The organism is Curtobacterium sp. MWU13-2055, assembly GCF_023242305.1.
Lineage (GTDB): Bacteria > Actinomycetota > Actinomycetes > Actinomycetales > Microbacteriaceae > Curtobacterium.
Genome location: NZ_JALLIO010000014.1, coordinates 1 through 52,481, shown reverse-complemented (window position 1 = coordinate 52,481; position 52,481 = coordinate 1). Strand labels below are relative to the sequence as shown.

Genomic DNA, 52,481 nt, shown 5'->3' with positions numbered 1-52,481 from the left:
CGGCAAGGCGGCAGTCTGTCGCTTTGGCGGCACTGGTCGCGACCACGGACAGACGGGAGGCACGGTGCCAGCTGGCACCGTGCCTCCCGTCCGTTCATCCGCCCGTTCAGGGCGTCCGGTGCGCTATGCGCGCCCGCGGATGCTCCTGAGGAGCCAGCCGATGACGGCCAGGATGATGAGGACGATCCCGACCCACAGCAGGAACTTCAGCGCACCGACGAAGATGCCGCTGAAGAGCAGGACGAGGCCGACGATGATCGCGATGATCAGGAGTGCTGGCATTGAGGGGCTCCTTCCGGTGTACCTGGACGATCCCTGTACTGCGGAGACAGTACCCGGAATCAGCCGACGAGGTTCTGCACGAACACGTGCGGGGTGAAACCGGTCAGGTCGTTGATGCCCTCGCCCTGCCCGATGAGCTTGATCGGGATACCCGTCTTCTCCTGCACGCTGAGGACGAACCCGGCCTTCGCGGAGCCGTCGAGCTTGGTGATGACGAGGCCCGTGACCCCGGCGCCCTCGATGAACGCCTGCGCCTGGGCCAGGCCGTTCTGCCCGGTCGTGGCGTCGAGGACGAGCAGCACCTCGCTGATCTCGGTCTGCTTCTCGACGACGCGCTTGATCTTCGTGAGCTCGTCCATCAGGCCCGCCTTCGTGTGCAGGCGGCCGGCGGTGTCGATGACCACGATCTCGGTGTTGTCGCGGATCGCCTTCTCGACGGTCTGGTACGCCACCGAGGCGGGGTCCTGCCCGGGCTGCGATGGGCGGACGACGTCGACGCCAGCGCGCTCGGCCCAGGTCGCGACCTGCTCGACCGCGGCAGCACGGAAGGTGTCGGCCGCACCGACGAGGACCGTGCGGTCGTAGGTCTTCAGGAACTTGGCGAACTTGCCGATCGTCGTGGTCTTGCCGACGCCGTTCACGCCGACGACGAGCACGACGGCGGGCCGCGCGCTGAGCTTGAGCGTGGTGTCGAGCTTCGACAGCCGTTCCTCGAGCACCTCGCGCAGCATGCGCTGCAGGTCGGCCGGGTCGGTCGTGCCGTAGCGGTCGACGCGCGCGTGCAGGTCCTCGATGATCGCCTCGGAGATGTCCGGACCGAAGTCGGCGCCGATCAGCGCGGTCTCGAGGTCCTCCCACGTGGTCTCGTCGATCGTCTTGCGCTGGAAGAGGCCGCGCAGCCGTGAGGACAGTGACCAGGAACTCGCCATGCTCCCAGCTTAGAGCGCGGCGCATGTCCGCTGTGCCCGGTATGCTCGGTCTCACGAAGGGGAGTATTCCCTCTCGGTGACCCCGTCAGTACGGCCCGGAACGATCCGGACCCGGGGCGCCGGTCGTGCAGCACCGGTTCCGGTGCGACACGGCGGAAGAGACCTTCAGGCCTCGGCGTACCCGCACATCAGCGGCGCGCCCTACCTGAAGGAAACCGTGGACGTCCCACTCTTCGTCTGGCTCCTCACCATCGCAGGCATCCTCGCCCTGCTGGTGTTCGACTTCTACTCGCACGTGCGTACTCCGCACGTGCCGCACATCCGCGAATCCGCGTTCTGGTCCGTGTTCTACATCGGACTCGCGATCCTGTTCGGCTTCGGCATCCTGGTCTTCGGCGGCGGACAGGCCGGCGGGGAGTACTTCGCCGGGTGGCTCACCGAGAAGGCGCTGTCGGTCGACAACCTGTTCGTCTTCCTCATCATCATGACGAGCTTCGCCGTGCCGAAGGAGTTCCAGCAGAAGGTCCTGCTCGTCGGCGTCGCGATCGCCCTCGTCGCCCGAGGCATCTTCATCGCCCTCGGCGTCACGATCATCGAGAACTTCTCGTGGGTGTTCTACCTGTTCGGTGCGCTGCTGTTCTGGCTCGCGTGGTCGCAGGCCCGCAGCGGCAACGACCACGGCGGCGACGAGGGCGACTCCCGCCTGATCCGCATCCTGAAGCGCATCATCCCGACGTCGGACCACTACGACGGCGACCGCCTGACCACCAAGGTCGACGGCAAGCGCCTGTTCACCCCGATGCTGCTCGTCATGGTCGCGATCGGTCTGACCGACGTGCTGTTCGCGCTCGACTCGATCCCCGCGATCTTCGGGCTGACCCAGGACGCCTTCATCGTGTTCACCGCGAACGCGTTCTCGCTGCTCGGCCTGCGGCAGCTGTACTTCCTGATCGCCGGACTGCTCGAGCGCCTGATCTACCTCGGCCAGGGCCTCGCGGTCATCCTCGGCTTCATCGGTGTGAAGCTCGTCTTCCACGCCATGCACGTCAACGAGCTGCCGTTCATCAACGGTGGCGAGCACATCGAGTGGGCGCCGGAGATCCCGATCTGGTTCTCGCTGGGCTTCATCCTGCTGACCATCGCGGTCGCGACGACCGCCTCGCTGGTCGTCTCGAAGAAGCGCCAGGAGCGCGGGCTCACCCCGACGGGCGAGCCGAAGGAGTCGGTCGCGGCCGACGCGGAGTAAGCGTCACGCCCTGGACGGGCGGCAACACGGACGGGAGGCACGGTGCCAGCTGGCACCGTGCCTCCCGTCTGTCCGTGGTCGCGGCCAGAGCCGCGAAAGCGACAGATCTCGTCGCGGGCCCACGATCCTCTCCGCGAAAGCGACAGATTGCCGCGAACTGTTGGCGGAGATCTGTCGCTTTCGCGGCGCGCGACCGCAGCCAGCCAGCCAGCCAGCTACGCGACCGCGTCGGCGGGCTCGCGCTTCTGCACCCGCTGCCCGACGACGGCGGACACGCCGTCCTGCCGCATCGACACCCCGTACAGGGCGTCGGCGATCTCCATCGTGCGCTTCTGGTGCGTGATGACGATGAGCTGCGAGGACTCGCGGAGCCGCTCGAACACCGTCAGCAGGCGACCGAGGTTGGCGTCGTCGAGGGCGGCCTCGACCTCGTCCATGATGTAGAACGGCGACGGCCGCGCGGTGAAGATCGCGACGAGCAGCGCCACTGCGGCCAGGGACCGCTCGCCACCGGACAGCAGCGTCAGGCGGTCGATCTTCTTGCCGGCGGGCTTCACCTGCACGTCGATCCCGGTGCCGAGCAGGTCGGTCGGGTCGGTGAGGTTGATCGAGCCGGAGCCGCCCGGGAACAGGATCGGGAAGATGACGTCGAAGGCGTCCTTCGTGTCGTTGAACGCGGACTCGAAGATCGTCTGCATCTTCGTGTCGAGCTCGTCGATGATCGTCATCAGGTCGGTGCGGGTCTTCTGCAGGTCCTCGAGCTGCTCGGCGAGGAACGCGTGCCGCTGCTCCAGCGCCTGGAACTCCTCGAGCGCGAGCGGGTTCACCTTGCCGAGCCGGCCGAGGTCGCGTTCGGCGGCCTGCAGGCGGCGTTCCTGCTCGGCGCGGACGTACGGCACGGTCTCGACGTCGTCGGGGTCGACCTCGTCGGTGACGTCGAACTCGGGCAGGGCGGGGCCGCCGGGCAGGGTCGATTCGGCGTCGACGAGCGCCACCGAGTCGTCACCGGGGCTGGTGTCGAGGTCCGCCGTGCCGTCGTCGGGGGCGATGTCGGTGTCGGCATCGTCGACCGGCACCGTGTCGCTGTCGACCGGCACCGTGTCGCCGTCCGCCGGCACCGTGTCGCCGTCCGCCGGCTCGTCGAGGCCCGCCGCGGCAGCCGCCGCGCGCTCGGCGTCGCGGTGCTTCCGCGCGAGCACCCGCGGGTCCACCAGCACGTCGACCGGCACCGGCACGGTCGGCCCGTACTCGGTGACGAGCACGGCTTCGGTCAACCCGAGGTCGCTCAGCGCCCGGTCGAGCACGCCCGACACGTGCAGTTTCTTCTCGTAGATCTCCATCTCGAGCGAGTGCACGCCGTCGGTGATGGTCTGCAGCCGGTCGCGGAGCTCGCGCTCCTCGTTCCGGATCGCCTGCAGTTCGGTGTTGCGCTTCGACCGTTCGGACTCCTCGGTCGCGAGCTGCACGCGTGCCTCGGCCAACGACCGGTCGACGGCGCCCAGCACGGCCGGCAGGTCGGCGAGGACGGCTTCGGCGGTCTCGATCTGCCCGCGGCGGATCACCGCACGACGCGCTGCCTCCTCCGCCGCCGCGCGCTCGGCCTCGAGCTGCCGTTCGAGCTGGTCGGCGCGGTGCCGTTCGGCGCGGACACGCTCGCGCACGGTCTGCACCTGGATGCGCTGCTCGACCTCGGCGGCGCGTGCGGCCTCGAGTGCGTCCTGCAGGCCCGGACGCTCGGAGGCGTCGACGACGGGCCGCTCCTGCTCGGTGAACGCGCGAAGCGCCGCCTCGGCCTCTGCCAGAGCGGCGTCGACGACCTCGACGGCGCCGTCGGTCTCGGCGAGGGCGGCACGCAGGCGCTCGACCTCGGCCGCTGCGTTCTCGGCCTTCGCCCGCGTCGAGGCGCTGGCCCGGTCGTACTCGGCCGTCGCCTTCGCGTGCGCGCGGGATGCAGCGTCGGCTTCGTCCGCACGGCGGCGTGCGTCCTCGACGGCGGTGCGTGCTGCCTGGAGGCCCGTGGCTGCGTCCTCGGCGTCCGCCCTGATGGCGTCGCGTCGCGTCACGGCGTCGTCGCGCTCCGCGACAAGCTCGATCCGCGAGGTCACGCGCTCCCCGCCGCCGGTGACGCGGACGGCGCGCACGAGGTCACCGGACCGGGTGACGACCGTCGCGTGCGGGGCGGCGGCGAGCACGGCCTCCAGGTCGAGCGTGTCCGCGTTCGCGCCTTGGCCGTCGGCAGTCTCCGCGATCAGGGTGTTCCGCAGGATCGCGGCGATCGCCGGCGGGCCCTGCACGAGATCGAGGGCACGGCGGACGCCGGCCGGCAACGTGTCCGGCAGGTCCGTGGGGACGACCTCGGCGTCCGCGACGACGACGTCGATGCGACCGATGTCCGCGGAGCGGGCGTGGTCGACGGCGTCGAGCGCGACCGCGCGGTCATCAGCGAGGACGGCATCCGCGAGCCCGTCGAGCGCGACGGCGACGGCGCCCTCGAACCCGGGCGTCACCGTGAGCGCGTCGGCCAGGCGGCCGACGATGCCCGCACGTCCGGCGTCGATGAGCGCCTGCGAACCGTCGCGGACGTCGATCGACATGCCGAGCGCCGCGACCCGCGCGTCGAGGGCGTCCCGCTCGCGCTCGAGGGCGTGCAGCCGGTCGCGCTGCTCGTCGCGGGTGGCCTGGGCGGTCTCCAGCTGCGCACGAGCCGCCTGGAGCGTGGCGGCGAGGGCCTCGTCGTCGACGCCCTCGGACGGATCGGCACCGAGTTCGCTGAGGGCCGCGGTCGCACGCGCGGCGCGTTCGCCCGCCTCGGCGAGGGCCCGCTGGCGACGCTCACGGTCCGCCATCGTGGACCCGCGCTTCGACCGGGCCACGTCGACGGCGTTCGCGAGCCGCTGCGCCTCGAGGTCGTGCTGCGAGACGCGGGCGGCCTGCGCGGCGATGCGTTCGTCGAGGGCGTCGAGCGCGTCACGGGCGGCCTGCACCGCACGGGCGGTCTCGGCGGAGCCGCCCTGCATCTCGTCGGCGCGGGCGGCGAGCCGATCGGCCTCGGCACGGACACCGGCCACCCGCTCCGGGGTGATCGAGGGGCCCTGCTGCGGGGCGTCGGCCTGCTGCGCCAGGAACATCAGCCGCTGGTTCGCCAGGCTGGACAGCCCGCGCAGGCGCTCCTGCACGCTCTCCAGGCGGTGCACCACGGTCCGGGCGCGATCGACGTCGTCGCCGACCATGCTCTGCTCGACGTGCTGCTGGCGGACCCGGGTCTGGTCGAGTCGCTCGGTCAGGACGATGCGCTCGGACTTGCGGCCCGCCTCGACCTCCTGGTGGTCGTGCAGTTCGCGGCGCAGCCGGACGACGTCGTCGGCGAGGATACGGGCCTTGGCGTCCCGCGCGACGGCGGCGACGGACTGGGCCTTGCGCGCGACCTCGGCCTGGCGGCCGAGCGGCTTCAGCTGGCGCCGGATCTCGCCCGCCAGGTCGGACAGGCGGGTCAGGTTCGTCTGCATCGCGTCGAGCTTGCGGAGGGTCTTCTCCTTGCGGCGGCGGTGCTTCAGGATGCCGGCGGCTTCCTCGATGAAGCCGCGGCGGTCCTCCGGCGTGGCGTGCAGGACCTTGTCGAGCTGCCCCTGCCCGACGATGACGTGCATCTCGCGGCCGAGCCCGGTGTCGCTCAGGAGTTCCTGCACGTCGAGCAGCCGGCAGTTCTCGCCGTTGATGGCGTACTCGCTGCCGCCGTTGCGGAACAGCGTGCGCGCGATCGTCACCTCGGAGTAGTCGATCGGCAGCAGCCCGTCGGTGTTGTCGATCGTCAGCAGCACCTGGGCACGGCCGAGCGGCCCGCGGGTCGAGGTGCCCGCGAAGATGACGTCCTCCATCTTGCCGCCGCGCAGGGTCTTCGCCCCCTGCTCCCCCATCACCCAGGCCAGGGCGTCGACGACGTTGGACTTGCCCGAGCCGTTCGGGCCGACGATGCACGTGACGCCCGGCTCGAACGCGAACGTCGTCGGCTGCGCGAAGGACTTGAACCCCTTGATGGTCAGGCTCTTCAAGTACATGCGGTCTCCGGGTGTGCTCGCGCGTGCTGCGGCGGGGCCGCTGCTGGGCTGTGCTGCTGGGCGCCAGGCTAACGCGTGCGGGCGCGGGGACGCGGTTGGCACACGGGACAGATGTGGCTCGACCGGTTCATGAATGCCTCGCGCACGATCGTCGTGCCGCAGCGGGGGCAGGGCTTCCCCTGCTGTCCGTACACGTTCAGCCGCTGCGAGAAGTACCCGGACTGCCCGTTGACGTTGACGTACTGGGCGTCGAAGCTCGTCCCGCCGTCCTCGAGCGCACGCCGGAGGACACTGCGCACCTCGTGCAGCAGGCGTGCGAGGTCGGCACGGGTCAGCCGCTCGGCCGGTCGGTCGTAGTGCAGCTTCGCAGCCCAGAGGGACTCGTCGGCGTAGATGTTCCCGATGCCGCTCACGACGCCCTGGTCGAGCAGGATCCGCTTGATGCCGCTCGAACGCTTCCGGGCGATGGCGGTGAAGCGGTCGTCGTCGAACGCGGGGTCGAGCGGGTCGCGGGCGATGTGCGACACCTGCTGCGGCACGCTCCGGCGCCACACGGCGTCGGGGTCCGATGCGTCGACGTGCCCGGCGAACCCGGCGGGCGCGCCGTCCACCGTCGGCACCATCGCGTCGATCGCCATCGAGCCGAAGGTGCGCTGGTCGACGAACTCGAGCTCGACCGCGGGTTCGGCGGTGCCGTCGCGGTCGGTGCCGGCGGGTTGCACGTCGATGAGGATGCGGCGGTGCTTCGCCGCCGGTCGACCGCGGCCGAGCAGGATCTGGCCGCTCATGCCGAGGTGGGCGACGAGCGCTTCGGGCCGGTCGCCCTCGTGCTCGGGCTGCAACGGCATCCAGAGGAACTTGCCCCGACGGACCGCTGCGGCGATGGTGCGACCGGTCAGGCGGTCGGCGAAGTCCTCGGCCGGGCCGTCGTGCCGGGTGAGCGCTCGCTCGTCCACGACGTCGACGTGCAGCACCCGAGCGCCGCTGACCGCGGGTTCGAGGCCGGCGCGGACGACCTCGACCTCGGGGAGTTCGGGCACGCGGTCAGGCCGCTCGGCCGGACAGCCGGGTCCAGGCGTCGAGCGCCGCGGACATCTCGGCGGCCTTCTTGCTCGAGCCGGTGCCGACGGCGATGTCCTCGCCCTGCAGGACGACGGTCGCGCTGAAGGTCTTGTCGTGGTCCGGGCCGGTCTCGGTGACGCGGTAGGCCGGGTTGCCGAGCGACAGGCTCGCCGCGAGCTCCTGCAGGCTCGTCTTCGGGTCCATCGCGGCGCCGAAGCGGTCAGGGTCGATCATCAGCGGTTCGACCAGGCGGAGCACCAGGTCGGTCGCCGGGTCGGGGCCCGCGGACAGGTAGGTGGCACCGATGACGGCCTCGACGGTGTCGGCGAGGATCGACGACTTGTCGCGGCCGCCGGTCTGTTCCTCGCCCTTGCCGAGGCGCAGGTACTGGCCGAGCCCGATCATGCGGGCGATCTCGGCCAGCGCGACCGTCGACACCAGGCTGGCGCGGCGCTTCGCGAGGTCACCCTCGTCGAGGTCGGGGAAGGACCGGTAGAGCTTCACGGTCACGGCCTGGCCGAGGATCGAGTCGCCGAGGAACTCGAGGCGCTCGTTGTGCTTGATGCCCCCGTGCTCGTAGGCGTAGGAGCGGTGTGTCAGGGCGAGCTGGAGCAGCTCGAGGTCGATGTCGACCCCGAGCTGGCCCTGCAGACGAACGACGTCCGGCCCCACGGGGCGGGACCCCGTGGCGCCGGACGTCGTCGTCATGCGTTCGGTCCGATCAGACGTCGGCGACCTTGCGGCCCTTGTACTCCATGTACAGGGGGGTGCCGGCCGAGTCCTCGACGACCTTCGCGCGGTGCGGGAGGCTGTAGGTGACCTGACCGTTCTCGATCGTCTTGACGAGCTGGATCGGCGTGGCCTTCCACTGCGAACGACGGGCGTGCGTGTTCGCACGGGACTGCTTGCGCTTGGGAACGGCCATGGTGAATCTCTTTCGGTTGGTCGGTGGTCGGTACGGGGGCTGGCGGTGTCGGGGCCTACTCGGCCTCGGCCCGCTCCTCGCCCTCGGTGGTCTTCGTGTCGGTGGTGTCGCCGTGGGCGGCACGCTCGGCTGCTTCGAGCTGGATGCCGGTCAGGGCTGCCCAGCGCGGGTCCAGGGTCTCGTGAACGGGCTGCTCATCGAGGTCGGCCAGTCGCTCGCCCGTCACCGGGTCGAGGCCTGGGCAGTCCGGTCGGCAGACCGGCTGGAACGGCAGCGCCAGCACCACCGCATCTCGAACGACCTGTTCGCAGTCCACGTGGTCATCGCGAACGAAGAAGTCGAAATCCTCCGAGGCATCATACGCGAACAGCTCGGCGAAATCGACCTCGACGGGTTCGCTGATGTCGATGAGGCAGCGCGAGCACTCCCCCGTCGCGTCGGCCGAGGCGTGACCGGACACGAGGACACCCTCGTGCAGGCCCTCGAGCCGCAGGTCGATGCGCAGCGGAGCACCTTCGCGCACCGCGATCACACCGGCTCCCAGCGCGTCCGGCACCACGATGTCGAGCGAGTGCTCGCGCATCTCGCCCGGACGGTGCGCCAGGTCGCGCACGCGCAGGGCGTAGGGGCTGTTCACGTGGGAAGACACGATCGTCAACCCTAGCGTGAACGCAGCCGAGAGTCGAGGCAGGCGGGGGTGTGTCCGCGCGTCGGCCGGCCGTGCCTCCGGCTCGGCGCGCGGCTCGGCGTGCGGCTCGGCGTGCGGCTCAGCGTGCGGCGAGGGCTGCCGCCACGGCCTTCGGCACGTAGGGGGTGACGTCGCCGCCGAGCGTCGACACCTGGCGGATGAGCGAGCTCGACACGTGGGAGCGCGAGGCGTCGGGCAGCAGGAACACGGTCTCGACGTCGGCGAGGTGCCGGTTCATGATCGCCATCGGGGTCTCGTACGCGACGTCCTCGCCCGACCGCACGCCCTTGACGAGCACCTTCGCCCCGACCTGCCGGCAGTAGTCGACGAGGAGCCCGGAGGTCCACTCCCCGACCCGGACCGTTCCCGGCGTGCCGACCTCGGCCAGGGACTCCTCGATGAGCCGGACGCGGTCGACCGCCTCGAACATCGCGGGCTTCTTGTCCGGGTTGTGCACCACGAGCACGTGCACCTCGTCGAACAGCCCGGCAGCTCGACCGATGACGTCGAGGTGCCCGAGCGTGACGGGGTCGAAGGAACCGGGGACCACCGCGATCTGCGCCATGGCAGCGACGATACCGGTCCGTGCCGGGGCGTCCGGCTCGGGGTCAGTTCTTGCCGAGGAACGCCGCGTCGGACTCGTCGAGGCGGCGTGCCAGTGCCTCGCGCAGGGCCGGGGACCCGTCGAGCTCGGGATCGGGTTCGAGGACCCGCTCGGCTTCGCCACGGGCGTCCACGATGAGGTCGGCGTGCTCGACCACGCGCAGCAGGTTGAGCGACGACCGGCCGCCCGACTGCCGCTCGCCGAGCACGTCGCCCTCGCGCCGGAGCTCGAGGTCGACCCGGGCGAGTTCGAAGCCGTCGTCCGAGGCCGACACCGCATCGACGCGCTCGCGCGAGGTGGTCTCGAGCTCGGCGGTGGTGACGAGCAGGCAGACGCCCGCCCACTGCCCACGGCCGATGCGGCCGCGCAGCTGGTGCAGCTGGGAGACGCCGAAGCGATCGGCGTCGAGCACGGCCATCATCGCGGCGTTCGGCACGTCGACACCGACCTCGATCACGGTCGTCGCGACGAGGACGTCCAGGTCGCCGGCGGCGAAGGACGTCATCACGCGGTCCTTCTCCTCCGCCGTCATCCGGCCGTGCAGCACCGCGATCCGCCGGCCGTCGAGCACGGGCATCGTGCGCATCCGCTCGGCGGTGGCGAGCACGGTCGCCGGGGCGCGCTTGGGGGCGTCGTCCTCGGACTCGGCGGGCGCGGGTTCGCCGTCGTCCTCGGCGTGGGCGTCGTCGATCGCGGGGCAGACCACGAAGGCCTGACGCCCCTTGTCGAGCTCCTCCGCCATCCGGGACCAGATGCGGGACTCCCACCCGGGGTGCTCCGCCAGCGGGACCGTGAAGGTCTCGACGCCGGCACGACCGGAGGGCAGCCCGGTGATCGTCGAGACGTCGAGGTCGCCGAACACCGTCATCGCGACGGTGCGCGGGATCGGCGTGGCGGTGAGCACCAGGACGTGCGGCGGGGTGGCGCCCTTGGTCCGGAGCGCTTCACGCTGCTCGACGCCGAAGCGGTGCTGTTCGTCGACGACGACGAGCCCGAGCTCGGCGAAGTCGACGCGGTCGCCGAGCAGGGCGTGGGTGCCGACCACGAGCCGCGAGCTGCCCGACGCCGCGGCGAGCAGGGCCCGTCGGCGTTCGTCGGTGGACTGCGACCCGGTCAGGATCACCGGACGGAGCTCGGCCGCGAGGTCCGGTCCGAGGAACTTCACGATGGACCGCAGGTGCTGCGCGGCCAGCACCTCGGTCGGGGCGATGAGCGCGGACTGCCCACCGGACTCGGCCACCGTGAGCATGGCGCGGATGGCCACGAGGGTCTTGCCGGAGCCGACCTCGCCCTGCACCAGCCGGTGCATCGGCCAGGTGCGGGCGATGTCGGTGTCGATCTCGGCACCGACGGCACGCTGGTCGTCGGTCAGGGTGAACGGCAGGGTGGCGTCGAAGCGCTCGAGGACGCCACCGGGAGCCGCCACCCGCGGGGTCGCCGCGGTGCGTCGGGCGCGGATCCGGCGCTGCACCAGGGCGGTCTGCAGCACGAACGCCTCGCGGTAGCGCAGGGCGTCCTGCGCGCGCTTGAAGTCCGCGACCTTCTCGGGGCGGTGGAGCAGCTCGAGCGCCCGGCGGAACGGGACGAGGTCGAGCCGGCTGCGCGCCGAGGCCGGCACCGGGTCGGGCAGGTCCGGCAGGGTGTCCAGCACGATCCCCATCGACTTCGCGATCTGCCACGAGGTCAGCGAGGCCGTCGCCGGGTAGATCGGGATCGGCTGCCGCGACCACCGGATCGCTTCGTCCGAACCCGGGTCGGCCGTGGCGCGGGGGTCCTCGGGGTCGAAGAGCTCGTAGTCCGGGTGGGCGAGCTGGCGGGCACCGCGGTAGTCGCTGACCTTGCCGGAGAAGATGCCGCGAGCACCGGGCACCAGGTCCTTGGTACGCCAGCCCTGGTTGAAGAACGTCAGGGTCAGCAGCCCCTTGCCGTCGCCGATCTTGGCTTCGAGGATCGATCCGCGGCGGGCACGCATCGTGCGCTCGCGGACGTCGACCACCTCGGCCACGATGGTGACCGGCTCGCCGATCGCCAGGGAGTCGAGCGCCGTCAGGGCGCCGCGCTCGGCGTAGCGCCGGGGCGCGTGCTCGAGGAACTCCCCCACCGTGCGGTGGCCGAGCGCCTTCTCGATCGCGGACGCGGTCCGACCACCGAGCACGTTCGCGAGCCGCGTGTCGAGGGGCGCCGGACCGAGGTCGGGCGCGGCCGGCGCAGCGGGGGTTCCGGTGGTGACCACGGACACCACGGTACCGGGCACGACCGACGTGCCACGTGCCTCCCGTCCGGCCTGTGGACGAGGCCGCCGGCCGATACGGTGGCTGCATGACCCGCATCATCGCCGGCGCCGCCGGCAACACGACGCTCCGTGTGCCGAAGTCCGGCACGCGGCCGACGAGCGACCGGGTGCGCGAAGCGCTGTTCTCGTCGCTCGAGGCCCGTGGGCTCGTCGACGACACCTCCGTCGCGGACCTCTACGCCGGCACCGGTGCCCTCGGGCTCGAAGCGGCGTCGCGTGGTGCGGTCGAGGTCGTGTTGGTCGACCGCGCGTCGGCCGCGGCGCAGGCGTGCCGGGCGAACGCGAAGGCCGTGCAGCAGCGGATCCCCGGGGTGCGGATCGACGTGCAGCCGCAGCCGGTGCTCGGGTACCTGCGCGGGACGGTGCGCACGTTCGACCTGGTGTTCATCGACCCGCCCTACGACGTGACCGAGCACGAGATCGCCGAGGTGCTCGAGACGCTCGTGCCGCGGTTGACCGCCGGTGCCGTGGTCGTCGTCGAACGGAGCAAGCGCTCCGCCGAACCGACGTGGCCCGCGGGGCTCGAGCCGTTCAGCAAGCGCAGCTACGGCGAGACCGTGGCGTGGGAGGCCGTGGCCGCCGCGTCCTGAGCCGCGCGGGCGACTCAGAACGACATGATCGACGTCGTACGACGTCGATGGTGTCGTACCGGGTCGACGACCGGGCCGGGTGGCTCAGCCGGCGGCGCCGTCCCAGTCGGCGTAGGGGTCCCAGCCGGTCGTCGGCACCGGGGCCCCGGCGCGCAGCAGGTCCGCGTCGCAACGGTCGCGCACGACACCGATGCGGCGGAAGCCACCCGGCAGCGGGGCCTCGGCGGGGAAGGTCGCGAGCAGGCCGTGGTCCTCGCCGCCGTGCAGCGCGACCTCGTCGAGCGGGGCGTCGGCATCGAGGTCGAGCGTCACCCGGCTCGCACGGGCCAGCCGCCCGGCGTCGATCGCCAGGCCGTCGGACAGGTCGAGCATCGCCGTCGCCCCGGCCGCGGCGGCGAGGGGCCCGTCGCCGATCGGGGGCACGGGTCGGCGCTGGCGGTCGACGTCGGGATCGGCGTCCGCACCGCTCGCCACCGTCGCTGCACGGTCCGGCTCACCCTGCGCGTCCACGCCGTCACGGAAGAGCCGTGCGAGTCCGCGGGCAGCACGGCCGAGTTCGCCGGAGACCGCCACGGCGTCCCCAGCACGAGCCCCTGACCGGAGCACCGGGACGCGACCACCGAGGTCGCCGAACGCCGTCACCGCCACCGTGAAGGTCGCCGAGGTGGAGAGGTCGCCGCCGACCACACCGCAGCCGGGCGCGAGGGCGTCGACAGCGAGGCGGAAGCCGTCCGCGATGCCCTCGAGCACTGCCACGGGGGTGTCCTGGGGTGCGGCGAGGGCGATGACGAGGCCACTCGGCACCGCACCCATCGCCGCGACGTCCGACAGGTTCGTCGCGGCGGCCTTCCAGCCGACGTCCTCGGGCGAGGACCACGCCCACCGGAAGTCCGGGCCGTGCACCATCATGTCCGTCGTCACGACGAACCGGCCGTCGGGAGCGGCGACGACGGCGCAGTCGTCCCCGGGCCCCACGAGCGGCGAGCCCGTCGGCAGCCGGCGCGTGATCCGGTCGAGGACGACCAGCTCGCCGAGCTCCCCCACGGTCGGTCCGGCCCAGGCGTCGTACGTCGCGTCCACACGAGAACGGTAGCCTGGACCGCGATGGACACCGCGCGCCGCACCCCTCGCACCTTCGCGATCGTGGGGGTCGTGATCGCCCTCGCGGCAGGGCTGACCGGGTGCACGAACTCCGTCGGCATGAGCGCGGCACCCTCCGCGAACGCTGCGGCGTGCGCGGCAGCACAGGTGCGGTTGCCCGCGACCGTCGACTCGACGTACGACCTGCGGAACACCAACGCGCAGTCCACCGCGGCCTGGGGCGACCCCGAGGCCGCGCTGTACCACTGCGGCGTGGCCGTGCCGACCGTGTCCGACCTGCCGTGCGTCACGCTCGGGTCGGTCGACTGGATCCGCGACGACCGCGGGAAGCAGATCGTCTACACGACGTTCGGACGGTCCCCCGCGGTGCAGGTCGTCGTCGACACGTCGAAGACCGGCAGCGCGGTGCTGCAGGACATCGCGACGGCGGTGTCGACGTTGCCGAAGGACGGTCACAAGTGCCTGGACCCGTCCGACGTGCAGGGCTGACGCGGGCCGACCCCGTCGCCCCGCCGAGCGTCACCGGACGGCGGCGCGCCCCAGCTCGATGAGCTCGGTGACCAACTCGCCGTAGGACACACCCGACGCCGCCCAGCAGCGCGGGTACATCGACAGCGGGGTGAACCCGGGCATCGTGTTGACCTCGTTCACGACGAAGCCGTCGTCGGTCAGGAAGCAGTCGACGCGGGCGAGCCCCGAGCCACCGATGGCCTCGAACGCACGGGCACCGATCGACCGGATCTCGTCGGTCTGCGCCTCGGTGAGCGGCGCCGGGCACAGCAGCGACTCGTCGCCACCGAGGTACTTCGACGCGAAGTCGTAGAAGCCGTCCTCGGCCACGACGATCTCGCCGGGCAGGCTCGTACGCGGCGCACCGTCACGGCCCTCGAGCACGGCGACCTCGACCTCGCGGCCGACGACCCGCGGTTCGACGATCACCTTGGAGTCGTGCTCGAACGCCAGGTCCATCGCGGCGCCGAGCTCGTCGGGCCCGTCGACGCGCGAGACGCCCATGCTCGAACCGGCGCGTGCCGGCTTCACGAACAGCGGCCAGCCGTGCGCCGCGATCGTCTCGGCGACGTCGACCGGGGCGGCCGCCCATTCACGGCGGAGCACGGTCGTCCAGGGAGCGACCCGCAGACCGGCGTGCTCGAGGACGGCCTTCGCGACGTGCTTGTCCATCGCCAGGGCGCTGGCGAGCACGCCGTCACCGACGTACGGCAGACCGGCGATCTCGAGCAGGCCCTGGATCGTGCCGTCCTCGCCGAACGGACCGTGCAGGATCGGGAACACCACGTCGACGGCGACGGTCGTGACCGAGCCGTCCGGGTGCGAGACGACGAGTTCGTTCGTCGCCGGCGACGTCGGGAACGCCACGCGCGTGCCGTTGTCGGGCACGGTCGGCAGGGAGCCGTCGCGGATCGCCCACTGCGAGGGGTCGTCGGACTGCAGCGTGAACGCGCCGTCCTTCGTGATGCCGATCGGGACGATCTGGTACTCGGTGCGGTCGACGACGTCCATGATGCCGCCGGCGGTCACGCAGCTGATCTCGTGCTCGCTCGAGCGCCCGCCGAACAGGACGGCGACGGTGGTCGTGGGAACGTCGGTTCCCTCGGGGATCGTGGGCACGGGAGTCCCTTCGTGACTCGGTGCGGGACCGGTCACTCGCCCTGGGGCTCGTCGGTCTCGGTGAGGTGCGGCGCGATGTTGCGCGGATCGAGCCTACCGGCGAGGACCTCGCCGACCTGGCTGACGATGGGCATGTCGACGCCGTTCGCGGCGGCGAGCTCGAGGATCGGTGCGACGGACGCCAGGCCCTCGGCGGTCTGGTTCATCTGCCGCACGACCTCGTCGAACCGGTACCCCTGCCCGAGCAGGCGCCCCGCGGTGTTGTTCCGGGACAACGGCGACTGGCAGGTGGCGATGAGGTCACCGAGGCCCGCGAGGCCCGACAGGGTCGACGGCTGCGCGCCGAGGGACACCGCGAACTCGGTCATCTCGGCGAGCCCGCGCGTGATGATCGACGCCTTCGTGTTCTCGCCGTAGCCGACGCCATCGACGATGCCGATCGCCACGGCGATGAGGTTCTTCAGCACCCCGCCGAACTCGGTGCCGATGACGTCGGTGTTGATGAACGACCGGAAGTACGGGTTCGTCGCGACGGCGGCGACAGCGGTCGCGGTCTCCACGCTCGACGACGACACCACGGCGGCGGTCGGCTGCCGGCGGGCGATCTCGAGCGCCAGGTTCGGTCCGCTCGCGACGGCGATGCGGTCCTGGTCGATGCCGAGTCCCTGGAGCAGGACCTCGCTCATCCGCAGGCCGGTGCTCTTCTCGACGCCCTTCATCAGGCTGACGACGGGGACACCGGCGGGCAGGAGCTCGCGGATCGCGTCGAGGTTCGAGCGCAGCGTCTGCGACGGCACCGACACGTACACCTGGGTGGCGCCGTCGAGCACCTGCTCGAGCGACGTCGACGCCGTGAGGGTGCGGGGCAGGTTGATGCCGGGCAGGTAGTCGGAGTTCCGCTTCGTCTCGGTGATCTCGCGGGCGACCTCGGGACGGCGGGCCCACACGACCGTGGAGGCACCGCCCTCGGCGAGCACCTTCGCGAACGTGGTGCCCCAGCTGCCGGCACCGATGACCGCCACGCGGGGCTTGTCGGTGGACTGCATCACCACCCGGATCGCGGCGGTGTCGAAGGCACCCGGCGCTGCTGCGACGGGGTCGGGACGATCGTCGTGCGGGCGGAGGTCACTCAAACCGGCCGGTCTCCTTCTGGTTGTTCGCCGCCGGGTCCCAGCGGGTCTTCGGGGCCTGCTCGCCACGGAGCTGCTCGAGCAGCTCGGTGATGCGCTGCATGAGCAGCTCGGTGGCCTCGGTCAGCATCTGCTGGTCGATCGGCCGGCCACGGTAGGCGGACAGGTCGACGGGGTCGCCGACGATGACGTCCACGCGCGACCGCGGGAACAGGCGGAGCTTGTTGGAGTAGCGCGCCATGATGCCCTGCGTGCCCCAGTGGGCCATCGGGATCAGCGGCACGTCGTTCTCGAGTGCGATGCGGACGGCACCGGTCTTGCCGCGCATCGGCCACAGGTCGGGGTCGCGGGTGAGCGTGCCCTCGGGGTAGACGATGATCGCCCCACCCTGCTCGATGAGCGACCGCCCGCCGCCGAGCGGGTCGCTCAACCGGGTGCGACCGGAGCGCTCGACCGGGATCTGCCCCATGCCGGACATGAGCTTGCCGAAGACGGGCACCTTGAACAGCGAGGCCTTGGCCAGGAACCGCGGGGCCCGCCGACTGATGTAGACGGCGGTGCCGACGACCAGCGGGTCGATGTTCGTGAAGTGGTTCGGAGCGAGCACGAAGGCACCGTCCGCCGGCAGGCGGTTCGGGCCGTACCAGTGGTAGTTCGACGAGAACCGGAACGTCGGGATGACGATCGACGCCACGATGCGGAACGCGGGGTTGAGCTCCCCACGCTTCCACCGCCGTCCACGCACCGGCAGGCCGGTCGCGACCTGCACGGCGGACGCACCACGGGCCTCCCGGCCATCGCCCTGGCCCGACGGGCCGTCACCCGGACGCGACGGACCGTCACCCGGCTGCGGAACCGACACCGCGACTAACCCGCGAAGTCGAAGTCGGCGCCCAGCTTCCGCAGCTTCGGGATGAAGTGCTCGTAGCCGCGGCTGATGATGCCGACGTTGGTGATGTGGGACTCGCCGTCGGCGGTCAGGGCCGCGATGAGGTGGCTGAAGCCACCGCGGAGGTCGGGGACCCGGACGTTCGCCGCGTGCAGCGTCGTCGGACCGGTGATGACCGCGGCCTGCTCGAACGGGCGACGGGCGACACGGCGGTCGTGCCCGGGCAGCCCCTCCTTGTGGACGACGATGTCGGCGCCCATCTCGTTCAGCGCATCGGTGAAGCCGAAGCGGTTCTCGTACACGGTCTCGTGCACGATGCTCTGCCCCTCGGCCTGGGTCAGCGCCACGACGAGCGGCTGCTGCCAGTCGGTCATGAAGCCGGGGTGCACGTCGGTCTCGATGACGACGGGCTTGAGGGTGTCGCGCTCGCGGTAGAACCGGATGCCGTCCTCTTGCACGTCGAAACCGCCGCCGACCTTGCGGAAGACGTTGAGGAACGTCATGAGCTCCTGCTGGTTCGCCCCCTCGACGAAGATGTCGCCGTCGGTGGCGAGCGCGGCGGAGGCCCAGCTGGCGGCCTCGTTGCGGTCGTTGATCGCACGGTGCGTGTAGCCGCGCAGCGACTCGACGCCCTCGATGAAGATCACGCGGTTCGGCTCGACGGACACGATCGCGCCCATCTTCTGCAGGATCGCGATGAGGTCCATGATCTCGGGCTCGATCGCCGCGTTCCGCAGCTCCGTGACGCCGGTCGCCAGCACGGACGACAACAGGACCTGCTCGGTCGCGCCGACGCTCGGGTACGGCAGCTCGATGGACGCGCCCTTCAGCCCGTTCGGAGCCGTCAGGTGGATGCCGTTGACCTGCTTGTCGACGACGGCACCCATTGCCCGGAGCGCGTCGAGGTGGAAGTCGATCGGGCGGTCGCCGATGCGGCAGCCGCCGAGGTCGGGGATGAACGCCTCGCCGAGCTTGTGCAGCAGCGGGCCGCAGAACAGGATCGGGATGCGGCTCGAGCCGGCGTGGGCGTCGATCTCGGCGAAGTGCGCCGACTCGACGTTGGCCGGGTCGAGGATGAGCTCGCCTCGTGCAGGATCGGTGATGCGCACGCCGTGCACCTCGAGCAGCCCACGGACGACCTTGACGTCGGAGATGTCCGGGACGTCCTTGAGGATCGACGGGGTGTCACCGAGCAGCGACGCCACCATGGCCTTGGTCGCGAGGTTCTTCGCCCCGCGGACCTCGATGCGCCCCACGAGCGGCTTGCCCCCGCGGATGACGATCTCGTCCGACTTGAGGCCCACGCGCGCCCCTGCGGCCGCTGCGTCCTGTACGAGAGAGTTCACTACTTCACCGGCAATGTCTTCGGCCGCCAACTGGAGCGGCGGGATTCGAACTCCGTGATCGAGGTCTCGTCACGGAGGGTGAGCCCGATGTCGTCGAGCCCTTCCATCAACCGCCAACGAGTGTAAGCGTCGATCTCGAAGGGGACGTCCACATCCCCGAGCGACACGCGCTGCGCCACCAGGTCCACGGTCGCCGACACCCCCGGGTTCCGCTCGATCTCGGCCCAGAGCCGCTCGACTTCCGATTCGGTCACGATCGCGGTGACCAGTCCCTGCTTGCCCGCGTTGCCCTTGAAGATGTCGGCGAACCGGGGCGAGATGACGACCGCGAGGCCGAAGTCACGCAGTGCCCAGACCGCGTGCTCGCGGGACGAGCCGGTGCCGAAGTCGGGGCCGGCCACCAGGACCTTCGCGCCCTGGTACTCGGGCTGGTTCAGCACGAAGTCGGGGTCCTGGCGCCAGCCGGAGAACAGGGCGTCCTCGAAGCCGGTCTTCGTGACGCGCTTGAGGTAGACCGCGGGGATGATCTGGTCGGTGTCGACGTTCGACCGCTTGAGCGGGGCGGCGATGCCGGTGACGGTGGTGATCTTGTCCATCAGAAGGTCCCCTCGGTGGTGTTCGCTGTGTCGGTCACGTTCGCCAGTGCGTCGTCGGTCGCCAGGTCCCACGGGCTGGACAGCGTGCCGCGGATCGCGGTGGCGGCGGCGACGAGCGGCGACACCAGGTGGGTGCGCCCGCCCTTGCCCTGGCGCCCCTCGAAGTTGCGGTTCGACGTGCTCGCGCAGCGCTCCCCCGGTGCGAGCTGGTCGGGGTTCATGCCGAGGCACATCGAGCACCCGGCGAACCGCCACTCGGCGCCGAACTCCTTGATCACGACGTCGAGCCCCTCGGCCTCGGCCTCGAGCCGCACCCGGGCGGACCCCGGCACGACCATGACCCGGACGCCGTCGGCCTTCTTGCGGCCCTGGATGATCGACGCGAAGGCCCGCAGGTCCTCGATGCGCGAGTTCGTGCACGAGCCCATGAAGACCGCGTCGACGGCGATGTCCTTCATCGGGGTGCCGGCGGCGATGTCCATGTAGTCGAGGGCCCGCTGCGCAGCGGCCTGGTCGTTCGGGTCTTCGAAGTCGAAAGGCGAAGGCACGTTCTCCGACAGCGAGACGCCCTGGCCGGGGTTGGTGCCCCAGGTGACGAAGGGCTCGAGGTCGTCGGCGTCGATGAAGACCTCGGCGTCGAACACTGCGTCGTCGTCGGTCGCCAGGGTGTCCCAGTACGCGACGGCGTCGTCCCAGTCGGAACCGGTCGGGGCGTGGTCGCGGCCCTGCACGTAGTCGTAGGTGATCTGGTCGGGGGCGACCATGCCGGCGCGGGCTCCGGCCTCGATCGACATGTTGCAGATCGTCATCCGGCCCTCCATCGAGAGCGCACGGATCGCGGAACCGCGGTACTCGAGCACGTAGCCCTGTCCGCCGCCGGTGCCGATCTTCGCGATGACCGCCAGGATGATGTCCTTCGCGGTCACGCCCGGACGCAGCGTGCCCTCGACCGTGATCGCCATCGTCTTGAAGGGCTTCAGCGGCAGGGTCTGCGTCGCCAGGACGTGCTCCACCTCGGAGGTGCCGATGCCGAACGCCATCGCGCCGAACGCCCCGTGGGTGCTGGTGTGCGAGTCGCCGCAGACGACGGTGATGCCGGGCATCGTCAGGCCGAGCTGCGGGCCGACGACGTGCACGATCCCCTGCTCCTTGTCGCCGAGGGAGTGCAGGCGCACCCCGAACTCCTCGCAGTTGCGGCGCAGGGTCTCGATCTGGATCCGACTCGTCGGGTCCGCGATGGGGCGGTCGATGGCGAGCGTCGGGGTGTTGTGGTCCTCGGTCGCGATCGTCAGGTCCAGCCGGCGCACCGGCCGGCCGGCCTGGCGCAGGCCGTCGAACGCCTGCGGGCTCGTGACCTCGTGCACGAGGTGGAGGTCGATGTAGAGGAGGTCCGGGTTGCCGTCCTCACCCTTGACCACGACGTGGTCGTCCCACACCTTCTCGGCGAGCGTCCTACCCATGAGCTCGACTCCCTCGTTCTCGTCGTTGCGCCGCGACCGCGGCACGATCAGGCGACTCTACCATTGGTATACCAACGCGTCGTCGCGTTCTCCACGCGGTGCGGCGGTCGACCGGGGGGCCCGTGGCGACTCGACGACACCCGTCGCGGTGGGAAGATGGTCGGGACATGACGACACCTGCGCACTCGACCCGGACGATCAACCTCGAGGGCGCGGCACGCGCAGCGATCGCGGGCGGTGCACCACTGGCGCTGCTCATCGCCCTCGGGATGCCGGGCTACGCCGCGTTCGCGATGTTCGCCGGGTTCACCGCGATCTTCGGGGCGACCGAGCCGTACCGGCAGCGCGCCGTCACCACGGGCGTCGCGGGTGCGCTGCAGACCCTGTGCATGTTCGCGGGCATCGGTGTCGCCCTGCTCGGCTCCCCGCTCTGGCTGCAGGCGACCGGACTCGTCGTCGTGCTCGTCGTCGCGGTCTGCACCCTGTCGACCCTGCGGACGATCCCCGCGCAGCCGATCTTCCCCGTGTTCGCGTTCGTGGTCTCCGCCCTCGTGCCGCTGCAGCCCGCGGACGTCCCGCTCGTCGCCACGATCATCGTCTGCTCGGTCGTCTGGGCGTGGCTCGTCGCGATGTCCGGGTTCGTCATCCGGCACGTGTGGCACCCGCACGCCCCGCACCGGTTCCGGCCGCTGGCACCGCTCAAGGAGCGCGGCTTCGGCATCCTCCGCACGGCCGCGTTGTGGGAGACCGTGGCGCTCAACGTCGTGGGGTCGCTCGTCGCCGGCGCGGTGGCGTCGACCATCCCCTGGCTCGGGCACCCGTACTGGGCCGTCATCGCGGTGGTGTCGACCCTGCCCGCCCTCCGCCAGCGGCACACCGTGATCCGGGCGTTCCAGCGCTTCATCGGCACGATCGGCGGCACCGTGATCGCCGTGGGGATCCTGCTGCTCGAGCCGTCGGCGTGGTGGATCGTCGTCATCGCCGTCGTGGGGCAGTTCTTCGCGGAGATCTTCGTCGCCCGGAACTACGCCGTCTGCCTGCTGTTCCTGACCCCGCTCGCCCTCGCCGTGTCGTGGCTGAGCCTGCCCGAGGCCCCGGAGCTCCTCGCACTCGACCGGGTCGCGCAGACCACCCTCGGTGCGCTCGTCAGTGTCGGGCTGTTGTTCGTCGGGCGCGCGATCGAGCGGCGGCGCGGCCGAGCCCTGGGTGCCACGAGCGCGATCCGTACCGTCTGAGTACCTGGTCGTTCCGGGCATACCTGGTCGTTTCTTCTGACCAGGTGTGCCCGATTCCACCGACCATCGCGCGCGTTCGGGGAAAGAACGGGCGCGTCAGTCGCGGGGCTGGATGTTCCAGGCGTCGATGACCGGGCGGCCGTGCTCGTACCCGAGGACGCTGACCGATGCGGTGCCGAGCTTCAGCACGGCACCGTCCTGCGGCGCGAGCCGGATCCACGCGGCGCCGAGGGCACGCAGCACGTGGCCGTGGGCGATGAACACGGCGTCCTGGCCCTCGGCGAGCACCGGACGAGCACGGTTCAGGATGCGCTCGACGCGGACCCGGACCTCGGCGGCGTTCTCACCGGGGGTGTCACCGGCGGGTACTCCGTCGGTCCAGAGGTCCCACGGCCCGTGGCGCAGCACCTTGATCTGCGGGGTGGTGAGCCCTTCGTACGCGCCGTAGTCCCACTCGTACAGGTCCTCGTCGAGCTCGGGGTCGACGCCGATCAGGTGCGCGGTGTCGCGGGCACGCTGGAGCGGACTCGACAGGGCCAACGCGAACGAGCGGTCGGCCAGGTACCGGCCGGCGCGCTTCGCCTGCTCGACACCGTTGTCCGTCAGCGGGATGTCGGTGCGGCCGGTGTGCTGCCCGCTCTTCGACCACTCCGTCTCTCCGTGACGGACGAGGACGAGTTCGCCGGGGCGTTCCGAGGTCATGAGTTCCTTCCGATCCAGAGGCCGAGCGCAGCTGCGCCGACCGAGACGACGAGCATCCCGAGGCCGTGCAGGACGGCGAGCCGGGGCTTGCCGGATCGGAGGAGCTGGACGGTCTCGACGCTCGCCGTCGAGAACGTCGTGTACCCACCCATCATGCCCGTCCCGAGCACCGCGACCGCCGGGAGCGGGATCGTCCCGGCCTGCCCGAGGCCGGTGAGCAGCCCGAGGACGAGCGATCCGGACACGTTGATCAGCACGGTCCCGAGCGGGAACCCGGCAGTCCGCGAGCGGGACGTGCGCGCCTTGACGAGTCCGTCGAGCAGGAACCGGAACGCGGCTCCGACTCCCCCGCCGACGGCGACGAGCAGCAGTTCGAGCGGGTTCACGACGCGCCTCCGTCCGGGCCGGTCGGACGCGGTCGGAGCCGCCCGGCGATCAACACCCCGAGCGCGACGGCGCCGAGCCCGAGGACGACGGACAGCAGTGCGTACCCGCTGCCCGCACCCCACCGGCCGACGTCGATCAGCTGCGCGGTGTCGTCCGCGAGCGTGCTGTACGTCGTGAAGCCGCCGAGCACGCCGGTGCCGACGAACAGCCGGAGCGTGCGGCGCCCCTCGACGTCAGGCCCACGCAGCGCGAGCGCCTCGAGCAGGAGCCCGAGGCAGAAGGCCCCGACGACGTTGATCGCGAGGATCACCCAGCTGATGCCGTCGTGGCCGGGGAACGCCTCGGCGAGCAGTGCGCGGGCGGCGGTGCCGATCGCGCCGCCGAGTGCGACGAGGGCGAGGAAGCGCCAGCGGAGGTGCGGCGGTCGCGCATCGGTCATCGGTACTCCTATCGCCGAGCACGCCGGATCGTCTCCGCGCGTGCGGTGTTCTCGGGATAGGGACCGTTGGCGCTTCGTGCGCGGTTGGGTCCGGCAAGCCCCACTGCCGGGTCTGACGACCCGTCCAGCGTACTGCTCAGTCGGCGACGGCGGCGATCGCCTCGACCTCGACGAGCTGGTCGTCGTAGCCGAGGACGGTCACGCCGAGCAGCGTGCTCGGCACGTCGTGGTCTCCCATCGCGGCGCGGACGACGTCCCAGGCGGAGACGAGGTCCTGCTGCTCGGTCGTCGCGACGAGCACCCGCGTCTGGACGAGGTCGTCGACCCCCGCGCCGGCGGCTGCGAGCGCCGTCCGCAGGTTCGCGATGCACTGCGCGGCTTGCCCGGCCACATCACCGACGGCGACCGTCGCGCCGTGCTCGTCGAGCGGACACGCCCCCGCGAGGAACACGAGCCGTGTCCCGGCTGCCACGGTGGACGCGTAGGCGTACTCCGCGACGTCGCTGAGCGCTGTGGACCGGATGAGCTGGACGACACTGGACACGGAAGCAGCCTGGCACACGACGACGAAACCCCCGGCAAGCCGGAGCTCGTCGGGGGTTTCGTGGTGCTGGTGACCCCAGCGGGATTCGAACCCGCGTTACCGCCGTGAGAGGGCAGCGTACTAGGCCGCTATACGATGGGGCCGCGGCTGTTGTCGGACTCGGAGCATGTCACCTGTGGTGACCCCAGCGGGATTCGAACCCGCGTTACCGCCGTGAGAGGGCAGCGTACTAGGCCGCTATACGATGGGGCCGTTCCGACAACTCGACAAGTATTGCACAAGCCGCGCATCGCGCCAAAACGAGGCGTGTCGCCCGGGTGTGCCGCCATGCCGCGCCCGGCATACGGCGCTCGCTGCGCGTGCAGATTCCGACAGAACACCGGTTGAACGACGCGCGTTCTGTCGCAACATGCACACGCATCCGTTGCGTGCGCATCGTCCGACGAAACACTCGTCGAACGACGCGCGTTCTGTCGCAACATGCACGCGCATCCGTTGCGCGGCCGTGGACGCGACCGCCCATCGGACGGGAGGCGCGGGGCGGGCCCGCCACGGGCCTCCCGTCCGAGCGCGCGCACGTCCGGAGCCGCGCTTCGTGAGCAGGAATGGTCGCGTCGGTCGGGCCCACCCGACCATTTCTGCTCACGAAACGACCACGGCGCGGCGCGGCCCCGCGCGGTCAGATCGTGAGCGACTCCCCCGGCCGCAGGATCTCGAGCACGCCGTTCGGCGCGAGCGCCTCGCGGAGCCGACCGGTGTGCATGCCGTAGCCGATGTCGGAGAGCGTGGCCTCGTGGATCGGGTAGGCCCGGGCCGGGGCGAGCGCGGCGACGTAGTCCATCATCTCGGCGACCTTGAGCCACGGGGCACCGACGGGTGCGGCGAGGACCTCGACGGGCACGCCCGGGTCGGTGTACGAGTCGCCGGGGTGGAAGAGCGTGCGGTTCACGAGCACGCCGGTGTTGTCGACGATCGGCACCGAGGAGTGGATGAGCTGGTGCCGCGTGCCGTGGAAGTCGAGCTCGAACGGGCCGACGGTGCGGTGGTCGCCGTCGGTGACTACCTCGACCGCGATGCCGGAGTCGGCGAGCGCCGCGCGGACGCCCTCGGGGCCGAACACCACGGCGTCGGGGTTGGCGGCGAGGATCCGTTGCAGCTGCTCGGGCGTGACGTGGTCGGGGTGTTCGTGGGTGACGACGACCGCGACGACCCCGGTCGCGTCGACGGGGCGGGTGAAGTCGCCCGGGTCGAGCACCAGGCGGGCATCGCCGTCCGACAGGATCTGGCAGGCGTGTTCGAGCTTCGTGACCTCCATGCGGGCGACGCTACCCGCGGCGGGCCGGGCGGGCTCGACTCGGAACGACGTCTCCGTTGTCGTACGACATCGGGATCGTCGTTCCGAGTCGAGTCCGCCACGCCGCCACGCCGCCACGCCCGCCACCCTCACCCCGGCGGCGGCCCCGTCGTCCCCCGCACCACCAGGTGCGCCGGCGCCGCGACGATCGCTCCGGCAGCGCCGCCGTCGACCTCGGCGAGCACTGCCCGCGCCGCTGCCCGCCCCTGCGCCTCCGGGTCCTGTGCCACGGTCGTCAGGCCCACGGTGGCGCCGTACTCGTGGCCGTCGATCCCGATCACGGAGACGTCCCCCGGCACCGACAGCCCGGCCTGCCCAGCGGCGAGGAGCACCCCGAGCGCCATCTCGTCCGAGGCGCACAAGACGGCAGTGGGGCGATCGGGCCCGGCGCCAGCACCGGCACCGGCACCAGCGCGCCCGCCGAACAGCGCGTTCCCCGCCGCCAGGCCGCCGGCGAACGAGAACCGTCCGTCGAGCAGCCACCGGTCCGGCACCGCGTGTCCCGCGGCCCGCATCGCGTCGACGAACCCGTCCCGCCGCAGGTGCGGCACCGCCACGTTCATGCCGGCCTCGTCCTGCCCGCCGACGTAGGCGACCCGTCGGTGTCCGAGTCCGCACAGGTGGTCGACCGCGATCCGGGTGACGGCTCGGTCGTCGACCCCGATGTTCCGCAGGCCCGGTGCGGGTCCGCCGATGACGATCATCGGGTGCCGGGTGAGTTCGAGCTCGGCACGTTCGGTCGCGTCGAGCACCAGGGACAGCAGGACGAGGGCGTCGACACGGTGCCGCAGCATCGAGCGTCGGAACGCCCGGTCGCGGTCGCCGCCCGGCCCGCCCAGGTTGTAGAGCACGAGGTCGTACCCGGCCCGCCGGAGTTCTGCGTCGACGCCGCCGAGCGCCTTGACGTAGAACCACCGGTCGATCACCGGGACGACGACGCCCACGGCGCGCTGCCGCCCGGTGGCGAGGCCGGCCGCCGCCGAGCTCGGGACGTACCCGAGCTCGTCGGCGACCCGACGCACCTCGTCGATCGTGGTCTCCGCCACGTTCTCCATGCCGCGCAGCGCCCGCGACACCGTGGACTTCGACAGTCCCGTGACGGTCGCGATCTCCTGGATCCCCATCGATGCGACCCGGGAGGCCCGTCAGCCGTCCGTACCGTGTGTCACGCCCGCCGGACGGTCGGCTGCAGTGCCGGGGGCGGTGTGCGCGACGGCCGCTGCGGTCCGGCGCGCCCGGTGCGGTGCACGACGACCCGCTGGTGCGAGCTCGTCCCACCCGCTGTGCTGGTGCACCCGCCCGTCCGCCGAGGGCCGTGGCTGACGACGGGTGTCGTCGCCGCGAGCGGTGCGGACGGGGGCGACGGCAGGAGCGGCACCGATGCCGTCGGTGGCCCCGTCGACGACCGCGTGGCGGCGGAGTACCCGCACCCGCCACCGGTCGAGCGCCACGACCCCGAGCACGCACACCAGCAGGGTGAGTGCCCAGCCGAGTGCCGGTCGACCGGTGACCTCGCAGAACACCGTGGCGCCGAGGAACAGGATGCCGAACATGCCGACGAAGCCGATCGCCTCTTCGATCCGGGCCGTGGGCCGGGTGGGTCCGCGCTGTGCCATGGTCGTCAGCCCTTCACTCCACCGGCGGTGAGGCCGGCCACGATGCGTCGCTGGAAGATGAGGACCAGGATCACGAGCGGAATCGTGACGATCGTGCCCGCGGCCATGACCGCCGTGTACGGCTCCTGGTGCGGCTGCGACCCGGCGAACGAGGCGATCGCCACGGTCACCGGCTGCGTCGCGTCGCTCGAGAGCTGCGAGGAGATCAGGTACTCGTTCCAACTGGAGATGAACGCCAGGATCGCCGTCGTGAACACCGCGGGGGCGGCGAGCGGCAGGATGATCCGCCGGAAGGCCTGCACGCGGGTGCAGCCGTCGATGCGTGCTGCTTCCTCGAGGTCCCACGGCATCTCGCGGAAGAAGGACGCGAGCGTGTAGACCGTCAGCGGCAGCACGAACGAGATGCTCGGTAGGATGAGCGCCTGGTAGGTCCCCATCCACCCGATGTCCGTGAAGAGCTGGAACAGCGGGGAGATGAGCGCGACCCCCGGGAACATCGACGCCGCCAGGATCGCGCCGGCGATGAGCGACTTGCCGCCGAACTCGAGGCGGGCGAGGGCGTACGCCGCCGTGGTGCCGACGAGCAGGGCGATGATCGTCACGGCCACACCGATGAAGACGCTGTTCAGCAGCGCCCGGCCGAGGTGGTTGCCGAGCGACGTGGAGAACGCCGTCGCGTAGTTGTCGAGCGTCACGTGCGTGAACCACGGCGTCGGGTCGAAGGTGAACCCGACGTCGCGGAAGCTCGTGACGACCATCCAGTAGAACGGCAGGAGGCACCACACGGCGATGACGATCGCCTGCACGGCCGTGCGGATCCGGGGGCCGGTGTCGCGGCGGACCCGGACTTCGGCGCGTGCGCTAGCACGTTCGCCGGGGACTGGCACTGACCGGGGTCGGTCGGCTGCGAGGGTCACTTGAGTTCACCCTTCTGCTGGGCGGCCTGCGTCTGGACGACGTTGGCTCCGAGGAACCGGACGAAGACGAACGCCACGATGAACACGATGAGGAAGGTGATGGTGGAGAGTGCCGATGCGGCGTTGAACCCTTGCCGGATCTGGTCGACGACGAGCACCGACAACGAGACCGTGGCGTTGCCGGAACCACCGCCGCCACCGGTCATGATCGCGATCAGGTCGTAGATGCGGAGCGCGTCGAGCACGCGGAACAGCACGGCTACCATCAGGGCGGGCCGCACGAGCGGCAGCGTGATGAGCACGAAGCGTTGGAACGTCGAGGCGCCGTCCATCTTGCCGGCCTCGTAGACGTCCTCGGGGATCAACTGCAGCCCCGCCAGGATGAGCAGCGCCATGAACGGCGTGGTCTTCCAGGTGTCCGCGATGATGATCGCGAACCGCGATGCCCACTCGTCGGAGAACCAGAGGACCTGGTGGCCGATGACGTGGTTCAGGACGCCGTTCGCGTCGAAGATGAAGTACCAGAGCTTCGCGGTGACGGCGGTGGGGATCGCCCACGGCACCAGGATCGCGGCACGGACGAGCGCGCGGCCCTTGAAGTTGCGGTTCATGATGATCGCCATCCAGAGCCCGATGACGGTCTCGAGGACGACGGTCACCGCGGTGAAGAAGAACGTGTTGCCGAAGGCCACCCAGAATTGGGAGCCGAGGCTGCCCGGAGGGCACGCGGTGTTCCCGCATCGTTGCCCGAGCCAGTGCACGTAGTTCGTGACGCCGGCGAAGCCGCCCTGCACGAACAGGCCGGTGGCCTTGTCGAGGCCCTGGTCGAGCTGGAACGACTGGATGATCGCGCTGACGACCGGGTAGCCGATGACGATCGCGAGGAGCAGGATCGTCGGGCCGATGAGGTACACGGCCCACCGGCCGTGCTCGGCGTTGAGTCCGCCCTTGCGCCGTTGGCGCTTCGGTTCCATGCCCGTCGGGTTGGGGATGGCTGCGGGGATCTCGGTTGCTGCTGACACGTGTCGGCCTCCTTGCCGGGGGTGTCGGAACGCAAGTAGGGGCGGACTGGAGGCACGTGCCGGGATGGCACCGTGCCTCCAGTCCGATGCGGCGTGAGCCGCGTGTCGCTAGCTGCTGGTCGCCGCCTTGAGGGCGTCCTGCATGTCCTTCATGGCTTCGTCGACCGACTTCGATCCCTTGAGCGCCGCGTAGGTGTTGTCCTGGATCGCCTTCGTCACCGCCGGGTAGAACGGCGTGACCGGGCGCGGCTCCGCCGATTCGATCGACTTGAGCAGCGTCGGCAGGTACGGGAGCTTCGCCGTCAGCTCGGAGTCGGTGTAGAGGTCACCGACGACCGGGGCGAGCGAACCCTGCGTTGCGAAGAACTTCTGCGTGTCGTTCGAGATGAGGAACGCGAGGAAGTCGTGCGCCGTCGCCTTGTGCTTCGAGTACACGCTGATCGCGGCGTTGTGGCCGCCGAGCGTCGAGGCGCCGGTGCCGTCCGCACCCGGGATGGGCGCGATGCCGAACGTGTCCTTGACCTTGCTCGAACCGTCGGTCTTCGCCAGGTTGTAGACGTACGGCCAGTTGCGCAGGAACAGCAGCTTGCCGGCTTCGAACGCCGTGCGGCCCTGCTCCTCCTGGTACGTGATCGCCTCGGCCGGGATGTTCCCGTCCTTGAACGCGTCGACCAGGTTCTGCAGGCCGGCCTTGGCGTCCGAGGTGTCGACGTCCGGGTCCCCGCTCTTGCTGAGCACCGAACCACCGGAGCCGTTGATCGCCTCGGAGGCGTTCACCGTCAGGCCCTCGTACTTCGCGAACTGCCCGGCGTAGCAGCCGATGCCCTTGTCCTTCGCGATCTGGCAGTCGGCCATCATCTCCTTCCACGTGGTCGGAGGCGTCTTGACGAGGTCCTTGCGGTAGTAGAGCAGTGCGCCGTCCGAGGTCTGCGGGGCGGCGTAGAGGGTGTCGTTGTAGGTCGCGGTCTTCACCGTGGCCGGCAGCAGCTTCGAGGTGTCGATCTTCATGTCACCGGTCAGCGGCGTCAGCCAGCTCTTCGCGGCGAACTCGGCGGTCCAGACGACGTCGACGTCGACGACGTCGTAGTTCGCGTCCTTGGCCTGGAAGTGCTGCACGAGGTCGTCGTGCTGCTGGTCGGCCTGGTCGGACTGCTCCTTGAAGGTGACCTTCTCGTCGGGGTGGGCCTTGTTCCACTTCGCGATCAGCGGGCGGACGACGTTCGAGTTGTCCTTGCCCTGCACGTACGTGATGGGCCCGCGGCTGTCCTGGCCGCTCTTGGCGTCGTCCGAACCGGCGCCGGAGCTCCCGCTCGAGCAGCCGGTGAGCACGAGGCCGATGACGGCGACCCCGGCAACGGATGCGAACCGCACCCTGGAGCGTGTTGTCTTCACAGCGTTGTCTCCTCATTGAGATCACCAGGGGGCATCGATCGGGTTCGACGACACTGCCCTGGAGCAGGCGCCGCTGCCTGCTGGTGGAGGAAGCTACGCCCGCCGCAGGGGTTCCGCAACCGGTTGCATCGGTTCCGTGACCTGAGCGTGACCTTGGAAGTCCCGGAGACTTCCTGGGTGAGCGCTCACCCTCGTTCGAGGGACCCCTGCGCGCCACTGCGGAACTCCGCATGAACCCCGCCACCGGTGTCCCGCGCCGTTGTCCGGACCCACGGCCCCACGTAGCGTCCACGACATGGCCACCCTCCACCCCGCCGACACCGTGCCCGCACCGCGCCGTGTCATCGGCGTCGACCTCGACGCCCCGCTCCCCCGTCTCGTCGCCGACGAGACCGGCGAGTCCGCCATGGTGATCGGCTACCGCGGCGGCCACCCCACCGGCACCCTCGACGTGCTGCTCACCGATGACCCCGCAGACGCGGCCCGCGCCCTCGAGGCGCTGCAGGAGACCGTCCTGGCCGACGTCCCCGCGGTGTCCGACGACGACCTGCCGACCATCTCGGTCGTCGTGTCCACGATCGTCGACCGCGTCGAGGACCTCGGCAAGCTGCTCGACGTCCTCGAGCACCTCGACTACCCGCGGCACGAGGTCATCCTCGTCGACAACCGCGTCCGCGTCCCCGCCGGCGACGCGCTGCCCGCGATGCTCGCCGGGCGGAACGTCCGCCTCGTCGAGGAACGCCGCCCCGGTCTGTCCGCCGGACGGAACGCCGGTGTCGCCGCCGCGACCGGCGAGGTCATCGCCTTCACCGACGACGACGTCCGCGTCGACCCGCAGTGGCTCCGCGCCATCGGGTCCCGGTTCGTCAGCGAGCCCGGCCTGGACGCCGTCACCGGCGTGATCCTGCCGAGCGAGCTCACCACCCCCGCCCAGATCTGGTACGAGGCGTACTACGGCGGGTTCAGCGCCGAGCGCACCTTCTCGCCCGTGACGATCGTCCCGGACGACGTGCAGGGCACCATGCGGCACGCCCGCGTCTCGGCGGTCACCCCGTCCGGCGAGGTCCTCAAGCACTTCGCCGTCTACGGCATCGGCGCGTACGGCGCCGGCGCGAACATGGCCTACCGTCGCACGCTGATCGAGGCCGTCGGCGGCTTCGACCACACCCTCGGCGCGGGCTCCCCCGCCCGTGGTGGCGAGGACCTGGCGATGTTCATCGAGACGCTGTGGCGCGGTGGGAAGATCGGCTTCGAGCCCCGCGCGGTCGTGCACCACCGGCACCGCCAGACCATCGAGGACCTGCACAAGCAGCTGCACGGCAACGGCGTCGGCTTCACCGCGCTGATGTTCGCGCTCGCCGCGAAGGACAAGCGGCACGTCGCCGTCCTCGCACGCCTGATGCCGCTCGCCGCGAAGGTCAAGTCGAAGCAGATGCTCTCCCGCCTGGCCGGACGCCGGGACGCCGCGACCGAGGTCACCAACGACGCCTCGACCACGCGCATCCCGAAGACCCTGGCGTACCACGAGCTGCGCGGGTTCCCCGCCGGCCCGGCCGCCTGGTTCCGCAGCCGACGCCGCTGGCGCGACGTCGAGGCCGGCCGCTTCCGGCCGTAGTCGCGCAGCGTGACGGACGGGAGGCCCGTGGCAGTGTCGCCACGGGCCTCCCGTCCGTTCGTTGTCGGGTCCGACCGACGCGGTACGACACTCGCGATGTCGCACGACGTCGAGGACGTCGCCCCCACGCGCACGCAACCGTTGCGCACGCAACAAGCGACAAGACACGTGTCGTACGACGACCGTCTTGTCGCAAACCGGGTGCAGCGACTCCGCCCAGCCGCGCCCGGCGCCCGCGCCTCAGCGCGCGGTCAGCCGCCCGGCCAGGTACCGCCACGGCCCACCCAGCGCGGCCGTCAGCTCGGCGCGCTTGAGCCCGCGCGTCGCCTCGGTGAACTCGGCGTCGACGGGCCAGCCGCCGCTCGCGTCGACGGGGCGCTCGTCGGCACCCTGCCCGAGCGCACCGAGCCGGCGGAGCGCGCCGGCCGCACGCCGCAGCACCGCGAACGCCGTCGAGGGCCGCAGCACGAGCTTCGTCACCCAGGCGCCGAGCCCGGTGCCGTAGCCGATCGCCTGCGAGCGCAACGCGGCACGGTCCTTGCGGTGCTCGTGCCAGACGACGGCCGAGGGCTCCACGGCGAGCGCCCCACCGGCGAGCAGGACGCGGGTGAACAGGTCGGGGTCCTCACCGGCTCGGGCGCGGGTGCCGGGGCCGAGGGCGACGTCGAAGCCGCCGAGCTGGCGGACGGCGTCGCGGCGCACGGACATGTTCGCGCCGGTGCCGAACGCGCCGACGGTGAAGGGGAACAGGGGCTCGTCGACGGGCGGGGCGGACGTGCGGTACACCCGGCGCTCGAGGTTCCGCGCCCAGGTCACCCGCTCGTCGAAGAAGCGCTGCGTGGGGGTGCGGAGCTCGCCGCTGGGGACGAGTCCGGTGACGCACCAGACGTCGGCGTCGCGCTCGTAGGCGGCGGCGATGGCGGCCATCCAGTGGCGGTCGACGACGACGTCGTCGTCGATGAACGCGACGATGCCGCCGGTGGCGCGGGCGAGTCCGGCGTTGCGGGCGCGGGAGACGCCGGCACGTGCCTCGAGGACGTAGTGCACGCGCGGGTCGTCGACGGCGGCCACGACGTCGCGGGTGCCGCTGGTGACGGGGGCGTTGTCGACGACGAACAGCTCGAAGTCGTCGTACGCGGAGTCGAGGACGGAGCGCACGGCGCGGGCGAGCGCCACGGGGCGCTCGCGGGTGCCGATGACGACGGAGACGCGCGCGCCGTCCGCGGGGGCGTCGACCGGGAGGCCCGGGGCCGGCAACCGGCGCAGGGCCGGTCCCAGCTCGGCCGGGTCCACCGCCCCGCGGTCGTCGACGCGCACGTCGACGAACCCCGCGACGTCGCGGCCGTCGCGCACCATGAGGCGGGCGCGGCGGAAGCCGCCGGCGCCGGCGAGGTGCACGGTGTCGGCGGCGAGCGCTGCGGACCGGTCGACGGCGCCGACCCAGGCAGCTCCGACCCAGGTGGGGGCGTCGGGCGAGGGCATCGCGGGGTCGAGCGTGAGGGCTCGTTCCGCGGTGGTGGTGTGGTCGGTCATGTTCGTCCCGTCGGGCCGGTCTGGTCGGGTGGACGTGGCAATGCTCCGCGCGCGTCGACAGGGGGTCAACCGCGATGCTCGGAGGATGCGGGGAGGCTGCGGTTTGCCGCCACTAGACTCGCGGGAGACGCCGGTCGACCCGCCGGTGCGACCCCGGTCCCCGCCGGACACGAGGAGGACGCATGCCGCTGGCCCGAACGATGGACCGGCTCGGCCTGATCAGGCGTCCACGCCCGACGTTGCACCTGGTTCCGGACCCCGAAGCGTCCGACCTCGTCGTGGTGCACCTCGACGCCGACGACGCCGCGTGCGGCACGTGCGGGCACGCCCAGGCGGCACACGAGCACTACCGTCCGGGCACGGACTGCGCGCTCTGCGACTGCCGGAAGTTCCGCCGCGCCCGCTGAAGCGATCCCCGGCGCGGTCCCCCTCGATCGGGGGGCCCTGCGGGAAACCGCCGTTCCCCCGCAGGTGGTCCCGACCTCCCTTGTCGGTGCTGCCGGGCCCGCTTAGCGTCGCGGACATGGCCATCACTCCCACGCCACTCGCGTGCATCGTCCTCGCCCACGAGGACCCGACGCACGTCCGTCGGCTCGTGGCGGCGCTCGACCCGTTCCCGGTGTTCCTGCACTGCGACGCGAGCACCGACGACGACGTCTTCGAGGCGATGACCGCCGGCCTGCCCGAACGGGTGCACGTGCTGCCGCGGATGCGCACCGGGTGGGCGAAGTGGGAGAACGTCGCGGCCGAGGTCGCCGGCTACCGTGCTGCCCTGGCGCAGACGGACGCCACGCACGTGGCGCTGCTGACCGGCAGCGACTACCCGCTGGCCGACGCCGACGAGATCTCGGCGCTCCTGACCGCGAACCCCGGGCGGTCGTTCGTCGAGGCGAAGCCGCTCCCGCACCCCGCGTGGGGTCGCGACGGCGGTCGGTCGCGCGTGCGGTTCCGGCACTGGGCGTGGCGGAAGCACATGCTGCGCCTGCCGGTCCCCCGTCGGGTCCCGCGCGACGTCGTGTTCGGCGGCGGCTCGCAGCTCAAGGTCCTGGCCCGCCACCACGCGCAGGGGGTCGTCGACGTGTTCGACGGGCGCCCCGACCTGGTGGCGTTCTGGGAGCGGGTGTGGATCGGCGACGAGACCTTCGTGCCGTCGGTCCTGCTGACCCCGGCGTTCACCCCGGACTTCGCGGACGCCCACGCGGTGCAGCCGCTCTGGTGGATCGGGTGGGACGGCACGAAGCAGAAGAGCCCGCCGTGGCTCGGGATCGAGGACGCCGGCCGGGTGCTGGAGCGTCGTACCGCGGCTGACCAGTCGACCCCGTACGTGTTCGCCCGGAAGTTCTCGACGTCCCGGAGCACCGACCTGCTCGACGTGGTCGACGCGACCTTCGGGCTCCGCACGTCAGCCGACGACCAGCCGGTGGTGGTGGCACAGTGACAGTCCCCCAGACCCGACGCGAGGCGCGTGCGGCCGAGGCGGCTGCGCTGGCGGCACAGCCCGACGACGACGAGCTCGAGGCGTCCGTGCAGCCCGCGGCCCCCGGCGCGCTGTCCACCGACACGGACTCGATCGCCGTCGCACGCGGCTCGTCCGTCCTGTTCGGCCGGGGCCTGCTCTACGTGGTCGTCTGGTCGATGCAGCTCGTCGTGAGCTCGTTGATCTCCCCCGTGCTCGCGCACCTGATGCCACCGGCCGAGTTCGGCGTGCTGGCCTCGGCGATCGCGCTGTACCAGGCCCTGGTGGTCGTGGCCGTCTGCGGCATCGACCAGGCGTCGGTGCTGCAGCGCGCCGAGGACGGCGACGACCGGCGTGCCCGGGGCCTGATGTTCGTCGGCATGGTCACCGCGGTCACCGTCACCGTGTTCGCCCTGGTGTCGATCCCGCTCTGGGGCGACGCCGCGGGCTTCGTCGACCAGCACCCCCTGCTGCTGGTCGCCGTGCTCTGGACCGGGCCCGCCGCGATCGTGCAGCTGTCCCTCGCGCTGCTCGTCGCCCAGGACCGCATCCGCGTGTTCGCCGTGACGAGCCTGCTGTCGTCCGTCGGCGGGTCGATCATCGGTCTCGGGCTCCTCGCCGCCGTGCACGCTGACGCGACCACGTACGCGTGGGGCGGGGTCGTGGCGCAGGGCGCTGCGATGGTCATCGGCATCATCGCCACGAAACCGCGGTTCCGCGGGCTGTTCGACCACCGCACCACGGTCCGGGCGTTCAAGCTCGGTGTCCCGATCGCGCTCGGCAGCCTGTCGTACTTCGTCCTGAACGCCGGTGACCGGCTCGTCGTGCAGCGCCTGCTCGGTGCCGACGAGGTGGCCCGCTACCAGATCGCCTACGTCGTCGGCTCCGCGGTCATCCTGCTGCTGACCTTCACGAACCAGGCCTGGGCGCCGCACTTCGCCGCCCTCCGCGACGCCGTGGCCCGCCGCCGGCTCGCCATGCACGCCCGGGACGAGCTCTACATGCTCCTCGCCCCCGTGCTCGTCGCCGTCACCCTCGTGTCGCCGGTGGCGCTGCCGATCCTGGCCCCGGCGTCGTACCGGGTCGAGTCCCTCACCGTCGTCGTCTTCGTGGTCGCCCTGACCGCGTTCCCGGTGGTCGCGAGCGGTGCGACCGGCCGGCTCCTGCTGGTCGAGCGCCGCGGCGTGACGGTCGGCGTCATCGGCGCCGTCGCCGGTGTCGTGAACATCGCGGCGAACCTGGTGCTGGTGCCCCTGACGGGCATCGTCGGCGCGGGCATCGCCACGGTCATCGCCTACGCCATCCTCGCCGCACTGCAGCAGGCCTCCCTGCCGGACCGCCGTGAGTGGCGCGGCCCTCGACGCCGGGTGCTGCTCGCCATCGCGATCGCGATCGTCGTCGCCGCGGCCTCGCTCCTGCCCCCACAGGACCTCGCCTGGAACATCGTGCGCATCGTCGGCGTCGCCGCGTGCCTGCCCTGGTTCTTCCGCCGCCTGAAACTCGCTCGCGGAGGATCCGCATGACACGTCCCACCCCCCGTCCGCTGCGTGTCGTCGTCGCCACCAACGGACTCGCCATCACCGGCGGTGTCGAACGCTGCGTCGTCGAGGACGTCGGCGAGCTCGTCGCGGCCGGCCACGAGGTCGAGGTGTGGCACCGCGCCGGTCCGGACGGCGACCCGGACGAGGGCCGCGCGGTGTTCGACCGGCTCGGTGTCCGACTGCGCCACGCCCGCGACTACCGCTTCGGCATCCGGACCGCCCCGACGGACGTGTTCCGCTTCGTCCGCGAGGGCCTCCGCCTCCGCCGGTCGCGCCCGGACGTCCTGTGGCTGAACCGTCCGGAGTTCCTGCCGTGGGGCCGCGTCGTGTCCTTCGTGTCCGGCGTCCCCCTGGCCGTGCACCTGCACCACGCCCCGAACTACCGTCGGCTCGGCCCGTTCGCCGGCGGCCGGACCCGGTACCTCGCGGTCTCGGCGGCGATGGCCCGTGCGTGGACCGCCGTCGGTGCCCCGCCGGACCGCGTCGACGTGGTCCCGAACGGCGTCGACACCGCGGCGTTCCCCGCCGCCACGCCGGCGAGCACGCGCCGAGCACGCGCTGCGCTCGGCCTCGACCAGGACCGCCCCGTGGTGCTCTACTACGGACGGCTCACGCGGTCGAAGGGCGTCCTGGCCCTCCTGGAGGCGTGGGGTCGCGTCCACGCGTCGGCCCGCGTCCTCGTCGGGCCCGGCACACCGCCCGCCCCGGCTCCGGTGCTCGTCCTGGCGGGTGCGCTGTACCCACAGGACGCCCCCGCCGTGCACCGCGCGATCGCCGCGTTGCCCGAGGGATCCGTGGTCGTGGTGCCCGAGCGCGACGACGTCGTCCCCCTGCTGCACGCCGCCGACGTCGTGGTGGCACCCTCCATCGAGCCCGAGGGGTTCGGCCGCGTGGTCGTCGAGGCGATGTCCACCGGACGCCCCGTCGTCGCGGCGGCGTCGGGCGGCACCGCCGAGATCCTCAGCGGCGAGTGGACGCGCTTCACCGTCGACCCCACCGAGACCGCCGCGCTGGCCGACAAGGTCCTCGAGGCGCTGCACGCGGCCGAGACCGAACCCGGTCTCGCGGACCGGTGCCGAGCCTGGGTGCGGGACCGGTACGGCCGGGAGCGGCACGTCGCGGCGCTGCTCCGGGCGCTCGAGGCGCACGCAAAGCACTGATGGACGACGACTGAGCGGTGCCGACGACGACGTCGGCACCGCTCAGTCGTTCGGGTCCGTCGTCGCGGTGTCGTCCGGCAGCGACGCGCTCGGCGCGGCACCGTCCGCCGGCACGTCGATCGTCATCCAGTCGATGAGGAGCGACCCGGCGGCGTCCGCCGGTGGGTTCCCGTCGTTCGACCCGGCCTGCACCACGAGGTGCATCCGAGCGGTCGGGATGTTCTCCGTGGTCGTGCCGACGACCTCGTCGTCGACCAGGAACGACATCCGGTCGGCGGTCCACTCGATCGTGTAGGTGTGCCAGTCCTGCAGCGACGCCTCGGTCTGCTGGTGGATGCACTTCTCGGCGGGGTCGGCCAGGCAGTGCACGTTCAGCCAGGCGGGCGCACCGAGCGCCCCCTCGGGGAAGTCGATCTCACCGTCCGACCACAGGTTCTCGTCGCTCCACAGCAGCACGGCGACGCCGTAGCCGTCGACCTCGTCGCTGCGCATCCGGATGCTGTACCGGCCGGCGGTCTGCCCGCCCCACTCGCCGTCGACGAGCGGCACGACACCGCCCGCCAGCGGCACCCCGGCGCGCGTGGTCCGCAGACGCACGTCGAGCACGCCGTCGTGCGCCGACAGGGTGGACGCCTGGTAGCGTCCCGTCCCCGCGGTGTCGGCGAACCCGTGGTATGCGACGAACCGGTCCGAGTACCGGGACTCGAAGGTCCGGTTCGTGGCGGCGTCGGCGAAGTCCTCGCCGAACACCCGGGTCCACCCCTCGGGCTCGGAGCTCGGCATCGAGACGCCGCTCGGGTCGTCGAGGGTCACGTCGTCACCGTTCGCCGTGGTGGTCGCGGTCGTGGTGCCGGCGACGATGCCGGCAGCCACGAGCAGGGCGCCGGCCGCGAGCGCGGTCCGGCGGGTGCCGGGGCGCCGCGGCGGTCGGTGCCGGGACAGGCCGCGACCGTGTGCCGGTGGGGCGCCGTGGGCGGATGCCGCGTCGTCGGCGACGTGTTCCGACCAGGTGGGGCGGGCCTCCTGGCCGTCGCCCTGCTCGTCGGTCACCCGGTCGTCCACGCGCGGATCTCGGAGAGACCGACGTTGCCCGTGCTGTTCGAGACGCCCGTCACCGTGAACCGCACCCAGGTGACGTCACGCGGGGTGAAGTCGACCGTCAGGGCGTCGCCGCCGTTCGGCAGGGTGCCCACCGCGACCTGGCTGCCGTCCGAGAACGTCAGGGTGCCGCTGGTGACCTGGTCCGAGCTGTTCGGGCGGTCGTTCAGGACGATCCGACCGAGGTGCTGCGAGGCGGCCCAGTCCAGCTGGATCCACACCCCGGTCCGGCCCCACGGGGCGACCCACTCGGCCGTCGGGTTGTCGGGGTAGCCCGACACGACGCCGTCGACGGCCTTCGCGACGGTCTGCCCGGTGGACTGGTCGTCCCACGCGGCGGTCGGGGTGGCCGACCCGGTGACGTCCGACAGCGTCGGCGTCGGGTTCGGCGTCGGCGTCGGCGTCGGCGTCGGGGTGGGCGTGGGGGTCGGCGTCGGCGTGGGCGTCGGCGTGGTGTCCGCCGGCCGGAACGCCCGGATCTCGGCGAGGCCGACGTTCCGGGTCGTGCTGCTCACGGAACCGACCGTGAACCGCACCCACGTGACCTGACGGGCGCTGAACGCGACACGCTGCACGGCTCCCCCGTTGTCGAGCGACGGGACGGCGACGCTGGTGCCGTCGGAGAACGTCAGCGTGCCGCCGGTCACCTGGTCGTCGCTGTTCGGCCGGTCGGCCAGGTCGATCTCCTGCAGGGTGGTTCCCGCGGACCAGTTCAGCTGGATCCACGTGCCCGCTCGGCCACCGGGCGCCGCCCACTCGGCCGTCGGGGCGTCCGGGTAGCCGCTCACGACGCCGTCGACGGCCTTCACGGCGGTCTGACCGTCGGCCGGGTTCTCGCCGCTCGCGGTGACGGTCGCGCCGGCGGTGACGTCGGTGCCCTGCGAGGTCGGCGGGTCCGTCGGGGGCTGGGCCGACGAGCCGACGGCGTACTGCCGGCTCAGCCAGGAGCCCTCCGGGCGCGACGCGCAGGCGGAGGTGGAACCACAGGTCTCACCGTCGTACGCGGCGTAGGCGAAGAAGGCGGCGGCCTTCGCGGCCGTCTGCGCGGAGCTCAGGTTCGACGGGCGGTCCGCGATCGGGTACCCGAGGTAGCCCGTGAACGTGTGCGCCGCCGTGTAGGCGGACTGCGCCTGGTCGGCGAGGTACGCGACGGTGTGGTGGTCGCTGTGGTCGCCGTCGCCGTACGTGCCGCCGTGGTCGAGCGTGTGGATCTCGGTCGGCGCGTACCCGGTGACGAGCCCGGAGAACGTCGCGCGCAGGTCGGTCAGCGAGAAGGACGTCGGTTGGGCTGCCCCGGCGACGGTGTGGATCGTGCTGATCTGGCCCTCGTAGAGCTTCTCCAGGCTCTCGCCGCCCGTAGCCGCGAAGCCGGAGCCGTCGATGTTGCCGTCCGGCAGCTCGAGGAACACCAGGCTGAGCCGCGGGGCCGTCGCCAGGGTCGCCGTGCGGAGCGTGTGGCCGGCGACCGAGAGCTGCCCGGCGGTCCAGTTCGACGAGACGCCGGCGATCGACGCGTACGACGCCATCAACCCGTTCTCGCGGGACTGCCAGTACCAGGCGGGCTTGCCGGCGTCACCGGCGGTGACGATGACCGAGCGGACGCACTTGCCGGCGTCGATGTCGGCGCGGAGCTCGGTTCCGGAGAACAGCAGGTCGTCGTCGGCGTGCGCCACCATCGTGAGGACCCGGCCGGCGCTGCAGTCGGCGTTCGCGGCGGCTGTGCCACCCGTCGGTGTGCTGCTCGGCGTGGGCGTGGGCGTCGGCGTGGGCGTCGGCGTCGGCGTCGGCGTCGGCGTCGGCGTCGGCGTGCTGGTCGGCGTGCTCGGCGGCGGTGTCTTCCGACCTCGTGCATCGGCGGACATCGCACCGCCGGGTCCGGCGACGACGGCGACGACCGCCAGGACCCCCAGGACCGCCGCGGCGGACGCGGCGCGCGTGCGCCACGTCCGCCGGGGGGCCCGGGTCGTGCGGTGTTCAGTTCGTGGCATGTGCGAGTCCTGCCGGGGTCAGTTCGTAGACGGCGGTGGTGCCGGAGCCGAAGACGCGCTTCCAGTAGGGCGAGTCGGCCATCGCGGCCGCGAGCTCCTGGTAGTCGGCGTCGGTCTGGTACCCGTACCGCTCGTCGTAGGCGCCGAAGGGCTCGGCGACCAGTGCGTAGTACTTCGTCGCCGGCCAGTCCAGGACGAGCTGGCGGGTCATCGTGGACACGTCGGCCTCGGCGTCGTAGCCCTCCGGCTCCGGGTACGCCCCGAGGACCTCGCGGGACAGCGCCCCGACGTCGAAGTAGCGTGCGCCGGTGTTGCTCGGGACGGCGTTCGCCGAACCGGTCAGCAGCATCATCGAGCCCTTCGGCGCGGTCGCGTCGTAGAACTGCGTCGCCGCCGACTGGCTGCGCGTCGGGACGCGGTTCCAGTCGAGGGCGGTCTGACCGAACGCGCCGATGCCGACCATCGCGGCGACCGCGGCCGCAGCGATGACGACCTTGACCGCCGTGGGCCGCACCGCACGGGCGACGAGTCGACCGACGGGAGCCAGCCGGCCGCTGGGCATCGGGAGCCCTGCCGCCAGGATCGCGATCCACGGTGTCGCGAACAGCACGACGCGGAAGATGCCCTCCTGGCCGTAGTTCGTCGCGACGAGCAGCGAGATCGGGCTCGCTGCCGTGGCCAGCAGTCCCCAGTGCACGCGGTCGCGGCGCATCAGCACGGTGATCACGGCGACGAGGCCGAGGACCACGAGGGCCGCCGCGGGGATGTCGAACGCGAGCCGTGTGACGAGCGGCTTCGGCAGGACCGTCATGTCGTGCGACGGCGGCTGCACGTTGTCGAGCACCTTGCCGACGGCTCCCAGGGACAGGAACTTGCCCAGGATGTCGTCGTTCAGCAGGGCGAAGCCGACGGCGGGGACGAGCACCACGACGGGGAGCCACCAGGGGCGGAGCAGTCGGAACACGATGAGCGTCACGAGTGCGGCGACCGTCAGGTACGGGGAGATCTGGTGGGTGACGACCAGCACGATGCCGATCAGGGTGATCGCGATGATCCGGGACAGGCCGACGCGGCGGGCCCGCAGGATCGTCGAGCGGACGCCGTCGGCGGCGGTCACCGCGGTGCGTCGCAGCGGGCCGACGGCCAGCACGAGGATCACCAGGGACATCAGGATGCCCACCGACTGCGGCGAGAAGTACGTCGTGTTGAGCGAGCCGGTCATCGCGGTCAGGAACGCGGCGATCCAGGGGCGACGGTTGCCCGGCAGCCAGTTGGCGGCCAGGACCCCGACGGCGATCGTCGTGCTGAAGGCCAGCAGGACGGGGACCCACGCGGCGATGGTCATCGCGTTGTCGATCCCGCCGACGTCCGCGACCCAGGCGCCGCCGGCGAACAGGCCGGACCACGTCTGGAAGATGTCGGCGGCCGGGTTCGTCGAACCCCAGCGGCGGATGTACTCGAGCACGCCGATGTGACGGGCGGCCGCCATCACGGTGGGCATGCCGTAGGTGATGGCCTGTGCGAGCTGGATCGACCCGCCGAGCACGACGACCGGGATCGCGAGTCCGCGACCGCGCACCAGGGCGACGACGGCAGCGGCGACGACGATCGCCAGTCCGATGACCAGGCCGGGGCCGAGCGACCCGAACAGCCCGTCCGGCACCGGGTCGCCGATGTGCGTGAGCGCGGCGACGACGATGACGAGCAGGCCGACGACCGAGCCGGCGGTGACGGTGTCGGTGGTGGTCCAGCGCCGGGCCGTGGCGCCCTCGGCGGCCGGCTCGAGGCGGGCGCGCTGCAGTTCGGCGACGTCACGCGGCACGGCGATCGCCAGGGCGACGGCGGTGAGCACGACGACCCCGACGAACGGCACCGTGGGGTTCCAGAGCTGGAACGTCGCCATCGTGTAGCCGATGCCGATCGTGCCGACGAGCGACGCCGTGACCGCGAAGACGCTGAAGCGTGCCAGCGGCATCGGGCGGACGAGCAGCAGGGGTGCGACGCCGAGCAGCGCGAACAGGTACACGCCGATCGCACTCCCCCGCAGTACCGGGAGTCCGGCGATCGCGGCAACCCCGGCGACGAGGAGCGTCAGGACGACGATCGCCGCTGCGGTGAGTCGTGCGATCGGGCTCATCGCGTCCACCGCGAGCGGGCGGGCGGGACCGGCCGAGGCCAGACCGTGCCGGAGCTCGTGGCGACCGCGGGCGTTCCGGTCGATCGTGCCACCACCACGCAGTCGTTCGACGAGCGCCAGGAACGGCGCCGTCAGGACCGAGCGCTGCTCGACCCCGCGCAGCCGCCGCTGGGTGGCGGCGAACTCGGCGTCGACCGCGTCGGGCACGCGGTCCGCGTCACCGGGCTGGTCGCCGGCGATGTCCGTCGCACGGTCGCCCTGCTCGAGGCCGAGTCGTGCGAAGGCGCTGAGCGCCTCGGGCGCTGCGTCCACCGATGCGGTGAGCGACTCGCGGTCGATGGCGTTCTTGGTCATCCAGGCTCCGAGTCCGTGGCCGTGCGCGGCTGCAGCGGCGCGGAGCGACGCGACGTCGTCCGCCGATCGCTGCCACGCGATGGCGGCCGGTTCGACGGCGATCGCGGATCCGGCGAACAGCAGTCGTGTGAAGAGGTCGAGGTCGTCGCCGGCACCGACGCGGGTGCCCGGTCCGAAGGCGGTGTCGAAGCCGCCGATCCGGAGCGCGGTCGCGCGGTGCACGGCGAGGTTGTCACCGGTGCCGTAGGCAGCGGCGGCGAAGGGGTGGTGCGGGGGCGCGTCGTCGGTGCCGTCGAGGCGGAACACCCGACGGCGGACGGTGCGGCCGGCTGCGGTGCGGTCGTCGTGCCAGCGCTGCGCGGGGGTGCGCAGTTCGGCGCTCGGGACGAGCCCGGTGACGCAGGCGACGTCGGGGTCCGCGGCGAAGGCGGTGGCCAACGCGGCGACCCAGTCACCGTCCACGACGGCGCCCTCGGCGACGAACGCGACGACCTCGCCGCTCGCGGCGAGGAGTCCGGCGTTGCGGGCGGCGGCGAGGCCACCGGTCGGCGCGGCGATCGTGGTGACGCGCCGACCGCCGATCTCGACCGTCGCGGTGCCGCTGTCGTCGGCGCCGTGCGAGACGACGACGACGTCGAAGTCGGGGTACTCGTTGGCGAGCACCGACCGCATGGTGGTGCCAGCGGCCCCGTCCGTGCAGAGCACCACGGTGACGGACGGCAGCACCAGACCTGCTGCCGGCCGACGCTCGGGCACCGGCATCGGCCGGATCGCGCGCTGGAGGGTGCGGACGTCGATGGTCCCACCGATGCGGCGACGCTCGGTGATGTCCGCCTCGACGAAGCCGAGCGGCTCGCCGTGGTCGCGGACGAGCAGTCGAGCGCGCCGGTAGCCCGCGGCGCCCTCGAGTGCGACCACGTCACGGTGGCTGGACGCGTGCACGTCGGCGCGGTCGACCTCGCCGACCCACAGGGCGCCGTCCCACGTCGGGGACAGCGGCCCGGTCACGATCGGCGAGATGACCATCGCCAGGGTCGCGCGGGTCACCGCGTCCCCACCGGCTGGGGGACGGGGGCGGCCGCCGGGGTGCGGACGACGACGCCACCGAGGACACGCCCGACGGCGTAGCCCGTGACGGTCGACGCGACGGAGAGCACGATCGCGAAGGCACGCAGGGCACCGCCACGACCGATGTGGCGCAGTTCGCGCAACACCGCTCCGGGGATGACCTTCGTCAGGTACGTCGACTCGCTGGCGAGCGAGTCACCCGTGCCGACGCGACGGCTCAGGACGGCCTTCGAGATGCCCTCGTAGTAGCTGCGACGGCGCAGGTAGCGCATCGTCACGCGGTCCGGGGAGACCCGGTGCGAGACGTTCGAGCGCGGTTCGTGGCGGATGCGCGCACCCGGACGGGCCTGGGCGATGCGGATGCAGAGTTCGGTCTCCTCGCAGCCGAGCGGCTGGTTGCCGACGCGGCCGATGCCGGAGCGGAACCCGCCGGCGAGCATGATCGCGTCACGGCGGAACGCCATGCTCGAGCCGATGACGTTGCGCACGTCGCCGGGGGTCTCGGGCAGGCCGCGGTAGGAGCAGCCGACGATCCAGAGGAGTTCGTCGGCGTACGGGCCGGCACCGGTGGCGGTGGGCCAGGACGGTGTGGCCCGGCCGCCGACGCCGACGACGTCCGGGTCCTCGAGGGCGGTGAGCATGTGGCCGAGCCAGTCCGGGTCGGCCGTCGCGTCGTCGTCCAGGAACGCGACGACGTCGGCGTCGGTGAGGGCGACGCCCGTGTTGCGGGCACCGGACAGGCCGCGGTCCTCGGTGTTCGGGACGACGCGGAGCTCGGGCCAGCGCGCCGCGGCGCGGGCGAGGAGCTCGGGTTCGTGGTCGATCACGACGACGACCTCGGGGGCCTCGGGCTGGCGCTTGGCGGACTCGACGCTGTCCTGCAGGTCGCCCCAGCGCTGCTGGGTGTAGGCGCAGATGACGACCGCGACGGTCGTCACGCGACTTCCTCCTCGAGGCTGGCCACGGCGGCGACGGGGGCGCCGTGCGGAGCGTGCCCGGCGGCGTGGACCGAGGCGTGCGCTGCGGCCGACGCGACGTGCGGTGCGGCGGCGTGCGGTACGGCGGCGTGCGGCACGGCGGCCAGCTGCTCGGCCGGCGGCACGACGCTCATCGCGGCGCGACGGACCTCGGAGCGGCCGATCGCTGCGCGACGACGCTCGTGCATGATCGACTTCAGCACCCGGATGCCGTCGGTCACGGCGTTCAGGTTGCTCGAGCCGTGCACGCGGAGCTTCTCGTGGCTGGGGACCTCGGTGATCGCGAGCTCGGCGGCCGACCAGCGGCAGGTGAGCACGGTCTCGATCTCGAACCCGTCGCCCCAGAGCATCGAGCCGTCGGACGGCTTCGGCAGCTCGGAGGACAGCAGGCCGATCTCCGGCAGGACGTCGGCCCAGAAGGCGTTGTAGCCGTAGCAGAGGTCGCTGTAGCGGGTGCCGAGGATGATGTTGCAGAGCATGTTCAGGCCACGGTTGCCCAGGTTGCGGACGATCGTGATGTCGTCACTGCCGCCGCCGAGCGAGTAGCGGGTGCCCTTCGCGACGTCGGCGCCCTCGACGAGCGCCTGCACGAAGCGCGGGATCTCGTCCGGGTCGGCGGAGCAGTCGGCGTCGAACATGACGACGACGTCGCCGGTGACGGCCTCGAACCCGCAGGCGAGGGCGTTGCCCTTGCCCTTGCGGGTCTGGTGCACGACGCGGATGTCGGGCATCACGCGCTGCGCGGTGGCGATGGTGTCGTCGACGGAGTTGCCGTCGACCAGGATCACCTCGTACACCGGCGGGAGCTTCGGCAGGATGATCTCGAGGTTTCGGGCCTCGTTCCGCGCCGGGATGACGACGGAGACCCTCGGGTCTGCAGGGCGAACGGTACGTGCGGGCATGGGCGCGGTCCTGTCGGGTCAGGGTTGCTGTCGGGTTGTGGCTCGTGTGACGAGCGGCGCGTCCTCGGATGACGCATCGACGACGGTGACCGTCGTCGGTCGAGCAGCGGGACGCGGGTACGACGCCGCCGGCTTCGCAGGTGAGTGGGTACTCTTCCCCGCGTGTCCAACCATCGTCGCGGGCTGGCAGGCGGTCAATGCGCGGTGCGGTCCATTGCGGACACTCGGCCGCGGATACGGAAACCCGCAACACCGCGCCGGCCGCGTGCCGTGGACGCAGGGGCAGACGTGACGGGAGGCGCGGTGCCAGCCCGCCCCGCGCCTCCCGTCCGCTTCCTGGTCGCGACCACCGCACCCGGTGAGCAGAAGACGTCGCCTCCGGACCGCGGAGGCGACGTCTTCTGCTCACTCGATGCGCGCAGCCGCTCAGTTCCGGGCCGCGCCCTCCGTCGCGAACGCCGCACGCAGCGCCGTCGCGAGGTCGGCCACGTGCGGTTCCCGCAGCAGCGAGCTGTGCTCGGCCGCGATCCGCACGGTCTCGGTCCGCCCGCGCAGCAGCGCGGACCAGCCGGTCGCGTCCGGGTTCGCATCGGCGAGCACGTACGTCGCCCGTCCGTGGAACGGCGTCGGGTGGTGCCGCCGGGTGACGAGCTCGGCCTGGTCGAAGAAGGCGTCGAAGTCCTTCTGCCCGCCGTGCCGCAGCACACCAGCGCTGTAGGCCCGCGCGCGCTTCGCGACGTGCTCGCCCCACGACATGCCGGACGGCATGACCCGCCGGACGGCCCCGGCGAGGCGCTGGCCGACGACACGGACGGCGGGGTTGCGGTGTTCGCGGGGCTCGAGCCGTCCGAAGTGCTTCCGGACCCCCTCGGCCCCGGTCCGCGGCAGGTAGGTGTCCAGCAGCGCGACGTGCTCGACCTGCTCGCCGCTCTCGGTGAGCAGCCGGGCGATCTCGAGCGCGATCAGCCCGCCGAGCGAGTGGCCGACCAGCAGGTACGGTCCGCGCGGCTGCACGATGCGCATCAGGGCGACGTACCGGCGGGCGCTGGCCTGGATGCTCCAGTCCGGCATGCCCCGACGCTCGAGGCCGTGCTGCTGGAACGCGTACACGTCGTGCTCGGGCAGATAGCGGGACAACGGCAGGAACGTCAGGGCGAGCGCTCCACCGCCGGCGAAGCAGAACACCGGCGGACGGCCGGACTCGCGCGCGCCGGACACCTTGACGACGTCGGGGTGGCTCGGCAGCGCCGTCGTGCCGCTCCGCACCCGTCGGGCGAACGCCCGGAGCGTGGGGTGCTGCAGGACGTCTGACGAGCGCAGGTCGATGCCGAGACGGCTCTGCACGAGCGCGAGCATCTCCTCCGCCGACAACGAGTCGCCGCCGAGGGCCGAGAAGTCCTCGTCGAGGTGGACGCCGCGCAGGCCCAGCACCTCGGCCCAGATCTGCCCGACCACGAGCTCCCACTGGTCGTACTCGCCCTCGACCATCTCGGTCTCGATGCTCGGCGCACCCGGCAGCTCGGCCCGGTCGACCTTGCCGCGCTCGTTCCGCGGCAGCTCGGTCATCGGCACGATCGACGCCGGCACCATGTACTCCGGCAGGCGGTCCCGCAGGGCCAGGCGCAGGGCCGCGGGCGCCGGTGTGCGCTGGCCCGGACGGCCGACGACGTACGCGACGAGGCGGGTGACGGCGGGCGGGTCGACCTGCGCGGTGACGACGGCGTCGTGCACCTCGGGGATCGCGCGGAGCGCCGCCTCGACCTCGCTCGGTTCCACGAGGTACCCGCGGACCTTGACGGCGTCGTCGGAGCGTCCGAGCAGCACGAGCCGGCCGTCCGGCTCGATCCGGGCCAGGTCGCCCTGCCGCCACGTCGGCGTGCCGTCGTCGGTGTGTCCGGCACGTTCGGCGGTCTTCTCCGGGGCACCCCAGTACCCGGCGGTCAGGCCCTGGGAGACGATGACGAGTTCGCCGGTCTCCCCCGGGTCGGCGGGGCTGCCGTCCTCGCGCAGCACGAGCACCTGCTTGCCGGGCAGCGGCCACCCAGCGGGCACGACGCCCTCGGGCACCGGGGCACCGGGCTCCACGGGGCAGTAGGCCACGCAGCCGGTCTCGCTCGACCCGAAGGCGTTCAGCAGCAGGGTCGTCGGGTCGAGGTGCGGTCGGGCGGCGGCGATGTCGGCGCCGGTCACCGCCTCGCCGGTGGTCATCAGGAAGCGGAGGCCGCCGAGCGCGGGGCCCGCCCCGGACGCCTGCGCCCCGGGTGCCGTCTGCGAGCCGACGATCGACCGCAGCAGGTGCGGGGTGCAGACGAGGACGTTCACGCCGTCGGCGGAGAACCGTGCGAGCAGGCGTTCGACGCCGAGCTCGCGGGGTTCGAGGAGCACGACGCTGCCGCCGCTCAGCAGGGTGTCGAACGAGAACAGCAGACCGGCGGCGAACGACAGCGGCAGGACCACGCCGAGGCGGTCACCGGGTCCGGTGCCGAGGGCGACGGCGTCCTGCTCGGCGTTCGCGAGCTGCTGCCGGTGCGTCAGGACGACACCCTTCGGCATGCCCGTCGAGCCGGAGGTGAACACGATCGCGAACGCGTCGTGGCCGCCCGGGCGGGTGCCGGGGCGGGTGCCGGCGGCGCGGGTTCCGGCGGGCGCGTCGGCTGCCGTGTCCGCTGCAGTGTCGGCCGTCGTCACGTCGGTCGCCCTCTCGTCGCTCGCCGACTCGCCGCGTCGTTCGATCAGCTCGTCGAGTGCGTGCACCCGGCCGTCCCGGTCGGCGACGACGGTCGCCGCCAGGTCGGCGCGCGCGGTGTCCGCCACGATCTCGTCGACCCCGGCGAGCTGTGCGACGTGCCCCAGGCGGACCGCTGGCAGGTGCTCGTCGAGCACCACCACGGTGCGCCCCGCGCGGACGAGCGCCAGGATCGCGACGACGGCCTCGGTGGTCTGGCCGGCCATGACGCCGACCGGCTTCGATGCCCCACCGGCCACGGCGCCGACGCCGGCACCACTGTGGTCGTCGGGTCGGAGCTCGGCCCCGAGCACCGACGCGAGGTCGCGCGCCGCCCGGTCCGCCTCGCTGAACGTGTAGGGACGGCCGTCCCCGGCAAGAGCAGCGGCGTCGCCGTGGAGCGCGACCACACGGTCCCAGCGGTCCAGGACGGAGTGGTCGTCGGCCAGCGGGATCGCGGCGCGGTGGGTCCAGTGCTCGGTCGTCGTCAGCGGGTCGGCAGAGGTCACGATGACACCTCGGATGCTCGTCGGCGGGCCGCCGCGGGTCCCGCGCCGGTCCTGCGACGGTACGTCCGACGCGGTACGGCCCACGAGCCGTGTCGCGCGGGGTGCGGGGTCACGCAACCCGACCGGGAGGCCCGGCGCACCTCCGCCAGCGTGCTCGGCCCCCGTACGGGGACGGTCCAGGGCCGCGGGTGGCCCGGGTGGGCGCGGAGCATCGTGCGGTTCCGCGCAACCTCGGAATGCGCGGTCCGGAGCCTGTGGATCGCCGATGGAGGCGATGGCGGCGCACGAGTCCGGAGACGAGAACAGCCCCCGGGGATCCCGGGGGCTGTTCTTCGAGTGCTGGGGTACCTGGACTCGAACCAAGAACGACGGTACCAGAAACCGCTGTGTTGCCAATTACACCATACCCCAAAAGGCCTGCTGGCCTTCCGTCCCCGTTGTCCGGGGCACGATCAACTACTGTACAGCATCCCGGAGGTCCACGAGACCACCCACGAGGTCTCGGTGCACTGCCGCTGCCGTCGTGGCACCGTGCCCGGCGGCGACGATGAGCTGCTCCGGCCCGGGAGGGGTCACGTCCCCCACGGCGTACAGCCCGGGAACCGTGGTCCGGCCGACCCGGTCGACGACGAGGAGTCCGTGGGCATCGCGCTCCGGGGCCGTCGGCGCGCCGGGCGTGTCGGCGCGCAGCCAGTCGAGGTCCGCGTGCCACGTCGGTCGGACGAAGCCGCCCGTCCGCGGCTCCACGTGGCCATCGACCAGCCGGACCCCGGTCATGCCGGTCCGGTCGCCCTCGAGGTCCTCGATCACCCGCTCGTCGACCACGACGCCGGCACGCGCCAACCGGGCTCGCCCCGCGTCGTCGAGCGGAGCGACACCGTTCGTGTACACGATGAGGTCGTCGGCCCACGCCGCGATGAGCAGTGCCCGGTCCACGACGTCGTCGGTCTCGCAGATGAAGGCGAGGGGCTCCCCCGCCTTCTCGTACGCGTCGCACTCGACGCAGCTGTGCACCGCGGTGCCGTACAACGCACGGAGCATCGGCAGTGCCGGGAACTCCTCGCGCAGCCCCGTGGCGACGACGACGGTCCGCGCCCGCGCGTCCACCTCGGCACCACGCCAGGTCCCGTGCAGCCGCCACCCGTCGGCGTCGGGGGTCACCAGGTCGACCACGGCCTGCACGATCGTCGCCTCGGGGTACTCCTCGACCTCGGCGCGACCGAGCTTCCGGAGCTCGAGGGGGGAGATCCCGTCACGCGTCAGGAAGCCGTGCGACCGCAGGGTCGCGGCGTTGCGTGGCCGGTTCGCGTCGACGAGGAGCACCGTGCGCTTCGCCCGCACCAGGTTGAGCGCAGCGCTCAGACCGGCCGGTCCGGCGCCGATGACCGCGACGTCGTGGACGACCGGGGTACTCGGCACACCCGTGGGTCCTGCAGCGCTTCCCGCGGTGCTCATCGTTCGCCGTTCAGCGGGCCGCGAGGGCGCGGAGCCGCGTCAGGGTGGACTCCTTGCCGAGGATCTCCATCGACTCGAAGAGCGGCGGGCTGATCCGGCGCCCGGAGACCCCCACGCGCAGCGGACCGAAGGCGACCCGGGGCTTCAACCCGAGGTCGTCGATGAGCGCCGTGCGGAGGGCACCCTCGATCGCCTCGGTCCGCCAGTCGTCGAGCTGCTCGAGCGCCGCGATGCCGGCCGTGAGCACGGCGCCGGTGTCGCCCTTGAGCGATGCCTGTGCGTCGTCCTCGACCACCAGGTCGGCGTCGGCGGTGAACAGGAACCCGAGCATCGCCGGGGCCTCACCGAGCAGCTGCATGCGCTCCTGGACGAGCGGCGCCGCCTTCGTCAGGACCTCGGTCTGCTCCGCGGTCGGCGGGTCGGCCACGAGGTCGGTCAGGTACGGCAGGAGCCGGGAGCGGAAGTCCGACGGCTCGAGCAACCGGATGTGGTCGCCGTTGATCGCCTCGGCCTTCTTGTGGTCGAAGCGCGCCGGGTTCGGGTTGACGTCGGTGACGTCGAACGCCGCCACCATCTCGTCGATCGAGAAGACGTCGCGGTCGGCGCCGATCGACCACCCCAGCAGGGCCAGGTAGTTGACGAGCCCCTCGGGGATCATGCCGGCGTCGCGGTGGTGGAACAGGTTCGCCTCGGGGTCGCGCTTCGAGAGCTTCTTGTTGCCCTCGCCCATGACGTACGGCAGGTGACCGAACACCGGGATCGCCGGTGCGAGCCCGATCTCGTACAGCGCCTCGTACAGGGCGATCTGCCGCGGGGTCGACGACAGCAGGTCCTCGCCGCGCAGGACGTGCGTGATGCCCATCAGGGCGTCGTCCACCGGGTTCGTGAACGTGTACAGCGGCTTGCCGTTCGGCCGGACGACCACGAAGTCCGGGAACGTCCCCTGCTTGAAGGTGATCTCGCCACGGACGAGGTCGTCGAAGCTCAGGTCACTGTCCGGGACCCGGAGTCGCAGCGCCGGCTCGCGGCCCTGGTCGCGGAACGCCTGACGCTCGTCGTCGGACAGGTCCCGCTCGTGGTTGTCGTAGCCCTGCTTCGGATCGCGCCCGGCAGCCTTGTTGCGGGCCTCCATCTCCTCGGGCGTGACGAAGGACTCGTAGATGTGCCCGGACGCCTTGAGCTTCGCGATGACGTCGTCGTAGATCGCGGTCCGCTCCGACTGCCGGTACGGTCCGTGCTCACCGCCGGCGTCGACGCCCTCGTCCCAGTCCAGCCGGAGCCAGCGCAGGCCGTTGAGGATCTGCGCGTAGGACTCTTCGCTGTCCCGCGCGGCGTCGGTGTCCTCGATGCGGAACACGAGCTTGCCGCCGGTGTGGCGTGCGTACGCCCAGTTGAAGAGCGCCGTGCGGATGAGCCCCACGTGCGGGGTCCCCGTCGGGCTCGGGCAGAAACGGACGCGGATCTCGGACCCGGAAGCAGTGGTGAATGGCGCAGTCATGACCCGCCAATGCTACCGTCACGCCCTGCTCG

At 71.9% G+C, this 52,481-nt stretch carries 44 protein-coding genes and 3 tRNA genes; 9 read left to right on the top strand and 38 right to left on the bottom strand.

Annotation, left to right across the window (positions count from 1 at the left end; all coding sequences use genetic code 11):
• Positions 1–123 precede the first annotated feature (123 nt).
• Together M4960_RS19100 and ftsY are read right to left on the bottom strand one after the other, a co-directional pair.
• On the bottom strand, positions 124–282 hold the full coding sequence (locus tag M4960_RS19100) for a DUF4175 domain-containing protein (protein ID WP_139199230.1): 159 nt from the start codon (positions 280–282) through the stop codon (positions 124–126).
• A 59-nt stretch (positions 283–341) separates the two neighbouring features.
• A complete protein-coding gene (gene ftsY, locus M4960_RS19095; protein WP_111086057.1) occupies positions 342–1,211 on the bottom strand; it encodes a signal recognition particle-docking protein FtsY in 870 nt (289 codons plus the stop codon).
• 217 nt (positions 1,212–1,428) lie between these two features.
• On the opposite strand from ftsY, the gene M4960_RS19090 reads away from it, so the two are divergent.
• Positions 1,429–2,457 (top strand): TerC family protein, encoded by a 1,029-nt coding sequence (locus tag M4960_RS19090; RefSeq protein ID WP_111086101.1) that lies wholly within the window; start codon positions 1,429–1,431, stop codon positions 2,455–2,457.
• A 215-nt stretch (positions 2,458–2,672) separates the two neighbouring features.
• Here the strand turns inward: M4960_RS19090 and M4960_RS19085 are convergent, their stop codons facing one another.
• The 7 genes from M4960_RS19085 to M4960_RS19055 all read right to left on the bottom strand — a co-directional run bounded on the left by M4960_RS19085 (position 2,673) and on the right by M4960_RS19055 (position 12,024).
• Positions 2,673–6,512 (bottom strand): AAA family ATPase, encoded by a 3,840-nt coding sequence (locus tag M4960_RS19085; protein ID WP_248705125.1) that lies wholly within the window; start codon positions 6,510–6,512, stop codon positions 2,673–2,675.
• 68 nt (positions 6,513–6,580) lie between these two features.
• On the bottom strand, positions 6,581–7,552 hold the full coding sequence (gene mutM, locus M4960_RS19080) for a bifunctional DNA-formamidopyrimidine glycosylase/DNA-(apurinic or apyrimidinic site) lyase (protein WP_133937158.1): 972 nt from the start codon (positions 7,550–7,552) through the stop codon (positions 6,581–6,583).
• Positions 7,553–7,556: 4 nt separating this feature from the next.
• Entirely contained in the window at positions 7,557–8,282 is a 726-nt protein-coding gene (gene rnc / locus M4960_RS19075; RefSeq protein WP_228506018.1) for a ribonuclease III, read from the bottom strand.
• 13 nt (positions 8,283–8,295) lie between these two features.
• Complete coding sequence (gene rpmF / locus M4960_RS19070) at positions 8,296–8,499, bottom strand: 50S ribosomal protein L32 (RefSeq protein ID WP_017888273.1); 204 nt, start codon at positions 8,497–8,499, stop codon at positions 8,296–8,298.
• A 55-nt stretch (positions 8,500–8,554) separates the two neighbouring features.
• Positions 8,555–9,136 carry a DUF177 domain-containing protein gene (locus M4960_RS19065; protein WP_111086054.1) on the bottom strand — a complete coding sequence of 194 codons (582 nt, stop codon included), beginning with the start codon at positions 9,134–9,136 and terminating at the stop codon, positions 8,555–8,557.
• A gap of 130 nt (positions 9,137–9,266) precedes the next feature.
• Entirely contained in the window at positions 9,267–9,752 is a 486-nt protein-coding gene (coaD, locus tag M4960_RS19060; protein WP_111086053.1) for a pantetheine-phosphate adenylyltransferase, read from the bottom strand.
• A gap of 43 nt (positions 9,753–9,795) precedes the next feature.
• Positions 9,796–12,024 (bottom strand): ATP-dependent DNA helicase RecG, encoded by a 2,229-nt coding sequence (locus M4960_RS19055; protein WP_248705124.1) that lies wholly within the window; start codon positions 12,022–12,024, stop codon positions 9,796–9,798.
• Between the two features lie 86 nt (positions 12,025–12,110).
• On the opposite strand from M4960_RS19055, the gene M4960_RS19050 reads away from it, so the two are divergent.
• Complete coding sequence (locus M4960_RS19050) at positions 12,111–12,674, top strand: RsmD family RNA methyltransferase (protein WP_123937675.1); 564 nt, start codon at positions 12,111–12,113, stop codon at positions 12,672–12,674.
• 84 nt (positions 12,675–12,758) lie between these two features.
• Here the strand turns inward: M4960_RS19050 and thiL are convergent, their stop codons facing one another.
• On the bottom strand, positions 12,759–13,754 hold the full coding sequence (gene thiL / locus M4960_RS19045; protein ID WP_248705123.1) for a thiamine-phosphate kinase: 996 nt from the start codon (positions 13,752–13,754) through the stop codon (positions 12,759–12,761).
• Positions 13,755–13,778: 24 nt separating this feature from the next.
• Here thiL and M4960_RS19040 point away from each other — a divergent pair, with 24 nt between their 5' ends.
• On the top strand, positions 13,779–14,264 hold the full coding sequence (locus tag M4960_RS19040; RefSeq protein ID WP_248705122.1) for a DUF3515 family protein: 486 nt from the start codon (positions 13,779–13,781) through the stop codon (positions 14,262–14,264).
• A gap of 30 nt (positions 14,265–14,294) precedes the next feature.
• Here the strand turns inward: M4960_RS19040 and M4960_RS19035 are convergent, their stop codons facing one another.
• From M4960_RS19035 to leuC, 6 genes are all read right to left on the bottom strand, one after another.
• The gene (locus M4960_RS19035; protein ID WP_308222029.1) at positions 14,295–15,404 is read right to left on the bottom strand and encodes a D-alanine--D-alanine ligase family protein; all 1,110 of its coding nucleotides are present in this window, start codon (positions 15,402–15,404) and stop codon (positions 14,295–14,297) included.
• 32 nt (positions 15,405–15,436) lie between these two features.
• Positions 15,437–16,450: an NAD(P)H-dependent glycerol-3-phosphate dehydrogenase gene (locus M4960_RS19030; protein WP_111086095.1), complete on the bottom strand. Its 1,014-nt coding sequence runs from the start codon at positions 16,448–16,450 to the stop codon at positions 15,437–15,439.
• Between the two features lie 79 nt (positions 16,451–16,529).
• Positions 16,530–17,303, bottom strand: coding sequence for a 1-acyl-sn-glycerol-3-phosphate acyltransferase (locus tag M4960_RS19025; protein ID WP_123294848.1), 774 nt, complete (start codon positions 17,301–17,303; stop codon positions 16,530–16,532).
• A 98-nt stretch (positions 17,304–17,401) separates the two neighbouring features.
• Positions 17,402–18,769 (bottom strand): UDP-N-acetylglucosamine 1-carboxyvinyltransferase, encoded by a 1,368-nt coding sequence (murA, locus tag M4960_RS19020; protein WP_123294811.1) that lies wholly within the window; start codon positions 18,767–18,769, stop codon positions 17,402–17,404.
• Complete coding sequence (gene leuD, locus M4960_RS19015) at positions 18,769–19,365, bottom strand: 3-isopropylmalate dehydratase small subunit (RefSeq protein ID WP_248705121.1); 597 nt, start codon at positions 19,363–19,365, stop codon at positions 18,769–18,771. Before leuD ends, murA begins: the two co-directional genes overlap by 1 nt.
• Positions 19,365–20,825: a 3-isopropylmalate dehydratase large subunit gene (gene leuC, locus M4960_RS19010; protein WP_248705120.1), complete on the bottom strand. Its 1,461-nt coding sequence runs from the start codon at positions 20,823–20,825 to the stop codon at positions 19,365–19,367. The genes leuD and leuC overlap by 1 nt, the downstream gene beginning before the upstream one ends.
• Positions 20,826–20,992: 167 nt before the next feature.
• Here leuC and M4960_RS19005 point away from each other — a divergent pair, with 167 nt between their 5' ends.
• On the top strand, positions 20,993–22,060 hold the full coding sequence (locus M4960_RS19005) for an FUSC family protein (protein WP_248705119.1): 1,068 nt from the start codon (positions 20,993–20,995) through the stop codon (positions 22,058–22,060).
• A gap of 96 nt (positions 22,061–22,156) precedes the next feature.
• Here the strand turns inward: M4960_RS19005 and M4960_RS19000 are convergent, their stop codons facing one another.
• From M4960_RS19000 to M4960_RS18945, 12 genes are all read right to left on the bottom strand, one after another.
• Positions 22,157–22,762, bottom strand: coding sequence for a histidine phosphatase family protein (locus M4960_RS19000; RefSeq protein ID WP_123339850.1), 606 nt, complete (start codon positions 22,760–22,762; stop codon positions 22,157–22,159).
• On the bottom strand, positions 22,759–23,148 hold the full coding sequence (crcB, locus tag M4960_RS18995; RefSeq protein WP_131846385.1) for a fluoride efflux transporter CrcB: 390 nt from the start codon (positions 23,146–23,148) through the stop codon (positions 22,759–22,761). The genes M4960_RS19000 and crcB overlap by 4 nt, the downstream gene beginning before the upstream one ends.
• Positions 23,145–23,588, bottom strand: coding sequence for a CrcB family protein (locus M4960_RS18990; RefSeq protein ID WP_248705118.1), 444 nt, complete (start codon positions 23,586–23,588; stop codon positions 23,145–23,147). Before M4960_RS18990 ends, crcB begins: the two co-directional genes overlap by 4 nt.
• A gap of 136 nt (positions 23,589–23,724) precedes the next feature.
• Entirely contained in the window at positions 23,725–24,132 is a 408-nt protein-coding gene (locus M4960_RS18985; protein WP_248705117.1) for a RidA family protein, read from the bottom strand.
• Positions 24,133–24,199: 67 nt separating this feature from the next.
• Positions 24,200–24,275 (bottom strand) — tRNA-Glu (locus tag M4960_RS18980).
• Between the two features lie 33 nt (positions 24,276–24,308).
• A tRNA-Glu gene (locus M4960_RS18975) sits at positions 24,309–24,384 on the bottom strand.
• A 427-nt stretch (positions 24,385–24,811) separates the two neighbouring features.
• Entirely contained in the window at positions 24,812–25,447 is a 636-nt protein-coding gene (locus tag M4960_RS18970; protein WP_248705116.1) for an MBL fold metallo-hydrolase, read from the bottom strand.
• Between the two features lie 128 nt (positions 25,448–25,575).
• The gene (locus M4960_RS18965; protein WP_131919859.1) at positions 25,576–26,610 is read right to left on the bottom strand and encodes a LacI family DNA-binding transcriptional regulator; all 1,035 of its coding nucleotides are present in this window, start codon (positions 26,608–26,610) and stop codon (positions 25,576–25,578) included.
• Positions 26,611–26,631: 21 nt separating this feature from the next.
• Positions 26,632–27,102, bottom strand: a complete 471-nt coding sequence (locus tag M4960_RS18960) for a hypothetical protein (protein WP_181437582.1) — start codon at positions 27,100–27,102, stop codon at positions 26,632–26,634.
• A gap of 5 nt (positions 27,103–27,107) precedes the next feature.
• Positions 27,108–27,920: a carbohydrate ABC transporter permease gene (locus M4960_RS18955; protein WP_248705126.1), complete on the bottom strand. Its 813-nt coding sequence runs from the start codon at positions 27,918–27,920 to the stop codon at positions 27,108–27,110.
• 95 nt (positions 27,921–28,015) lie between these two features.
• The gene (locus tag M4960_RS18950) at positions 28,016–28,993 is read right to left on the bottom strand and encodes a carbohydrate ABC transporter permease (protein ID WP_123294820.1); all 978 of its coding nucleotides are present in this window, start codon (positions 28,991–28,993) and stop codon (positions 28,016–28,018) included.
• 156 nt (positions 28,994–29,149) lie between these two features.
• A complete protein-coding gene (locus M4960_RS18945) occupies positions 29,150–30,433 on the bottom strand; it encodes an ABC transporter substrate-binding protein (RefSeq protein ID WP_248705115.1) in 1,284 nt (427 codons plus the stop codon).
• A gap of 295 nt (positions 30,434–30,728) precedes the next feature.
• Here M4960_RS18945 and M4960_RS18940 point away from each other — a divergent pair, with 295 nt between their 5' ends.
• A complete protein-coding gene (locus tag M4960_RS18940) occupies positions 30,729–32,048 on the top strand; it encodes a glycosyltransferase (protein WP_248705114.1) in 1,320 nt (439 codons plus the stop codon).
• A gap of 240 nt (positions 32,049–32,288) precedes the next feature.
• On the opposite strand, the gene M4960_RS18935 is transcribed toward M4960_RS18940, so the two are convergent.
• Positions 32,289–33,581: a glycosyltransferase family 2 protein gene (locus tag M4960_RS18935; protein ID WP_248705113.1), complete on the bottom strand. Its 1,293-nt coding sequence runs from the start codon at positions 33,579–33,581 to the stop codon at positions 32,289–32,291.
• Positions 33,582–33,763: 182 nt separating this feature from the next.
• On the opposite strand from M4960_RS18935, the gene M4960_RS18930 reads away from it, so the two are divergent.
• The 4 genes from M4960_RS18930 (at position 33,764) to M4960_RS18915 (ending at position 37,738) form a co-directional block, all read left to right on the top strand.
• Complete coding sequence (locus tag M4960_RS18930) at positions 33,764–33,988, top strand: hypothetical protein (protein WP_248705112.1); 225 nt, start codon at positions 33,764–33,766, stop codon at positions 33,986–33,988.
• A 116-nt stretch (positions 33,989–34,104) separates the two neighbouring features.
• Complete coding sequence (locus M4960_RS18925; protein ID WP_111086034.1) at positions 34,105–35,019, top strand: beta-1,6-N-acetylglucosaminyltransferase; 915 nt, start codon at positions 34,105–34,107, stop codon at positions 35,017–35,019.
• The gene (locus tag M4960_RS18920) at positions 35,016–36,560 is read left to right on the top strand and encodes a lipopolysaccharide biosynthesis protein (protein ID WP_131879865.1); all 1,545 of its coding nucleotides are present in this window, start codon (positions 35,016–35,018) and stop codon (positions 36,558–36,560) included. Before M4960_RS18925 ends, M4960_RS18920 begins: the two co-directional genes overlap by 4 nt.
• Positions 36,557–37,738: a glycosyltransferase family 4 protein gene (locus M4960_RS18915; protein WP_134193958.1), complete on the top strand. Its 1,182-nt coding sequence runs from the start codon at positions 36,557–36,559 to the stop codon at positions 37,736–37,738. Before M4960_RS18920 ends, M4960_RS18915 begins: the two co-directional genes overlap by 4 nt.
• A gap of 42 nt (positions 37,739–37,780) precedes the next feature.
• Here M4960_RS18915 and M4960_RS18910 read toward each other — a convergent pair whose 3' ends face one another.
• The 9 genes from M4960_RS18910 to gltX form a co-directional block, all read right to left on the bottom strand.
• Positions 37,781–38,788, bottom strand: a complete 1,008-nt coding sequence (locus tag M4960_RS18910; protein ID WP_248705111.1) for a glycoside hydrolase family 16 protein — start codon at positions 38,786–38,788, stop codon at positions 37,781–37,783.
• A complete protein-coding gene (locus M4960_RS18905; protein ID WP_248705110.1) occupies positions 38,785–40,824 on the bottom strand; it encodes a PIG-L family deacetylase in 2,040 nt (679 codons plus the stop codon). The genes M4960_RS18910 and M4960_RS18905 overlap by 4 nt, the downstream gene beginning before the upstream one ends.
• Positions 40,811–44,362, bottom strand: a complete 3,552-nt coding sequence (locus tag M4960_RS18900; RefSeq protein WP_248705109.1) for a glycosyltransferase — start codon at positions 44,360–44,362, stop codon at positions 40,811–40,813. The genes M4960_RS18905 and M4960_RS18900 overlap by 14 nt, the downstream gene beginning before the upstream one ends.
• Positions 44,359–45,321: a glycosyltransferase family 2 protein gene (locus M4960_RS18895; RefSeq protein WP_123294830.1), complete on the bottom strand. Its 963-nt coding sequence runs from the start codon at positions 45,319–45,321 to the stop codon at positions 44,359–44,361. Before M4960_RS18895 ends, M4960_RS18900 begins: the two co-directional genes overlap by 4 nt.
• Positions 45,318–46,262 (bottom strand): glycosyltransferase family 2 protein, encoded by a 945-nt coding sequence (locus tag M4960_RS18890; protein ID WP_248705108.1) that lies wholly within the window; start codon positions 46,260–46,262, stop codon positions 45,318–45,320. Before M4960_RS18890 ends, M4960_RS18895 begins: the two co-directional genes overlap by 4 nt.
• A 426-nt stretch (positions 46,263–46,688) precedes the next feature.
• The gene (locus tag M4960_RS18885) at positions 46,689–49,496 is read right to left on the bottom strand and encodes an alpha/beta fold hydrolase (protein WP_248705107.1); all 2,808 of its coding nucleotides are present in this window, start codon (positions 49,494–49,496) and stop codon (positions 46,689–46,691) included.
• Positions 49,497–49,835: 339 nt separating this feature from the next.
• Positions 49,836–49,907, bottom strand: a tRNA-Gln gene (locus M4960_RS18880).
• Between the two features lie 45 nt (positions 49,908–49,952).
• Positions 49,953–50,951, bottom strand: a complete 999-nt coding sequence (locus M4960_RS18875) for an NAD(P)/FAD-dependent oxidoreductase (protein ID WP_123937653.1) — start codon at positions 50,949–50,951, stop codon at positions 49,953–49,955.
• 10 nt (positions 50,952–50,961) lie between these two features.
• The gene (gene gltX, locus M4960_RS18870) at positions 50,962–52,449 is read right to left on the bottom strand and encodes a glutamate--tRNA ligase (RefSeq protein WP_248705105.1); all 1,488 of its coding nucleotides are present in this window, start codon (positions 52,447–52,449) and stop codon (positions 50,962–50,964) included.
• Positions 52,450–52,481: the final 32 nt, after the last annotated feature.

Excerpts from the sequence above, each read along its gene's own strand:
- M4960_RS18925 (WP_111086034.1), top strand. The coding sequence starts at position 34,105 with ATGGCCATCACTCCCACGCCACTCGCGTGCATCGTCCTCGCCCACGAG.
- M4960_RS19100 (WP_139199230.1), bottom strand. The coding sequence starts at position 282 with ATGCCAGCACTCCTGATCATCGCGATCATCGTCGGCCTCGTCCTGCTC.
- M4960_RS18940 (WP_248705114.1), top strand. The coding sequence starts at position 30,729 with ATGGCCACCCTCCACCCCGCCGACACCGTGCCCGCACCGCGCCGTGTC.
- M4960_RS18875 (WP_123937653.1), bottom strand. The coding sequence starts at position 50,951 with ATGAGCACCGCGGGAAGCGCTGCAGGACCCACGGGTGTGCCGAGTACC.
- M4960_RS18950 (WP_123294820.1), bottom strand. The coding sequence starts at position 28,993 with ATGGAACCGAAGCGCCAACGGCGCAAGGGCGGACTCAACGCCGAGCAC.
- leuD (WP_248705121.1), bottom strand. The coding sequence starts at position 19,365 with ATGGACAAGATCACCACCGTCACCGGCATCGCCGCCCCGCTCAAGCGG.
- M4960_RS18960 (WP_181437582.1), bottom strand. The coding sequence starts at position 27,102 with ATGGCACAGCGCGGACCCACCCGGCCCACGGCCCGGATCGAAGAGGCG.
- M4960_RS19050 (WP_123937675.1), top strand. The coding sequence starts at position 12,111 with ATGACCCGCATCATCGCCGGCGCCGCCGGCAACACGACGCTCCGTGTG.
- M4960_RS18930 (WP_248705112.1), top strand. The coding sequence starts at position 33,764 with ATGCCGCTGGCCCGAACGATGGACCGGCTCGGCCTGATCAGGCGTCCA.
- M4960_RS19085 (WP_248705125.1), bottom strand. The coding sequence starts at position 6,512 with ATGTACTTGAAGAGCCTGACCATCAAGGGGTTCAAGTCCTTCGCGCAG.
- M4960_RS19030 (WP_111086095.1), bottom strand. The coding sequence starts at position 16,450 with ATGCAGTCCACCGACAAGCCCCGCGTGGCGGTCATCGGTGCCGGCAGC.
- M4960_RS19040 (WP_248705122.1), top strand. The coding sequence starts at position 13,779 with ATGGACACCGCGCGCCGCACCCCTCGCACCTTCGCGATCGTGGGGGTC.
- coaD (WP_111086053.1), bottom strand. The coding sequence starts at position 9,752 with ATGGCGCAGATCGCGGTGGTCCCCGGTTCCTTCGACCCCGTCACGCTC.
- gltX (WP_248705105.1), bottom strand. The coding sequence starts at position 52,449 with ATGACTGCGCCATTCACCACTGCTTCCGGGTCCGAGATCCGCGTCCGT.
- M4960_RS18905 (WP_248705110.1), bottom strand. The coding sequence starts at position 40,824 with ATGCCACGAACTGAACACCGCACGACCCGGGCCCCCCGGCGGACGTGG.
- M4960_RS18965 (WP_131919859.1), bottom strand. The coding sequence starts at position 26,610 with ATGGGGATCCAGGAGATCGCGACCGTCACGGGACTGTCGAAGTCCACG.
- M4960_RS19005 (WP_248705119.1), top strand. The coding sequence starts at position 20,993 with ATGACGACACCTGCGCACTCGACCCGGACGATCAACCTCGAGGGCGCG.
- leuC (WP_248705120.1), bottom strand. The coding sequence starts at position 20,825 with ATGGGTAGGACGCTCGCCGAGAAGGTGTGGGACGACCACGTCGTGGTC.
- rpmF (WP_017888273.1), bottom strand. The coding sequence starts at position 8,499 with ATGGCCGTTCCCAAGCGCAAGCAGTCCCGTGCGAACACGCACGCCCGT.
- ftsY (WP_111086057.1), bottom strand. The coding sequence starts at position 1,211 with ATGGCGAGTTCCTGGTCACTGTCCTCACGGCTGCGCGGCCTCTTCCAG.
- M4960_RS18990 (WP_248705118.1), bottom strand. The coding sequence starts at position 23,588 with ATGACCGATGCGCGACCGCCGCACCTCCGCTGGCGCTTCCTCGCCCTC.
- M4960_RS18935 (WP_248705113.1), bottom strand. The coding sequence starts at position 33,581 with ATGACCGACCACACCACCACCGCGGAACGAGCCCTCACGCTCGACCCC.
- rnc (WP_228506018.1), bottom strand. The coding sequence starts at position 8,282 with ATGACGACGACGTCCGGCGCCACGGGGTCCCGCCCCGTGGGGCCGGAC.
- M4960_RS18890 (WP_248705108.1), bottom strand. The coding sequence starts at position 46,262 with ATGCCCGCACGTACCGTTCGCCCTGCAGACCCGAGGGTCTCCGTCGTC.
- M4960_RS19000 (WP_123339850.1), bottom strand. The coding sequence starts at position 22,762 with ATGACCTCGGAACGCCCCGGCGAACTCGTCCTCGTCCGTCACGGAGAG.
- M4960_RS18970 (WP_248705116.1), bottom strand. The coding sequence starts at position 25,447 with ATGGAGGTCACGAAGCTCGAACACGCCTGCCAGATCCTGTCGGACGGC.
- M4960_RS18915 (WP_134193958.1), top strand. The coding sequence starts at position 36,557 with ATGACACGTCCCACCCCCCGTCCGCTGCGTGTCGTCGTCGCCACCAAC.